We start from the raw sequence: 56,645 nt of genomic DNA on the forward strand, positions 1-56,645 counted from the left end.
CCCTCGAGCGAATATTGCAAGACTTTTTATTCAACCAATGAATTCCAAGTTTATGGCTCATCGTCTCGCAAATCTCAGCGGGTAAGTAATAATATACCCCGAATCGATCCCAAAAATCAACCCTAGGAAAGAACTTCCTCGATATGCAGTTGTCTCTCCACGATCAAATTGACGATTTGCCCTTGGACCGATACCATGGGGCGCGTAGGATGATTTCGATCGGAGAATACAATCTCCCCTTCGCTCCCATTGCTTAGACGGACCCGCGTCCCATGATGAAATTGGGTGACCTTATCAACGAAGGTTTGGACAACGCCGGGATCAAGTTTCCCGAATGCCTCAGACCGAATTTCCTCCAGAACCAAATAAGGAGATTTCGCTTTACGGTATCGACGATTCAGCGTCATGGCATGGAAGATATCCGCAACGCTTACGATTTTCGCGTAGATATGAATTTTGTCGCCCGTCAAACGGAACGGATAACCGCTACCGTCCATCTTCTCGTGGTGCTGCAGCGCAGTCAGCCGAACGCCCTCATTAATCGCTGCCGTTTTGCGCAACTGCTGATAACCGTAGGTCGTATGCATCCGCATTTCCTCAGCTTCGTCCGCCATTAACTGGGTCGGCTTATACAGGATTGCCGGATCGATTTTCGTATTCCCGATATCATGCAATAACCCGGCAAAAGCCACCTGCATCCAATCCTTCTGGGGCAACCCATGCCACTGGGCCAGCAGATAGGAAGTCAAGGAGGTGAGAATAGCATTGTGATACATATAGTCGTATTCGTTCATATTGCGCGGGATAAACGTCAGCACATGATAATGCTTCAACTGGCGCACGAGCGCCTCTAGTTGGTGACGGAGCTCGTAGATCGGCAGTTCTGCGGCCAATACGGATTGAAATGCGCTTTTCGTTAGATGCAGCATCCGGTCATACTCGCGGTGCAGCGAGATTAATGGGCTGATCCCCTCCGGTTTGGCGGCTCCCGCCGCCGCCGCTGTCGTGCCCGAAGCTGGCTTCGGCGATTCCGTAGCCTCTGCTCCCTTCCGCTCGGGAACCGCAAAATCATCGACTTCAACCTGTCGGACCATAAAGGCGCGTAGGATATCCAAATCTCTCGGAAGCAAAACCTTGCCCTTTTGCAGCAAAAGACCGCCCAATGGACTATAAACGTGACTCATCAACTTAACTCCCGGTTTGACATCCGCGATTGAGATACTAACCATCCTTTACTCTCTCCTTAGGGTAAGACTAGGGTTCCGAGTCTCTTCAATTTTACATTTTCTAGGAACAAAGAACTAGAGACCGCTATTTCTATTATAGTACGTTGGCAAAATGGCTAGCAATCTTTCTTTTTCGCGGGTAAAAAGAAGGCAAAAAAAGACCCCCGAAACGGGAGTCCGGGAGTCTTGATCTTGCTATGCTATCGAGTTATTCTTCGGCGCCATCCTGTCCGGATTCCGCGCCATTGTCTTCAATCGCTTGGTCTTGATCCTGCAAGAGCTCGCTGTCTCCCTCTGAATCCTCTTCCTCGCTCTTGTCCGAGCGGCAAACCGTCGCCACGGAATCATCCTCGCGGATGTTGATCAGCTTCACGCCTTGCGTATTCCGTCCCATGGTGGAGATGCCCTCCATGCTCGTCCGGATCAGCGTACCGCTTGCGGTAATGATCATCAGGTCCTCGTCATCCTTAACGACCTTCAGTCCGACAACCGTGCCGTTCTTTTCCGTCACGTTGATCGTTTTGATCCCTTTACCGCCGCGGCTTTGCGTACGGTATTCCGAGACTGGCGTCCGCTTGCCGTAACCTTTAGCGGTAACGATCAGCACGTCTTGGCCCGGAATGACCACGTCCATGCCGATGACCGCGTCGTCGTCATCCAACGTGATGCCTTTGACCCCGGTTGCCGCCCGGCCCATGGAACGTACGTCGCTTTCCGGGAACCGGATTGACATGCCTTGCGCTGTGCCCATGATAACTTCCTCATTACCGTCGGTCAGCTTCACGTCGATCAACGTATCGTCCTCACGCAGGTTAACGGCAATCAAACCGCCTCTGCGGATATTGATATAATCTTCGATCGGCGTCTTCTTCACGATGCCATTCTTCGTGGCAAAGAACAAGTACTTATCGTCGTCAAAGCGCTCGACCTCAATTACTGCGTTAACCGTCTCGCCCTGCTCGATCTGGATCAGATTGATGATCGGCGTCCCCCGCGCGGTACGGCCCAGCTCCGGAATCTCGTATGCCTTCAGCCGGTAGGCTTTGCCGCGATCGGTAAAGAACATCAGGTAATGGTGGGAGTTCGTCACGAACAGATGCTCCACGAAGTCATTATCCTTGGTGTCCATCCCGACAACGCCGCGTCCGCCCCGTTTCTGACTGCGGTACGTCGTGACCGGCAACCGTTTGATGTAGCCGGTATGCGTGATCGTAATGACCACTTCTTCTTGAGGAATCAAATCCTCGTCAAGGATGCTCTCTTCGCCGATCGTAATTTCCGTGCGGCGTTCATCGGCGAATCTCTCGCGAATTTCCTGCAGCTCTTCGCCGATAATCTTGAGCACAAGGTGTTCATTGGCAAGGATCTCGCGGTATTCGGCGATCTTCTGCAGCAATTCGTTATATTCGTCCTCAATCTTCTCGCGTTCCAAACCGGTCAACCGGCGGAGTCTCATATCGAGAATCGCTTGCGCCTGCTCGAAGCTGAGTCCGAAACGAGTCATCAAGCCTTCGCGAGCTTCTTCATCCGATTTGGATCCCCGGATTAAGGCGATGACCTCGTCGATATGATCCAAGGCAATCCGTAAGCCTTCCAGGATATGCGCCCGGGCTTCGGCTTTTTTCAAATCGAATTCCGTACGCCGGCGAACAACCTCAACCTGGTGCTTCAAATAATGGCTTAGGACGTCCTTCAGCGTCAGAATCTTCGGTTCGTTGTTGACGATGGCCAGCATGTTAATGCCAAACGAGCTTTGCAGCGCCGTATGCTTGAACAAGTTGTTCAACACGACGTTCGGATTGACATCCCGGCGAAGCTCGATGACCACGCGCATCCCGTTGCGATCTGATTCGTCGCGCAAATCGGTGATGCCGTCGATTTTCTTCTCGCGAACGAGCTCGGCGATTTTCTCGACCAAACGGGCCTTGTTGACCTGATAAGGAAGCTCCTCCACGACGATCCGGGCTTTGTTATTGTGCTCCTCGATCGTGGTTTTGGCCCGCATCGTAATCGAGCCGCGTCCTGTCGTATAAGCCTGGCGGATCCCCGAGCGACCCAAAATATAACCGGCCGTCGGAAAATCCGGGCCTTTAATATAATCCATCAATTCCAGCGAGCTTATGTCGGGGTTCTCGATCAAAGCATGGACCCCGTCGATGACTTCCCCTAAGTTGTGGGGCGGAATGTTCGTTGCCATCCCGACCGCGATCCCCGATACCCCATTCACCAGCAGGTTCGGGAAGCGGGAAGGAAGCACAACCGGTTCCTGTTCTTCGCCATCGTAGTTCGGCATGAAATCGATCGTTTCTTTGTTGATGTCACGCAGCATTTCCATTGCGATTTTGGATAACCGTGCTTCGGTATACCGCATCGCTGCGGCCATATCGCCGTCGACCGAACCGAAGTTGCCATGGCCTTCGACGAGCATATATCTCATCGAGAAATCCTGCGCCATACGCACCATCGTCTCGTAAACGGCGGAATCCCCGTGGGGATGATACTTACCGATAACTTCACCGACGATTCTGGCCGATTTCTTGAACGGTTTGTCCGGATGCATCCCCAAATCCGACATCGCATAGAGAATACGGCGATGCACCGGCTTCAGACCATCCCGCACATCCGGCAACGCACGGCTGACAATAATGCTCATGGCATAATCCATAAAGGACTCGCGCATTTCCACATTAATGTCCCGATCTATGATTTGAGAGAATTTTTCTTCCGCCATGCTGGACCTCCTTCATAATCTATCCACGTGCCTTCGTATGGGAAAAAGCCCGAAAAACCGCCACTTTCATTATATTACTTTCACAAATCAAGCTCAATTAAACGTGACCGGCTTTCCTACACGATCCATATAGACAGCAAAAAAATAGGGATGTGTCCACTCCCATCGAATCGTACGTTCATACACTACGGATATAGGCATTTTCTTTGAATCGCTGAAAAAGCTTATAAAATCCCCATATCTTATAATTATACCATTGTTTTTCTCTTCTGTCCTATGTTTTTCGCAGGGATGAGAACGGGCCGGCCACGGTCCGAAAGAAAGGAAGGTTAATCGTTTTGACGATCCAACGTATCGCAAGCAAGTGGGAGAAAACGAAAGTGATCCGCCAGAAGGAATCCCTTCGTCCATACATTCCGGATACGCGAAAATACTCCTTCGAGCATCTCCGGGATATGCTGGAGGCATACGGCTATGTCTTCGTCAAACCGGATCACGGCACCTACGGCATCGGCGTCATGAGCATCGAGCATTGGACGGACGATCTGAGCCCCGGAAGCCCGCTCCAGTATAAGCTCAGGCACGGGATCGAATACGAGCTGTACCCGACGGTGGAGGAGCTTCATGCCGCGCTGGTCGGTAAAATCGGACAAAAGCCTTACTTGATCCAAAAGGGCATCCAATTGCTCACCTACCGCCGCCGCAGGTTCGATATTCGGGCTCTCGTGCAACAGACGCCGCGCAAAACCTGGGAGACCACCGGGTTTATCGGACGAATCGCCGCCCAGCAGAAGGTCATCACCAACTATCACGGGGGCGGCAGCGTCATGCTGATCGAAGATTTGCTCAGTTCCCATTTAACCCCCAAAGAATTTGCCGAGAAATACAAGGAAATGAAATCGGTCGGCGTACAGGCAGCGCTTCAACTGGCCCGCAAGTTTCCTAAACTTAAGGAAATCGGCCTGGATATCGCCATCGATGAGCAGCATCAAATCTGGATTCTGGAGGTCAATACGAAGCCGGCTCTATTTCCCTTCAAAATGCTGCATCCGAAAGAGGTCTACCAAAAAATTCGGCGTTACGCCGTTGCTTACGGCCGGTTGAAGGACAAATCCGCCAAGGCGAAATAGGAAAAAGGCTGTTCCGAATCTGCCGAAGGAACCCCTCGGTCAGTTTAGAACAGCCTTTTCTATATCGCTTCTCATGTAAACTTAGATATCGAGATTCTTTACGTACTTCGCGTGCTCGTGAATGAAATCGCGCCGCGGCTCGACGTTATCGCCCATCAGCGTATCGAAAATCGCGTCCGCCTGGATGGCGTCGGAAATCGATACCTGCTGCATCGTGCGGCTCTCCGGATCCATCGTCGTCTCCCAAAGCTGTTCCGCGTTCATCTCGCCCAGACCTTTGTACCGCTGAACGTTAACTTTGACGCCTTCGCCAAATTCGGCGATGATTTCATCGCGTTCTTTCTCGGAGCCGGCATAACGAACCACTTTGTTCCGTTCGATTTTGAACAACGGCGGCTGTGCGATGTAAACATAACCCGCTTCGATGATCTTGCGCATGTAGCGGAAGAAGAAGGTCAACAGCAGGGTGCGGATATGCGCACCGTCGACGTCGGCATCGGTCATGATGATGATCTTGTGGTACCGCGCCTTCGATATATCAAACTCTTCGCCGATCCCGGTACCGAGCGCCGTGATGATCGCCCGGATCTCGGCATTGCCGAGAATGCGGTCCAACCGTGCTTTCTCGACGTTCAGAATCTTCCCGCGAAGCGGCAAAATCGCCTGAAAATGACGATCCCGTCCTTGCTTCGCCGATCCGCCCGCCGAGTCCCCTTCGACGATATACAGTTCGCTGATCGAAGCGTCCTTGGAGGAGCAGTCCGCCAGCTTGCCTGGCAAGGCGCTGACTTCGAGCGCGCTCTTGCGCCGCGTCAGTTCGCGCGCTTTCCGAGCCGCTTCCCGTGCCCGCGAGGCTTGGAGCGACTTCTCCAGGATCCGCCGGGATACGGAAGGATTCTCGTCCATGAACTCCTGCAGCTTCTCCGCGAACAGCGATTCCACGATACCGCGGACTTCGCTGTTGCCCAGTTTGGTTTTCGTTTGTCCTTCGAACTGCGGTTCCGGAATTTTGACGGAAATAATCGCCGTCAATCCCTCCCGGACGTCATCCCCGGTCAGGTTCGAATCGTTCTCTTTAATCATGCCGGTCTTGCGGGCATAATCGTTAATGATCCGGGTCAAGGCGCTCTTGAAGCCGGACTCGTGCGTCCCGCCTTCATGCGTATGAATGTTATTCGCGAAGGAATAAATATTTTCCGTATAGCTGTCGTTGTACTGCAGCGAGACTTCAACCTGAATCATGTCCCGCTGTCCTTCGACGTAAATGGGATCCTCATGAAGCACTTCACGGTTATGATTCAGGAAGCGGACATACTCCATAATGCCGCCTTCGTAATGGAACGACTCGCTATGACCCGTCCGTTCGTCCGTCAATGAAATGTTGATGCCTTTGTTCAAGAAGGCCAGCTCGCGAATCCGCGTTAACAGGGTATTGAAATCAAAAATCGTCGTCTCCGTGAAAATTTCAGGATCCGGATAAAATCTCGTTTTCGTTCCCGTTTCGGTCGTATCGCCGATAACCCGCACATCGTATTGAGGCGTGCCGCGATGGTACTCCTGCTGATACACATGCCCATCCCGCTTGACCTCAACGATGACCTTCGTCGACAAGGCATTCACGACGGACACGCCCACGCCATGCAAGCCCCCGGACACTTTATATCCGCCGCCGCCGAATTTGCCCCCGGCATGGAGCACGGTCATGACGACTTCCAGCGTTGACTTCTGCAGCTTTTCGTTCATGCCGACCGGAATCCCCCGGCCGTTATCCACTACCGTTACGCTGTTATCAGGATGAACGAAAACGTCGATTTTGTTCGCATAGCCGGCCAGCGCTTCGTCGATACTATTGTCTACGACTTCCCATACCAGGTGATGCAGGCCCCGTACGCTGGTCGAACCGATGTACATCCCCGGCCGTTTGCGTACCGCTTCCAAACCTTCAAGCACCTGAATATTACTCTCGTCATATGTTTGTTCGTTCATTGACAAAACCTTCACCTACTTCTCTAGAATCAAACTCAAGGCTAAACCGCTAAAATCACGTTCGCTTTCTTCTTCAGCGTAGCGGAGGAGATCGGCGAGTAATAGATCTCGTTTTGGGTCACGACGATCGACTTCGCTTCCTCTTCGCCGATGCGCACCACGTTCTTTGCCTCAAGCGCATGGCTGAGAAACTGCTTGGATATTTTTGAAGACTTCTCGATCGTGATATCGAAAATGGCAATCAGCTCCGAGGAGAGAATCACCTTTTCTCCGCCCAAATGGATATACATTCGTTTCCCTCCGTCCTTAACCTTGGACTTGTCCTTCCTGAACATGAAAAATGCTGGCGTCCTGAAGCCGGCTCGCATTGATGCTTTCAATCCCCGTAGCCGTAATGAACGTCTGCACTTTGCTCTGAAACGTTTCGATCAATTGGGTCTGGCGGTACGGGTCCAATTCCGACAATACGTCATCCAGAAGGAGGATCGGGTATTCGCCGATTTCTTCGTGAATGAGCTCGATTTCCGCCAATTTCAACGATAATGCCGTCGTCCGCTGCTGGCCCTGGGAGCCGTAAACCTGCGCTTCGTTGCCGTTGATAATAAACGACAGATCATCGCGGTGCGGTCCGCAAAGCGTCATGCCGCGGCGAATTTCCTGATCTTTCATTTGTGATAACTTTATCATAAATTGCCGCAATAGGACAGCTTCATCTTCTTCCTCGGCTTCGCCGAACGAAGGAAGATAAGCCAATTTCAAGGTTTCGCCGCCTCCGGTGATCCCCTCGTGAATGTGCTCCGCCCACTTTTGCAGTTTACTTATAAATTGTTTCCTTTTTTTGATAATTTTAACACCGTGTTCGACTAACTGTTCGTTCCAAATGTCCAGCATCGTCGTCATTTCGGGGCCGGCCCCCCAAGCCTGCTTCAGCAAATTATTGCGTTGGATCAGCACCTTCTGATACTGCTGCAAATGATAGAGATAGCTGGGCTGAACCTGTCCGATCTCCATGTCAAGGAACCGGCGCCGTACCCCGGGAGTTCCTTTGACGATTTCCAAATCCTCGGGAGCGAACATCACGACGTTCATCGCCCCGATAAAATCGCTCAGCTTCCGCTGTTCCAGCCCGTTTAGCTTCGCTTTCTTGCCCTGCGGCGTCAATCGCAGCTCCAGTTGTACCGCGCCGTACTTCTTCTCTACCTCCGCCGATACCACCGCATGGTCGCTGCCGAACGAAATCAGCTCCTTGTCTTTGCCGGTCCGGTGCGATTTCGTCAGCGCAAGCACGAACAACGCCTCGAGCAGGTTTGTTTTCCCTTGGGCGTTACGTCCGATGATGAGATTAACCGCGCCGAAAGCGTCCAGCGTAAGGGTGCCGTAATTCCGGTAGTTTTGCAGCGATAAACGATTTACAAACACGCTCTAAGCCCCCTCATCTTCCGCCGGTTTTTCGGCGGTTCGGCCCGGTCAGGGCCATTCAGGGAGCATCTTCTCCCGCCACCTGAAATGAGCCGCAACCTTCCACCTCAACGATATCGCCCGGATACAGCTTCCGGCCCCGCCGCTCCTCCGGCTCGCGATTGACCTTCACGGCGCCATCCTGCAGGATGGCCTTGGCCATGCCTCCGGTCGATACGCAATCCGCCAGCTTCAGGAAAGAATCTAGTTTAATATATTCGCTTGAGATGGAAATTATTTTCATTGGCGTTGGCTCCTTTTTCATCTTCTAAAGCGGTCTAGTTCGTCGTGCGGTATGGCAGGATCAGATAAAGGCTCTGGCTGTCGTCTACCGGCTTAATGATGATCGGGCTCATGGCGCCCGTAAACCCGATGTGCAACTGTTCGCTTTCCACGACCTTCAGCACGTCCAGCATATATTTCGAGTTGAAGGAAATGCGCAGCGGATCCCCCGTAAACTGGGCCACGTCCAGCTGTTCGGTTACTTTCCCCAGCTCGGAGGAGCTGGAGGAAATTTCGATCGTGCCGTCTTCGAGCGTCTGCAGGCGAACGATGTTCGTCTTCTCCTCGCGGGACAGCAAATAAGCGCGGTCGATCGAATCGCTTAGCTTCTTGGTGTCCAGGACGAGTTCTGTTTTATAAGTGGTCGGAATAATCTTGGAAGTATCCGGATAAGTGCCGTCGAGAATGCGAGTATAAAACAACACGCGATCGATTTTGAACAAAACCTGATTGTCGGCAACGACGATTTCGACCCGCGTATTTTGGTCGGGAATGATTTTGCTGAGCTCGTTCAGCGTTTTGCCGGCAATAACGATGTTGCTGAATCTTACGCCATCGGCGTCGTCCAAGCCTGCGATGCGGCTGGCCAAACGGTGGCGGTCCGTCGCGACGAATTTGAATTGGTTATCCGTCAGGTTCCACAATACGCCGGTCAGAATCGGCGAAGTTTCGTTGGTGGAAATGGAGAATACCGTTTGCCGAATCATATTTTTCAACAAATCGCCGGGAATCGAAATCACCTGGTTCTCCTCGATGCTAGGCAGCACCGGGAATTCCTCCGGGTCAAGACCCACCATTTGGATATCGGTCGATCCGGAACGGATGAAGGTTTGAAACCCGTCCTGCACTTCCATTTCGATCTCGGAGGATGGCAGTTTCTTGATGATCTCAACGAAGAACTTCGCCGGCAGGACGACGCTGCCCGGACGTTCTACCTGTACGATTTGCTTCTCTTGATCCTCGGCCGGAATAAAGGCCTGAATGGAAATGTCCGTATCGCTGGCCGTCAGGGTCATCCCTTGAAAGTTAACGTCCAGTTTGATCCCGGTCAAAATCGGAATCGTCGTCCGGCTCGAAATGGCCTTGGACACGTGTTGGATCGATTCATTGAGATCATGTTTCAAAATACGGATTTTCATAAATTCAACTCCTAAACGTTTTATGAAGCATGCGCTTCTATGATTAACATGGCGATCTAACTCACTTCATCGCTCCGGAAGCATGTAACCGTCATAATCTTCGCCTCCGAAGCATAACCTAAAGGTATGTACGGTTTGAGGCGCTTCAATCTTCTTCTTCGGTTGGACAAGTGCGGCAGTTCAGCGCTTCCCGAAGCGAAAGCTTGTCCGCCACTTATGAAGATGTATATATCTTTAATAGATTAGAAGAAGTAGTAGGGGCACTGAATATGTGGATAACAACCAAATCAATATGAAATGAAGCCTATCCACATGTGAATATCATGTGCATAGGCTTATCCCTTATTCAGGTGGCACTTTTTATTTTTTCGGTAATGTTGTTGACGATTTTAAATAGCTCTTGGTCCGTCTTCAACTGCTGGGTGATTTTCTCGTGCGCATGGATGACCGTCGTATGGTCCCGGCCGCCAAACGCGTCGCCGATCTTCGGCAGCGAGAAATCGGTCAGCTCCCGGGCTAGATACATGGCGATTTGCCGCGGAAACGCGATCGCCTTCGTTCGTTTGCGTGCCTTGAAGTCGTCCAGCTTCAAATTGTAGTAATCGCCGACCTTTTGCTGGATGTCCTGGATCGTGATCATCTTCGGACGGCTGGAAGGAATGATGTCCTTGAGCGCTTCGGCGGCCAAATGGGTCGTTATGTCCTGGTTGATCAAGGAAGAGTAGGCGACGACGCGGATCAACGCGCCCTCCAGCTCGCGGATGTTTGTATCGATCTGATTGGCGATGTACATCATCGCTTCGTTCGGGATATCGAGGTTTTCCGCTTTCGCTTTCTTGCGCAGAATCGCGATCCGGGTCTCCAGATCCGGCGGCTGGATGTCGGTGATCAAGCCCCATTCGAACCGGGAGCGGAGCCGCTCCTCGAGCGTCGGAATCTCCTTCGGCGGCCGGTCGCTGGAAATGATAATCTGCTTGCGCTCTTCATGCAGCGCGTTAAACGTATGGAAGAACTCCTCCTGGGTCGATTCCTTGCCGGCGAGAAACTGGATGTCGTCGATCAGCAAAATATCGATGTTGCGGTATTTGTTGCGGAAGCTTTCCGCGCGGTTGTCCCGGATGGAGTTGATGAATTCGTTCGTAAATTTCTCGGAGGAAATGTACACGACTTTACTGCTGGGGCTGTGTTCCAAAATGTAATGGCCGATGGCATGCATCAGATGCGTCTTGCCAAGTCCCACGCCGCCATAGAGGAACAGCGGATTGTACGCCCGCGCCGGTGCCTCGGCGACTGCCAGGGAGGCGGCATGGGCAAACCGATTGCCGGAACCGATGACGAAGGTATCGAACGTATACTTCGGATTAAGCATATGGGAAACGCTTTCCTCGCTTGGGACGGGAGCGGGGGGTTCCTTGTAAACCTGAGCTTGCTCGGGCGGGGCCGACTCCTCGATCACGAATGAGACGTCGACTTGCTTGCCGATCACCTCGAGAACGGTCGTTGCCACCAGTTTGGTGTAGCGGCTCTCCAACCATTCCACAGCGAACGTGGTCGGAGCGGAGATCACGATCGTTTGATCGGTCAAGGAGACCACCTTGGTCGCTTTAAACCAGGTGTCAAAGCTCGGTTTGCTCAGTTTCGTATTAATAATCGATAAAATATGTTGCCATATTTCCGAAGTATGGCTGTCCACAGACTGTCACTCCTTTTAAATCTTCCAATTGTGGCTTAAGCCATGCAGAAAGAAGTCGAAAAAACATAAATAAAGGGGAGTTTTATCCCCAATGTTAAGTAAAGTATAATCATTTTAAAACGATAAATTTTCGAATTGTTCACAATGTTATCCACAGCCTGTTAATAAATCAGCGGATAAATCTAGATATTCACAACGAAAACAATATAATCATAGCAAAAGAAGGCCTGTTTTTCAATGAGCTGTCTGCTTTTATCCACAAATTCAATAATTTGTGCATAAATATCATTCACACCACTACATATTGTTTATAAATTGTTTAAAATTCGACAGGGAGCTCCACAATCCCAAAAAAACTATTCACAAGTTATTACAAGAAAGCCCAAACTTCGAAATCGGATGTGCATAAATCAACCGGCCGGCTTAGTAAAGTTCGTTCTCGTCTTCGTCCCGGCAAAATAAAAATCCGACCGCCCTTTAAGGACGGTCGGATTTTTTAGATTGAGACTGAGCGTATTACAGTTCGGCCTGTTGCTGTTGGAACTTGGCGATTGCCTCGTAATCTTCCTCCAATTTGCGCGAAATACGGATGTAGATTGGCAACAGCTGCTTATAAATCGCCGCATGCTCCGGGATCGGCGTGTGCTCGTGGGTGCCGCCGACCATATCTTTGACGATATCGAAGGAATCGATTTCGCCCAAGGCATACAAACCAAGTACCACGGCTCCTAGGCAGGAGCTCTCAAAGCTTTCCGGGATGACGACCTGCTGGTCGAAGATATCGGCCATCATTTGACGCCATAGCGGAGAGCGGGCAAAGCCGCCCGTCGCTTGGATTTTCTGCGGGCGGCCGATCTGCTCTTCCATCGCCAGAAGCACTGTGTACAGGTTGTAAATCACGCCCTCCAGCACGGCCCGGATCATGTGCTCCTTCTGATGATGCAGCGTCAGCCCGAAGAAGGAGCCGCGCGCATGGGGATTCCACAGCGGAGCCCGTTCGCCGGCCAGATAGGGGTGAAAGAGCAGCCCGTCCGCGCCGGGACGGACGCGCTCGCCGATTTTGGTCAGCACGTCGTACGGGCTGATCCCCAGCCGTTTCGCCGTCTCCACCTCGGAAGCGGCGAATTCGTCCCGCACCCAGCGGAAAATCACCCCGCCGTTGTTGACCGGCCCTCCGATCACCCAGTGCTTATCCGTCAGCGCGTAGCAGAAGATCCGGCCTTTGGGATCGGTTCTCGGACGGTCGACGACGGTGCGGATCGCACCGCTGGTGCCGATCGTGACGGCGACGACGCCGGGGTCGATGGCATCGACCCCGAGATTGGACAGGACGCCGTCGCTGGCGCCAATGACGAAGCGAGTGGAGGGAGCGAGTCCCATGGCGTTGGCATAGTTGGCTGCCAAGCCTTGCATGACATGCGTCGTTGGCACGAGCTTCGACAGCTGCTCCGGCGTGATACCGGCGACCTGCAGGGCTTCTTCGTCCCAATCTAGGCGCTCCAGATTCATAAGGCCGGTGGCCGAGGCGATCGAATAATCCACGACATACTCTCCGAACAGCTTCAGGAAGACGTATTCCTTAATCGAAACGAACTTGCGGGCTTGCGCGAAAAGCTCCGGCCGCTCATGTCGAAGCCACAGCAGCTTGGTCAGGGGGGACATCGGGTGGATCGGCGTGCCGGTACGCAGATAAATCTCGTGGCCGCCGAGCTCGTTCTTCAGCTTCTCCGACCAATCCGCACTGCGGTTGTCCGCCCAGGTGAGACAGCGCATCAGCGGTTTGCCTGTGCCGTCCAGCGGGATGACGCTGTGCATCGCCGAACTGAACGAGACGAAGCCGACCTGTTCCGGAGCGATCCCGCTGCTATTCATGACTTGACCCACCGCCGCGACCACCGCGGCAAAAATCTCCTCGGGATCCTGCTCGGCCACGGAAGCGGAGGGAGTATACAGCGGATACTCCTCATTCGCCGTGGCGATCACCTGGCCGCTGCGTTCGTACAACACGGCCTTGGTGCTGGTCGTCCCGATATCCAGGCCGATCATATGCGTTACGGTACCCATAACCTACCTTCTCTCTACGTCAATTTTCATATTTCCATTGTAATGAGTTTTGCCTTAGAAAATAAAGCTCAGCCCGAGGATCAACGCCAGACCGACGACGGACAGGAGCGTTTCCATGACGGTCCACGACTTCAAGGTTTGCGGCACCGTCATATTAAAGAATTCCTTCACCATCCAGAATCCGGCATCGTTGACGTGGGAAAGCACGATCGAGCCGGCGCCGGTGGCGAGGACGGCCAGTTCGACATTGGCTCCCGGGGTCAAAGCCAGCACGGGCGCCACGATGCCGGCCGCCGTCGTCATCGCAACCGTTGCCGAACCGGTAGCCACACGGATTAAGGCCGCCACGAACCAGGCGAAGAGAATGACGTTGACGTGCGCGCCGGTTGCGATTTGCGCGATGGATTCGCCGACGCCGCTGTTGATCAGCACCTGCTTGAACGCGCCGCCGGCCCCGATGATCAGCACGATGCCTGCAATCGGTGCCAAGCATTCGCTCGTGAATTTGGAGAGATCCTGCTTACTGAAGCCGCGGCTATAACCGAGCGAGAAGAAGGAGAACACGACGGCGATGAGCAGCGCCATGATCTCGTGGCCGATAAATTCGCAGAACAGCGTGACCGGGCGAGTGGCCTCCGGGTCGAGGATATCGGCGATGGAGCCGATCAGCATAAGGATGACTGGCAGTAAAATCGTAAACAGCGTGATGCCGAACCCCGGCAGCTTGCGTTCGCCTTTAACGGCGAATTGCTCGGCCAGCTCGGCCGGCGGTTCCAACACGATCCGCTTGCCGATGAACTTACCGAACAGGGGGCCGGCCACAATGGCCACCGGTAAGCCGATCAGGATCGAATACAAAATGGTCCGGCCCAGATCCGCCCCGTAGGCATCGATGGCGATCATCGGCGCCGGATGCGGCGGAACGAGTCCGTGTACGGTGGACAAACCGGCCAAAATCGGAATGCCGATTTGCAACAGGGACATTTTCGTTTTTTTGGCGACCGTAAAGACGATCGGAATCAACAAAATGACGCCGACTTCAAAAAATACCGGGATCCCGACGATAAAGCCGACGAGCATCATCGCCCAGTGCACTCTTTTCTCGCCGAACCGGTCCACCAGCGTGGTCGCGATGCGCTCCGCACCGCCGGATTCGGCCATCATTTTGCCCAGCATGGTGCCAAGCCCGATGACGATCGCAATCGTGCCCAGCGTACCCCCGAGACCGCCGGTGATGGAACTGACCACGTCCAGAGGCTTCATGCCGGCCAGAAGACCAAGCAACAGCGCGGAAATAAGCAGCGTTACGAAGGGATTCCATTTATATTTGGAAATCAGTACGATCAAGAACACGATGGTGAGCAGCGTCCAGAACAATAACGTAGCGTTATGACTCATGCCAAAGAGAGTATCCAAAGCGATTCCTCCTCATATTTCGTTTAACTTGATGTAATTGCGCAAGAGTGCAGCGCTTTCATTTTGAATTGATGGGAATGGACCCTGTTATTATGATCAAAATCCACAGGAATTGATAATTGTATACTTGTCGACAACAAAATCAGCCAAAAGGGTCCGGGGTCCCGTCCTTTATCTGATTATTGGGGGATGCTCGTATGAAGCGTGCGGTGTGAGTCGGCGAAGTATTCCTCCACATTGCGTCCGATGATTCCGGCATCGCGGGATTTTAATCCCTCCAGCAGCTTGCGGTGCTTGCCGATCACATAATCGATCTTGTCCTCGTCCTGCGATAAAACCTCGCGTGTCGTAATCAGCATTACCGTCATCACGATTTGGCGGATACTGGTCCATAGATGCAAGATGCGCGTATGCTTGGCTCCCGCAATAATCGTCTCGTGAAAACAGAGATCCTGATAGGCGAATTCCACAATGTCCCGGTGTTTGCCGGCCAGTTCCATTTTGTCGATGATTTGCGCGAGCGGAGCGATCAACGCTTCGGGATCTTCCGCTACCTGCTGCGAGGCGAAGCTTTCGATCAGATAACGGACATCGTATAATTCGTCGACGTCCTGCAGGCTCAGGCCGTTGACGACGGCACCCATGCGCTGAAGGGTGATCAGTCCTTCGCCGGACAGCGTTTTCAGCGCCTCGCGAACCGGGGAGCGGCTCGTGCCGAAATCCGCGGCGATGCGGTTTTCCGACAGGACGGCGCCCGGTTTGATGGTGCCTGCGATGATTTGCAGCCGCAGTTCCGCGGCGATCGTCTCGCCGAGCGAACTGCCTTTTAACCAGGAAGAAGGGTATTGCATGCGATATTTCTCCTATTCCAAGGGATGTCATCCCGCTTGATGATCGTGGAAACCTAAATACTTCGATCATAGCATGAATTTCGTCGGATGGGGAAACTCGCTGCAAGGTTTTGTTGAATTTCCAGCGGATTATTTGGACGATTCTACCGCGTGACCGCCGAACTCGTTGCGCAGAGCTGCGACGACCTTGCCGTGGAAGGTATCCTCCTGGAGCGAACGGTATCGCATGAACAGCGACATGGCGATCACCGGTGCATTCGCTTGCAGATCCAGCGCGGTCTCCACCGTCCATTTGCCTTCGCCGGAGGAGTGCATGACGCCGCGGATGCCTTCCAGTTTCGGATCTTTGGCAAACGCGTTCTGCGTCAGCTCCATCAGCCAGCTGCGGATGACCGAACCGTTCGACCATACCCGGGCGACCTGCTCAAAATCGTAGTCATACGGGCTTTTGTCGAGCAGTTCGAAGCCTTCGGCGATCGCTTGCATCATGCCGTATTCGATCCCGTTATGGACCATTTTGAGAAAATGGCCGCTGCCGGACGGACCGGCATACAGATATCCGCCGGAAACGGCGATATCCCGGAAGATCGGCTCCATCAGCCGGAAAGCTTCTTCTTCGCCGCCGATCATGAAGCAGCCGCCTTGCTCCGCGCCTTCGACGCCGCCGGAGGTGCCGACATCGAGGAATCGGATTTTCCGGGCCGCCAGTTGCTCCGATAGCTCCAGCGAGTTTTTGTAATGCGAATTTCCGCCGTCGATAACGATATCTCCCGGTTCCAGCAAGGGAGTCAGCGTATCGACTACCGATCGCAGCGGGGCGCCGGCCGGGACCATCACCCAAATCCGTCGTGGCGTTTCCATTGAAGCGACGAGCTCCTTCAGGCTGGCGGCGGGAACCGCGCCTTTCTCGGCCGCGCCCTTTACGGATTGCGGATTCATGTCGTAGGCCACAACGTCATGTCCGTGCTCCAGCAGATTCAGAACGAGATGGAAGCCCATTTTTCCAAGCCCAATCATGCCTAATTTCATCGAAAGAAGCACCTCTTTTCACTTCTGTATACTTGTATACAACTTACGATTTGAATATACTCCGATTCGAATCGGCTGTAAACCTTTTTCGTGAAAGCGCTTCTTAGGCAGTCCCGGCAGTTAAAAATACTTTTCCACATGTGCATAACTTATATGCGAAGAGTTTCTCGGCGGGTTGTGGAAAACGGGAGCGTGTTTTTTTAGGGAGAAAGCTGTGGATTGTGTATAAGGTATACCCGGTGAAAACCGAAGTATGGAGGAAGGAAGTCCGGTTGACTTTTCCTAGGCGGTGTGGTTAAATGTATAAAGGCATTTTCTGTGGATATGAAAATGGTAAACATACAGATAATGATAATCCTGTAAGGGGGTGCGATAGATGAAACCAACTTTCAAACCGAATGTGAGCAAACGTAAAAAGGTTCACGGTTTCCGCAAAAGAATGAGCACGAAAAACGGCCGCAAGGTTCTCGCTGCTCGTCGTCTCAAAGGCAGAAAAGTACTGAGTGCGTAAAGCGTGCGTAAAGACCACCGCGGTGGTCTTTTTTTTATACTCGGTCCCTTCCCGATAGTACGGCGACGTTTGGTCTATAATAATATGGAAGTTCGAATCAAGGAGATAGCTCGTGCATAAACAACTTCGTTTGAGAAACCGCGCCGATTTTAACCGAATCTACCGGTTCGGCAAGTCCTTCGCGAATCGCCAGCTGGTGGTATACTGGTCCAATAAACCGGATATCGAACGCTTTCGGCTGGGGGTTTCGGCCAGCAAAAAAATCGGAAACGCCGTCGTCCGCAACCGGATGCGGCGCATGTTGAAGGAGATCGTCCGGCTGCATGAGGCGGAAATCCGCGACCATGTCGACCTGATCCTGATCGTGCGGAACGGGGCCGTCGGAATGGAATATAAGGACCTCGAAAAAAGCGTGCTCCATGTGCTTCGAAAAGCTTCGCTGCTGCGGGCTCCCGGGCGTTAGGCAGGCTTGTTTCTTTGTCCCTTCAAATATGTTATGATTTACGTTGAATGGATAGGTTAAGAGAGGGGTTTTGAAGTGTCGCGATTGATGACTAACCGAAGAAGATGGCTTCTTCTCCTTCTGGCGGTCGTGATGGTAGCGGTTCTTGCCGGCTGCGCACCGCAGAATGCTCGCCAGGCAACCACGACGGAAGATATGAGGGCAACTGGTTCGTGGTGGACCGCAAACGTGGTGTATTATTTCTCACTAGCGCTGGATGCGTTTGCAGATTGGTTTAACGGAGCCTATGGCGTAGCGATTTTAATTATGGTGCTGATCGTGCGGACGTTGATCCTGCCGTTGACCCTGAAGCAGGTGAAGAGCTCCAAGGCGATGCAGGCGATTCAGCCGCAGCTCCAGAAAATCCGCGAGCAGTTTAAGGATAATCCGGAGAAACAACAGCAGGAGACCATGAAGCTATTCCAGGAACACAAGGTCAATCCGATGGCGGGTTGCTTCCCGTTGATCATCCAGATGCCGGTGTTCATTGCGCTGTATAACTCGATTTATTACAACTCGGCGATCCGGGAGCATTCCTTCTTGTGGCTGCAGCTCGGGGAACCTGATAAATTGTTCATCCTGCCGGCGGTCGCGGCATTGACGACGTTCATCCAAACGAAGATGATGTCGAACATGAACCCGCAAGGTATGCAAGGCCCAATGGCGTTTATGATGTGGGTCTATCCGATTTTGATTTTTGTCATGGCGTACAATTTCGCCGCAGCGTTGCCGTTGTACTGGATCTTCAGTAACTTGTACACGATCGCGCAAAACTTCTTTATCTACCGCAAGAAAGATCCGGCTTTGGCTGCGGCTGCCGTTACGGCAGGCGGAGGCGGCGGTTCTTCTTCCGGTTCCGGGAAGAAGCGGGGCGGCTCCAATCTAAAAGCCGGTCATCCCGGTAAGGGTGCCAAGGAGGCCAAAAAATCGAAATGAATAAAATCGTGACGTCGGGAAAAACCATTGAAGATGCTGTAAGACAAGGATTGGCCAAGCTCGGCACCACCGAGGACAAAGTCGCCGTGAACGTGTTGGAGCAGCCGTCAAAAGGATTCCTGGGACTGATAGGGGTGAAGGGAGCGAAGGTAGAACTTACTTTGCTTGAACAACCGGCACCTGCATCCGTACCCACCCCGAATAAGACCGCTTCGGCGCCTCGTTCGTCTGCTTCCGTCATGGAAGAGAAGACCGTAGTCGGCGAGAAGGATCCTTATGCGGAGGCGGCGTCATTCATCCGGGAGGTCGGCGAGAACATGGGCTTGGACGTCAAGGTTGAAGTCGCCCATGGCAAAGACCATACCGTGCTTAACATTTCGGGCCATGATTTGGGATTAATGATCGGGCGGAGAGGGCAAACCCTCGACGCACTGCAATATTTGGCGAATATTATCGCTAACCGTTATTCCGACAGCTTCATCCGCATCGTGCTCGATGCCGAAAACTTCCGGGAACGCCGGAAAAAAACGCTGGAGGAGCTCGCCGTCAGATTGGCCGGACGGGTCGTTCGAACGCGTAAAGAGGTTACGCTCGAGCCGATGTCGCCGCAGGAGCGCAAAGTGATTCATTCCAAACTTCAGGATCACCCGGAGGTCAAAACTTACAGTAAAGGCGAAGAGCCCAACCGGCGGGTCGTTATTACTCTGAAGCACAGCAAATGAATGAGACGCAATGACGTTTGCTCGGCGTAAGCTGGGGGACGTTGTTGCGTTTTTTAATGGGCTCAACCCTCCCCATCCCTCCCTTACCGTAAGGGAGGGTGTCCGAGGGCTTGCTGCCCTCTGGGCTCCCGCAAATAGGAGGAACGTGGGAGGGAGAGAGGCGCTCCTGCTCGCTGTCCCCTTCGGGTCTCAACCCTCCCCATCCCTCCCTTACCGTAAGGGAGGGTGTCCGAGGGCCTGCTGCCCTCTGGGCTCCCGCAAATAGGAGGAACGTAGGAGGGAAAGAAGCGCTCCTGCTCGCTGTCCCCTTCGGGGATACGCTTTACGTTGGGTGCATGGAACGCTTTTCCCCCCTACGGGGTACGTCTTACTTGGGGAGCACCCGGGATACCTGGTAAACCGTGCTGCTCACAACTGCTGCTGTCGATGCGCCTGAGGGTCTAGGTTGATCGGAGCCGGCTTCTCGCCCCTACGGGGCCCGCCTCTACTTTGCAGCTCCTGCTGGTTGTGGGGGCGGATGCTCCGACGAGAGCGTGGATAGGCAGTAGGCGGTTGAGTCGTGACTACGAGCAAGGAGGCGCTGTCTCCTGCGGAGATGCGCTCACGTTGGAGTAAGGCGTGGGGGCGGATGCTCCGAGGAGAGAGTGGATAGGCAGTAGGTGGTCGAGGCGTGACTACGAGCAAGGAGGCGCTGTCTCCTGCGGAGATGCGCTTAGGCTTGGAGTAAGGCGTGGGGGCGGATGCTTCGAGGAGAGAGTGGATAGGCGATAGGCGGTTGAGGCGTGACTACGAGCAAGGAGGCGCTGCCTCCTGCGGAGATGCGCTCACGCTGGAGTAAGGCGTGGGGCGGATGCTCCGAGGAGAGCGTGGATAGGCAGTAGGTGGTCGAGGCATGACTACGAGCAAGGAGGCGCTGTCTCCTGCGGAGATGCGCTCACGTTGGAGTAAGGCGTGGGGGCGGGTGCTCCGAGGAGAGCGTGGATAGGCAGTAGGCGGTTGAGGCGTGACTACGAGCAAGGAGGCGCTGTCTCCTGCGGAGATGCGCTTACGTTGGAGTAAGGCGTGAGGGCGGGTACTCCGAGGAGAGCGTGGATAGGCAGTAGGCGGTTGAGGCGTGACTACGAGCAAGGAGGCGCTGTCTCCTGCGGAGATGCGCTCACGTTGGAGTAAGGCATGAGGGTTATGCTTCCAGGGTATGAGTGAATTGAGGGCGGAGAGGGGCGTATGAATCCGAAGAAGCGGAGCGTTCGCCTTTGTGAGCGGATTTCTACAACTTTTGAATTTAGTCCAATCCAAGAAATCCGCGAACAACAGCGATCGTAGGATCATACGACCAGCGGAGCTGAGAAATTCACGAACGGTTTTCAAAAACAACTAGCGAGGTGAAGCAAATGCTTAGCGATACAATTGCAGCAATATCGACGGCGGTGGGCGAAAGTGGCATCGCCGTGATCCGCGTCAGCGGGCCGGAGGCGATCGCCGAAGTGGGGCGGTTATTCCGCGCCAAGACGGCGCTGCCGGAGGCGGAAAGCCATACGGTACACTATGGCTTTATCGTGGACCCGGCGACGGGCGACAAGCTCGAGGAGGTGCTCGTCAGCGTCTTTCGCGCGCCGCGCTCCTTCACCACGGAAGACGTGGTGGAGATTAGCACGCACGGCGGGATCATCTCCGTCAAACGCGTGATGGATCTGCTGCTCCAGCAGCGCGGCATTCGCCTCGCCGAGCCGGGCGAGTTCACGAAACGCGCGTTCCTGAACGGGCGGATCGACTTGTCGCAGGCGGAGGCGGTCATCGACCTGATCCGCTCCAAGTCGGATCGGGCGTTCTCCGTGGCGCTCAAGCAGGTCGAAGGCCAGCTGTCGCGCCAAATCGGTAAGCTGCGCCACACGCTGATCGAAACGCTGGCGCATATCGAAGTGAACATCGATTATCCGGAGCATGACGTGGAATCGATGACGATGGCGTTTATCAAGGAGAAATGCGCGGAGGTGTCGGAAGGCATCGACGTGCTGCTGAAGACGGCGGATCAGGGCAAGATTTTGCGCGAGGGAATTACGACGGCGATCGTCGGTCGCCCGAATGTCGGCAAATCCTCGCTGATGAATGCCCTGGCCCGCGAGAATAAAGCGATCGTCACCGATATCCCCGGCACGACGCGGGACGTGATCGAAGAATATGTGACGATCAACAATATCCCGCTGAAGCTGCTCGACACGGCGGGGATCCGCGAGACGATGGACGTCGTCGAGCAGATCGGCGTGGAGCGCTCCAAAGCGGCGGTGAGCGAAGCGGACCTGATCCTGCTCGTGCTCAATAGCGCCGAGGCGCTGCATGAGGACGAAATCGCCTTAATGGAGCAACTGAAGGGACGGTCCACGATCGTTCTTTTGAATAAAATCGATTTACCGCAGCAGTTGGATCGGGAGGTGGTCCGGCGTTATTTTCCCGAGGAAGCGATCGTCGAATTGTCGGTCAAAACGGAGGAAGGGCTGGATCATCTGGAGGAGGCGATCGCCCGTTTGTTCTTCGGCGGGAAGCTGGAGTCGAATGACCTGACGTATGTCAGCAACGTGCGGCATATCGCCTTGCTGAAGAAGGCCAAGCAATCCCTGGCGGATGCTTACGAGGCGGCAGATAGCGGCATACCGATCGATATTTTGCAAATTGACGTGCGGTACGCATGGGAGCAACTGGGTGAAGTGATCGGAGATTCGGCGCCGGATGCGTTGATTGATCAGATTTTTTCGCAATTCTGCTTGGGGAAATAAACGGCCTCTGGTATCAGCGGCGCTTGTTCATGGTATGATGATACGGATAGAGTTTGAATGGTGTAGGGTAAAGGAGGTTGACGATCTATGGGTTACGCTGCCGGAAACTATGAGGTGATCGTGGTTGGCGCGGGGCACGCAGGCTGCGAGGCGGCATTGGCTGCAGCGCGAATGGGCTGCCGTACGCTGATGGTCACGATCAATTTGGATATGGTTGCTTTTATGCCGTGCAATCCTTCGATCGGAGGTCCGGCAAAAGGCCACGTCGTACGCGAGGTTGATGCCTTGGGCGGCGAAATGGGCCGCAACATCGACAAAACGTTCATCCAAATGCGGATGCTTAATACCGGGAAAGGCCCGGCCGTTCATGCGCTGCGCGCGCAGGCGGATAAGTTCTTGTATCAACATGCGATGAAGGAAACGATGGAGAAGGAGCCGAATCTGACGATGCTCCAGGGGATGGTCGAGGAGCTGATCGTCGAGGACGGCCAATGCGTAGGCGTGATCACGAAGACCGGCGCGGAGTATCGGGCGAATGCGGTCGTGCTGACGACCGGTACGTATTTGCGCGGGAAAATCATCATGGGTGAGCTGATGTACGAAAGTGGTCCAAACAACCAACAGCCGTCGGTACGCCTGTCGCAAAACTTGAAGGAGCTGGGTTTTGATCTGGTTCGCTTCAAGACGGGGACGCCGCCGCGGGTGCATAAGGACTCGATTGACTTCTCGCAAACGGAGATTCAACCGGGGGACGAGAAGCCGAAGTTTTTTTCCTATGAGACCAAGGAATCGGACAATGAACAGCTGCCTTGCTGGCTGACTTATACTTCCGAAGAGACGCATAAGATCATTACGGACAACCTGCATCGGGCTCCGATGTTCTCCGGCGTGATTGAAGGTACCGGTCCCCGGTATTGTCCGTCCATCGAGGACAAAATCGTGCGGTTTAGCGATAAACCGAAACATCAGATTTTCCTGGAGCCGGAAGGCAAAAATACGTCGGAGTATTATGTGCAAGGCTTCTCCACCAGCATGCCGGAAGAGGTTCAGTTGAAAATGCTGCGTTCCGTACCGGGCTTGCAAAACGTGCAAATGATGCGGACCGGTTATGCGATCGAATACGACGCGGTTGTGCCAACCCAGCTGTGGCCTTCTCTGGAGACGAAGCGATTGCCTGGCCTGTTTACGGCGGGGCAAATCAACGGGACTTCCGGTTACGAAGAAGCGGCGGGACAAGGTATTATGGCCGGGATCAACGCCGCACGCAAGGTCCAAGGCAAGGAGCCGGTTGTGCTTGACCGCTCGCAAGGCTATATCGGCGTATTGATCGACGACTTGGTAACCAAGGGTACCAACGAGCCGTACCGCTTGCTTACTTCCCGCGCCGAATACCGGCTGCTGCTCCGTCACGACAATGCGGATTTGCGCCTGACGCCGCTGGGCCATGAAATCGGGTTGATCTCGGATGAGCGGTATGCGCGGTTTTTGGATAAGAAACAGAAGGTCGAGCAAGAGATTGAACGATTGAAGTCGACGAAGGTACGTCCTACCGAAATCAATCCGCTGTTGGAGTCGATCGGTTCGGCGCCGATTCAGGACGGAAGCAATCTGCTCACCATTTTGCGGCGTCCGGAAGTGACGTATGCGCATATCGCTACGATTTCTCCGTCCGAGATTGAGCTCGACGAAGAGATGCAGGAGCAAGTTGAGATTCAAATCAAGTATGCCGGTTATATCGAAAAACAATTGATTCATGTTGAAAGATTACAAAAAATGGAAAAGAAGAAAATTCCCGAATCGATCAACTATGACGATATTCAAGGCCTGGCTATCGAAGCGCGGCAAAAGCTGTCCAAAATCCGGCCGATCTCGATCGGGCAAGCTTCTCGGATTTCGGGGGTCACGCCGGCGGATATCTCCATTTTGCTGGTGTATCTAGAGCATTATAACCGGGTCACGGCTGCAGGAGGGTAACCATTGGATTCGATACAAGCCCAGTTTTGCACGCTGCTCCAGAGTCATGCCATCGAGGTGTCGGAGGAGCAGTTGAACCAATTCGAACGATATTACGAAGTGTTGGTTGAATGGAACGAAAAGATGAACCTGACCGGGATCACTGAACGGGAGCAGGTCTATATTAAGCATTTTTACGATTCAGTCAGTTTGGCTTTCCATGTTCCGATGGGGGAGATCGGTTCTCTGGCGGATATCGGGTCCGGAGCGGGTTTTCCTGGCATTCCCTTAAAAATTTGTTATCCACATTTGCAGCTAACGATCGTGGACTCTTTGAACAAACGGATCCAGTTTTTGCAGCATGTGGTCAATGAATTGGGTTTATCGCAAGTGCGTTTGCTGCATGGGCGTGCCGAGGACTTGGGTCGGCAGGAAGAGCTCCGCGATGCTTTCGACTTGGTAACTGCCCGGGCAGTTGCCCGTATGGCGATACTTAACGAGTTTTGTCTGCCATTCGCTAAACCTAAGGGTTTGTTCGTGGCCATGAAGGGCAGTAATCCGGAGGATGAAGTGAAGGAAGCCGCCCGCAGTTTATCCGAACTTAAAGGCAAGTGGATCAGCACACCGGAGTTTTCACTTCCACTGGACCATTCGGAACGTCATTTGGTGATCATCCAAAAAACGGCTCCTACGCCTAAGAAATATCCTAGAAAAGCGGGAACGCCGGCCAAGACGCCTTTGGTATAAGGATAGCTTTGCACCCCCTTAGCAAATTGTTCCACGTGAAACATAGCTAAGGGGGATTTTTTGTCTTTCTAGAAGCAAATCCACCTTCTTTTCTACAACTTCTCTCAATTAGAGAATAGGATTATAGAGGAAAAAGTGGTAGAATAGATATATCGGGTTTTTAAACAATGCATTTCGTTTAGAGCAATGTCATCCCGCGGGGATGATCCGTAAGGCTTGGCCTTATGTCACTATGAAACTAGGTGGTAATTGACGGAATGAAAGAACAATTTTCTAAATTGTTTGGGCTAACCGAACGAAGCAGCGGAGATGAAGTAAGACAAATTCCGGTGGAGGAAATTGTCGGCAGTCCCTATCAGCCGCGGACGATCTTTGACGACGAGAAAATCGATGAGCTCTGCCAAACGATTCGTACTCATGGCGTGATTCAACCGATCGTTGTTCGTTACCGGAATGAGAAGTATGAGATTATTGCCGGGGAGCGTCGCTGGCGAGCCGTCAAAAAGCTGGGTTTGGAGACCATTCCTGCAATCCTGCGCGACTTCAACGATTCGCAAGCCGCATCCATCGCCTTGATCGAGAATCTTCAAAGAGAAGGGCTCACCTCGATTGAAGAGGCCCTAGCTTACCAGAACTTAATCGACTTGCATCAGCTAACCCAAGAGAGTTTGGCTCAACGTCTTGGGAAGAGTCAATCGACGATCGCCAACAAGATTAGGCTCCTGCAGCTTCCGGAGGACGTAAAGACGGCGCTGATGGAACGGAAAATTACAGAGCGTCATGCGCGTGCTTTATTGTCGTTGGATTCGGAAGAACTGCAGATCAAGGTTTTGGGCGAAATCATCAGCAAAGAATTGAATGTAAAACAAACGGAAGCCCGCATTGTCTTCTACAAGGAAGTAGCCAAAAACAAGAAATCCCCATCGAAACGAATCTCCTTTACGAAAGATGTCCGATTGGCCTTAAATACGATTCGCCAGTCGATCGACATGGTTACCGGTTCGGGATTGCAAATTAAAACGGAAGAAAAGGATCATGAAGATCATTATGAAATTGTGATTCAAATTCCGAAACGTTCATAAAATCACTCGCTGACCCTAACCGCGAGGTTGCAGGTCAGCTTCTTTTTCGGTCTTGGATGAGTAGCTTGGGCAGGAGAAAATCGCGTTATCCACATGTGGATTATGCATGGCATGATTCGCATATGAGGCGTATTTTTCGGTTCATGCACAACCATGATCGATATCGACCAGCAGGTGTATTCACCACGCATTGCTTTAGGTCTTTTTGTGGCGGCAGCTTAGATTGCGTACATGAGGACTACAAAGAGATTCTTCTATTATATTGAGGTGAACTGGATTGTCTAAAATCATAGCCATAGCTAACCAAAAAGGAGGCGTCGGAAAAACGACGACTTCCGTCAATTTGGGAGCAGGACTAGCGGCCATCGGAAAAAAAGTGCTGCTGATCGATATTGACCCCCAGGGGAACACGACTAGTGGTGTTGGCATTAATAAAGCGGATGTTGCGAATTGCATTTATGATGTGTTGATCAATGAGGTTCATCCTAAAGAAGCGATCGCACAGACGGAAATTGAAAACTTGCATATCATCCCGGCTACGATTCAATTGGCCGGTGCGGAAATCGAATTGGTACCAACGATTTCGCGTGAAGTAAGACTTAAGAAATCGTTGCAGCCGATTCGTCATTTATACGATTATATCTTGATTGATTGCCCGCCTTCGCTTGGCATATTAACGATCAATTCGTTGACTGCCGCAGATTCCGTGCTTATTCCCATTCAGTGCGAATATTACGCTTTGGAAGGACTCAGCCAATTGCTCAACACGGTACGCTTGGTTCAAAAACATTTAAACACGTCCCTGCAAATCGAAGGGGTGCTGTTGACGATGTTTGATGCAAGAACGAACTTAGGTATCCAAGTGATTGAAGAGGTTAAGAAGTACTTCCAACAGAAGGTGTATAAGACCGTTATCCCGCGTAATGTGCGGTTAAGCGAAGCACCGTCCCATGGTCAATCGATTATTACGTATGACCCTCGTTCGAAGGGCGCGGAAGTTTATCTTGAGCTGGCAAAGGAAGTGGTATCTTATGAATAAACGATTGGGGAAAGGACTAGATGCCTTGATCCCGGCGCTATCCATCCAGGATGATGACAAGGTTATTGAGATCCCGCTCAATCAGCTTCGTGCCAATCCGTATCAACCACGTAAAACCTTTGACGAGGAGGCAATACGGGAATTGGCCGAATCGATTCGGCAGCATGGGGTTATTCAACCGATTATTGTACGCAGCGTCCTTAAGGGTTATGAAATTATCGCCGGGGAACGGCGGTACCGCGCTTCGCAATTTTGCGGAAATGCGACGATTCCGGCAGTGGTTCGAAGTTTTTCAGACCAGCAGGTTATGGAAATTGCGCTTATCGAGAACTTGCAACGGGAGAATCTGAATGCGATGGAAGTGGCCGTGGCCTATCAAGGGTTGATGGATCAATTCCAATTAACGCAAGAAGAACTTTCGATGAAGGTAGGGAAGTCCCGTTCTCATATCGCTAACTTTTTGCGGTTGCTCTCCTTGCCAGAGGAAGTTAAAGAATATGTTTCACGTGGAACATTATCCATGGGACATGCTCGGGCGTTGGTCGGCTTAAAAGATCCAGCTACGATTAAACAATTGGCCAAACAATGCATTGACCATGAGTGGAGCGTTCGGGATCTGGAGGACGCGGTTCAACAACTGGATCGCAAGAAGCAGGAGAAAACAAAAGCTGCGGGCAAGAAACGGGATCCTTATATCGAGGAAGTCGAAGAGAACTTGCGCGAACGATATAAAACGACTGTCAAAATCAAGGCGAATAAAGACAAAGGCAAAATCGAAATTAACTATTACAGCCAGCAGGATCTGCAACGATTGCTTGATATGCTGAGCTAGCAATAAATGAAATGACATATCCATCTTTTGGATAGCCTTCAGCAAGGGGCTTGAGAAAGAAGGGTATGTCATTTCTTGGTTGTCATCTGATACCCAAGGAGGAATCGTCGTTGCGCGAGTCGAAACCGGTCATCTACCTGGATCATGCAGCCACATCTTGGCCAAAACCTCCTAGGGTAGGAGAGGTTATGTTGGAAATACTAAACGGACCAGCTGCCAATGCAGGACGCGGAAATCACGGGATGGCGCTGCAAGCGGGAAGGGTATTGTACGACACCCGAGTCAAGCTAGCAAGATTGTTTGGGGTTCCGAATCCTAACGATATCGCGTTAACCTCTAACGCAACCTCGGCTTTGAACTTGGCCATTAAGGGTTTGCTAAAACCGGGAGATCATGTTGTAGCTACGACGGTCGAGCACAATTCGGTAAGACGTCCGTTAGAATTTCTAAAACGAACTCGGGGCGTCCAAGTCGATTATGCCGAAGTGGATCGCCAGGGCCAACTGGATTTACGCCAGGTGGAGAAACTTTTTAATCCCCGTACACGTTTACTTGTATGTTCTCATAGTTCGAATTTGCTCGGATGCATTTTGCCGATTCAAGATTTAAGCCGGATTGCTCATGCCCATGGAGCCGTTATTTTGGTAGATGCTGCGCAAACCGCGGGGTGCTACCCGGTGAACGTACAAGAGATGGGGATAGATCTGCTTGCTTTTCCGGGACATAAAGGCTTGCTTGGGCCTCAAGGAACTGGGGGTCTTTACATTCATCCGGAGATTGACTTGGAGCCGCTGCTGCATGGAGGGACAGGCAGTCAATCGGAGGAAAGCGAGCAGCCGTCCGTTCGGCCTGACCGTTACGAAGCAGGTACCGCAAATACGCCGGGAATTGCCGGATTAGGTGCCGGCGTAGGGACGGTTCTGGAGCGGGGAGTGGAGCAAATCCATCGCCGGGAATGGGAGCTCACCCAGTATTTAATGAAGGAGCTGAAGACCGTTCCTGGAGTATGTCTGATCGGCCCGGGAATCGGACAGCCGAGAACCGGCATCGTATCGTTTACGATCGATGGGCGAGATGCTTCTGAGGTCGCGTTTAAGCTGGACAGGGAATATGGCATTGCCGTTCGTGCCGGCTATCACTGCACGCCATTAGGCCACCAAACGGCCGGAACTCTGCAAGGCGGAGCCGTCCGAGCCAGTGTGGGATATGAGACGACAGAGGAAGAGCTTCAAGTTCTAATCGATGCAATCTTAAAAATGTTCAATTGATCTCAAGCAAAGAGGAGTAGACAGTCGCATGCGGGAATGGAATGATCTCATCTTTGAGCAATTAAGCTGGATCGTCGGAGGTTTAGTTCTCCTGATTTTATGGCTTTTGGTCTGGAATCTGATCCAAGGAAGCAAGTTGCGCAAGATGAAGAAGCGATACGAATTGATGATGAAGGGTGCAGGCGTAGAAGATCTGGAAAGCCTGCTGATCGATTTAAAAATGCAACAAGGTAAAATCGAAGACCTTCAAGAAGAGCAAGGGCAGCAGCTTGTACAAATCCGAAAATGGATTCCGATGCAAAAGTCGAAAATCGGCATCAAACGATATAATGCTTTTGGCGAAAAAGGGAACGATCTGAGCTTCTCGATCGCGTTCGTCAACGATCAGCAGGATGGCGTTGTTCTCACTGGTCTTTATAATCGCGATGGTTCCTTCGTGTATGCCAAAGGCCTGGAGAAAGGGGAGTCGCCGCATGCGCTTTCTCCGGAAGAGCGTGAAGCTATAGCTCTCGCCGGGCAAGGGAAAACGCCCCCCGGGTCCACTCCTTAATCGCGGTATATAAGCAATTCGAAATGATTTCTGAAAGTCGCATGACCAGACTTAGACGCGTATTTTGCAATACGAAGTATTCCATGAAGCCGCCGACATTGACGATGCCCGTAAGATGGATATCGCCGACCGGCGGTAATTCTTTATTCACGCCTGCGCCGGGACGCAGGGGGCCTTGGACGACCTGAATGGAACCTACGCTGGAGGTTTGGCCGAGGCAGGCATCGATGCTGATAATGTACGGATCGACAAATCGGGAGTGGATTTCGTCCAGAGTTTCTTTCAAATTCATGGCATGTACCGGCTCCTCCAGGGTGCCGTAAAGGTAAAAGTTCGGGCTGTGATACTTGGCCAAAGCGCTGCCGACCAAGGGGCCCAGGCAATCGCCGGTGGAACGGTCCGTCCCGATGCAAACGATCACGATGTCTTGACCTGGGGTAACCTGTCCAAAATGCAGAAGCAACCGGTGGATGATCGCCGAATGAATGCCGGGTTCGGTATGGGGGATTTTCAAATAAGGAATTTCTTGTCCTGGAATCGTCGGTTGAATCTGTGACATGGAATCTTCCTTTCCGCAGAGGATCAAGTGCGACGGTCCGCACTTCAAAGATTTAGTAGATAGTATATGGAAGAAACGCTTATTATATACTCGTACGAAAGTCTCATTGGGGAAAAAGGAGGGGATCGAAGTGGAAGAGGAATGGTTGGTGATGGCCTTTGACTCAACGCAGCAAGCCCTGCGAGCCGAAATGCTGTTGGAATATGCGGAGGTAGAAATCGATTTATGCCCCACCCCCAAAGAAATCACCGCAGGGTGCGCGTTATCGATTCGATTCCCGCATACGTCTTTAGACATGGTTAAAGAGATCGTCGCTTCGGAATCGGTAGAGATCCGGGGGATTTACTCCCGCCAGGGGATGGGCTATGATAGCATCAAGCTATAATGTTCCGTAGGAACATGCCTTGGAAGTAGCCGCTTAGCCCGGCTGAATTCAAACGTCGAGTCCACTTCACGTGCCCTGCTTCGTCATGGAAAGATGACGTCTTGAACAACCTCTTAAAAAGGATTGATAGATATGCTGCTAGCGAAAGAATCCGGAGTCATCCAGGATGCTGCTGAAACGGTAACCACCTGGAGAGATAATATATGGAATTGGTTTACAGATATGGATAAGTGGATGAATGTGTTATATGCGGGGATTAAAATCATCATCATTTTTGCATTAACCCGATTGTTTGTTCACGTCGTATTCGGCCTGATCGATCGGTCATTGCAGAAACGGGAAAAAAGCCGGCTGCAGATGAATCCCCGCCGGTTAGTTACGGTTGGCGAGCTGCTAAAAAACGTCACTTCCATCACCAGCAACTTCATTATGGTCATGTTGGTGCTGGGCGAAATGGGCTTTGAACTGGCTCCGCTGCTGGCGGGTGCAGGAGTTCTTGGTCTGGCGATTGGTTTTGGCGCCCAGAGTTTGGTGAAGGATGTCATTACCGGGTTTTTCATTATCCTGGAGGATCAGTTTGCCGTAGGCGATGTCATTCAGACGGGCACCCTCAAGGGAACCGTGGAAATTATCGGGCTGCGTTCTACACGGTTGGTGAGCTGGACGGGGGAGGTTCATATCATTCCTAACGGGATGATTACGAACGTGACGAATTTCTCGGTCGGGACAGCGTTGGCCGTGGTTGACCTGCCGTTCAGCAACACCAAGAAACTGGAGGGGTGCGTAGAGCTTCTCCAAGGGGCCATGCAGCGCTTGAAGGAGGAGCAGGGGCAAATCCCTCAGGTCCCCAGCGTCTTGGGCATCCAGTCGTTAACGGCAAGCGAATACGTCCTTCGGATCGCGGTCGAGTGCCCGCCGTCCATCCGAGCCGAAGTCGAGCGGCAGATCCAGACCTACGCCAAAGAAGCGTTGGAGCAGGACGAAATGAACGCAGGAATGTAGGATGAAGGTTGAATAGATAAGGAACAGATTGGGGGAATGAGCCATGGAGCGTAAAGCTTTTCAGTTGGGCGACATCGTGCAAATGAAAAAAAACCATCCCTGCGGCAGCAATGAAATGGAAATTATCCGGATGGGCATGGATATCCGCATTAAATGCGTTGGCTGCAAGCATAGTGTGCTGGTGCCCCGCGCCAAGTTCGAGAAAAACCTGCGTAAAGTGCTCCGTTCGGCTGCTCCCGCACAGGAAGAAACGGGATCGGACGGATCGTTAACGTCCGGGGAATAAGCAATTTATGGAATAAAGGATACCCTCTATTGCATTCGGAATGAATTCATGGTACAATCATTCTTGCTGTGGAGAGGTACCCAAGAGGCCCAAGGGGGTTGACTCGAAATCAACTAGGCGTCGCAAGGCGTGCGTGGGTTCGAATCCCACCCTCTCCGCCATTCATTGTAAATCAGACGAACTCTTACGTTTAGCGTAAGAGTTTTTTGTTTTACGTTCAATTCGTCCCAAAAGGAAAGAAGGACCCTTGCGGGTCCTTCCACTGGTTGACGGCGAACTGATTTTTGGATTTCTTTCCTCAGCGACAAACAGAAACCCTTCGATGTTTGCCTTAGCAAGCACGAATCAGGGAAGAGGGGTCTTCACTAAATTCGTGATCTGACGCTTCTACAAGTCGTGAACAAGATCTCCTTGCGGTTTGTTTCTCGCGGAACCCTTTAAACGGACCAACGGAACCACACCTCTCTTGCTCGCCGTCGATTGTATTATGTGCAGGTATCGTTATTTTATACACATCCATTTTGACAAAGGAAAATGATTAATGCACCCGGGCTTTTTCTTCCTTCTTCCACTTACGGTCTTTGTTTGATGTCTCAGGGAATTTCTCGCCCTTCTTCATCGTGATTCGCTTTGGATTTTGAATTTGTGTATGAAAACTTCGCGCCTCGCCGACCTCAACATATACCCCCGGGTTTGGAGCGCGCATGCCTTCCTCAAATTCCGTTTGTTCGCCCATACGTCGTGCCTCCTTTCAGCCTCAACATTGGAATCCACGCTTAGTGTTTGCCGGAGGGGCTTCATCTCATGTACTGTAAGGCACCGATAATTATTTACAAGCATAAAAGCGAAGTGAGGAGAGGTTTGGGGCATGGGAAAGCGCAGCAGAGGAATCGCGATCATGATTATCCCATTAGCTGAAAGCGGCAGGTTTTGGGTTCTTGCACAGCCGCGTCCGATTTGATATACTACTATGGTGCGAGTTTACGCTCGCTCCTTGCTCCCAAACGGAATACGTATTGGGGGCCATAGTCCAAGAGGAGGTGAATCAGATGCGCAAATACGAAGTGATGTACATTATTCGTCCTGACGTTGAACAAGAAGCTGTTCAAGCTACAGTCGAAAAATTCCAAGGCATCATCCAAAACGGCGGTGAAATTACCAAACACGACGTGTTGGGCAAACGCCGGCTTGCGTATGAGATTAACAAGGTTCGTGATGGAGTTTACGTTCTCGTGAATTTCACAGCTACTCCAGAAGTAGTTGCCGAGCTGGAACGGATCTTGAAGATTTCCGACGAGGTTATCCGTTATCTCATTACGAAAGACGTAGCCTAATTCAAGTTTGAGTAACCATTGCCCGAAGGAGGGGATTTGATTGTTGAACCGTGTCATTCTCATCGGACGTCTTACCCGGGACCCAGAACTGCGATATACACCTGCTGGTGTAGCGGTAACTCAGTTTACGCTTGCAGTGGACAGACCGTTTACCTCGCAAGGGGGCGAACGTGAAGCGGATTTTATCCCGGTCGTAACCTGGAGACAGCTTGCCGAGACTTGCGCGAACTATTTGCGTAAAGGCCGGTTAACGGCTGTGGAAGGACGTATTCAAGTACGGAACTACGAGAATAACGAAGGCAAACGCGTATACGTAACCGAAGTTATTGCCGATAATGTCCGTTTCTTGGAATCGAACCGCGAGGGCGGTGCAGGTGGTGGCGGCGGTACGCGGGAAGAGTCTCCGTTTGGAGGCGGCAGCGGCAGCGGCAACAGCCGTGGCGGCGGATTCACGCGCAGCAATCAGGATGATCCTTTCTCCGATGACGGGAAACCGATCGATATTTCGGATGACGATTTGCCATTTTAACAACGGAAAGGACTGAAAAGCATGAGCTTCAAGCAAAGAGAAGGCGGAGACGACAAAAGACCGGCACGCCGTGGCGGCCGCAACAAACGTCGTAAAGTGTGCTACTTCACTGTGAATAAAATTACTCACATTGACTATAAAGATACGGAGCTGTTGAAGAAATTCATCAGCGAACGCGGCAAAATCTTGCCTCGTCGTGTTACCGGCACCAGCGCGAAATACCAACGCCTTTTGACGATTGCCATCAAACGCTCCCGTCAAATCGCATTGCTTCCTTACACAACGGAATAAGCAGTGATCTGCTAAAGAGACAGCCAAACCTTAGGGTTCGGCTGTTTTTTATTTATCAGGAAAGGGACTATAGTGACGTTGGATCGAGAATCTACGACAAAGTCCTAGTAAATCGATGGGAGATCGCGTCGACTAATGACGAAATAAAGAGAAGAAGATCGAAAATTGTTAACATGATCAGTAAAGTACGAGTAAGAAAAATTAACGTTCAACTTTTTGTAAACGCTTCATATTAATAAACTCTATAAAATATTAGTAAATCAGGGGTAAAAAGGAGCCAACAAACGATTAAAAAAGATATTGACGTGAGATATTTTCACATGTATTATGAACAATAATTCAACTGGTGCAATTTCCCTGCTAAAGGATCGGTTTAAGACCTTATTAACCGATGGTTTATATTGGACTTTCGTCGCACCTTATTACTACCCGCATTCGTACCCATCCACACTCGTTCCGACACTCGCGACGGTATCCATGGTCATTCAAAATGGTAGTTTGATGTAAACCACTGTTTAAGGATCTTTGAGTAAGACCCAAAACTGAAGCGGAAGAGGGGAGTAGAAAGAAGCCTGTTCGAAGGAACGAGGAACGATTAAAGGGGGAGATCGGAAAGCAAGTCCCAACTGGTAGCCAACTGGTGTACACGGAATGTTCTTAACGATCTATTTTAAGAGGAGGAGTCATTTAAATGGTGGCTAACAAGAAGAGTTTATGGTCCATTTTACTTATTTTGTCGCTGGTAGGGATTTTGTTTACGGGTTGCAGTACCAATAATACAGCTTCCAATACGCCGACTCCGACAGAGAACAATACGACCCCCGAGAATACGACCGAACCGGAAACGGAGCCGTCGGCTGACGAGCCGGTGGATGGCGGTGCGATTGTTCTTGGAACATTTTCCGACATTGTCACTGTGAACCCTATCTTTGTCAATGATACGTCCTCAGGGGATGTAGTTCAGTTTCTATTCGCCAAGTTGTACGACCTGGACCGCGAAGGAAACGTAGCCGTCGAACCATGGTCTTTGGCGGCGGAGCTTCCGCAGATTTCCGAGGACGGCCTTACATATACCGTAAAGCTGAAGGACACGGCCAAATGGAGTGACGGACAGCCGGTAACGGCGGATGATCTTATCTATACATTTGATACGGTGCGAAATCCGGATACGGGGTCGCCAGGGATTAGCCAATTTGATAAAGTGGATAAAATTGCGAAGGTTGACGATCTGACCGTCAATATCACCCTCAAACAAGTCTATGCACCGTTCCAATATACGCTGGTTACCGAACTTGTGCCTTCCCATATTCTCAAAGATATCCCGGTGAAGGAACTGCAGAAGGATCCATACGGTACGGACCCGGCGAAAACCGTCACCAACGGTCCTTGGAAATGGACCCAATGGAAGCAGGGCGAAAGCCATACGATGGACCTGGATCCGAACTATTGGGGAGCGAAGAAACCGCATATCCAACAGGTCGTGTATAAGATCTATGCGGATCAAAATACGGAAGTGCAAGCTTTGCTGAAAGGCGATGTCGACCATGTCAGCGCCATTCCGGTGACTCAGGTCGAGGCCGTGAAGGCCAACGACAAAATCGGAATCATTCAAAAGCCAGGCCAATCGTATGAATATGTCGGGTTTAACTTCGATCCGAAGAACTTCCCGGACAACTATGGCCTGTTTGATGGCCAAAAGACAAGACAGGCGATTGCCTATGCGATCAACCGTCAAGGGATGGTCGACAATATTCTGAAAGGCATCGGCGTGTTGATGAATGCTCCGTTCCTTCCGGATACGTGGGCTGACCCGAAAGATGCGGCCGTCAACTATGCATACGATCCGGAGAAAGCGAAACAACTGTTGGCTGAAGACGGTTGGGTGGCAGGCAAAGACGGCATCCTCGAGAAAGACGGTCACCGTTTCTCCTTCGAGCTCCAATATAACGCCGGCAATAGCCGCCGCGAACAAGTAGCCGCGGTCATTCAGCAAAACCTGAAGGATGTGGGCATTGAAGTCAAACCGAAAGGGATTGACTTTGCGGCCTGGATCGATCAAAACGTCAACCCGGGTAAATTCCAGGCGATCTTGCTGGCTTGGTCCTTGAACACGCCGGATCCGGATGCGGAGAGCATTTACTCCTCCAAGTACTTCCCGCCGGCAGGGCAAAACGTGGGCTGGTACAAAAACGAGAAGCTCGACCAACTGTGGGTCGACGGTTATTCCACGGTAGATCAAGCCAAACGTCAAGAGATCTATAAAGAAGTTGCTAAAGAAATTTCCACAGACCTGCCGTATGTGTTCCTTTATCAATACGGTAATGCCATCGGCTCCGGGCCAAGGGTTCACTGGAAGGAAGAAGATCGTCCGGAACCATCGCTGGGTTACGGGTATTTCTTCCACCTGATTAACTGGTGGGTAACCGAATAAGAAGAAGGGCGGATACAGGAAATAGAACCGCGGGAGGGGGAAAGGGAGCATTCTCTTTCTCCTTCTCCCTTTCAAGGCGAGAAAACTTGTCCCGCGGTTTTATACCTATCTCAATGAGGAGGATAAAAAATGACAGAATATCTGATCCGTCGCTTGCTGCAATCGGTACTGGTCATTTTTCTGATTACGGTCGTTACGTTTCTGCTGATCCATGCCGCTCCGGGGGGGCCGACCCAAGTCATGTTGGCTCCGGGACTTTCTCCGGAAGCATTTGAACAACAGAAACGGAATTTGGGCTTGGACCAGCCTGTGCCCATCCAATATATCCGGTGGGTTGGCGATTTGCTGCAAGGCGATTTCGGTTATACGTTCAAAAATCATCTTCCGGTAGCGGACCTGCTCTGGCCTCGTGTCGGCAATACGATGATTCTGATGGGCGCGGCTTGGCTGCTGACGCTGATCATCGCTCTCCCGTGGGGCATTTACAATAGTACCAAACAATATGGATTATCCGATCAAACGTCTTCTTTCCTATCTTATATCGGTTTCGCCATGCCCACCTTTTGGTTTGGCATTTTGCTGCAGCAGTGGTTTTCCCTTGGTCTAGATTGGTTGCCTTTGTCGGACATGCATACAAGAGGAAAAGAGAATAGCATTGCCGATTTATTAATGCATTTAGTGCTGCCAATAACCGTACTCTCTTTAGGATCCCTTGCCGCTTATATAAAATACGCCCGAGCGAGCATGCTGGAAGTGTTGGAGATGGACTACATCCGTACGGCACGCGCTAAAGGGGTTAAAGAAAGAAAAGTGGTATTTAGGCATGCCTTGCGCAATGCCCTGATCCCGATTATTACCATACTTGGCCTCGATTTGCCGTCCCTGGTAGCTGGCGCGGTACTTACCGAAAGCGTGTTTAACTGGCCCGGGATGGGCAGGTTTTTCGTCGATATGGCGATTGCCAGAGAGTATTCCGTATTAATGGCTATTACCATCGTAACTTCGGTTGTCGTTGTAGCCGGCAATTTACTGGCGGATATATTATACGCGATCGTGGATCCTCGGGTTAAATTAGGCGGAAAGGGGAGTACAGCGGCATGAGTGAGATGAAGATCAAGATGTCGTCCGGTACATCCCCGGAATCCAGGCCCCCGGGAGTCACCGATTCGCGATCGGTCAAACCAATGAAACCCGCTTTGCCCTCGAAGAAACCGCCTGGACCTTGGAGTACCCTGTGGAAAAAATTCTCGCGCAACCCCTACGCGATGACCGGGCTTGTGGTGTTATTGATATTTATCGGGCTGGCTGTCTTTGCTCCCTTCATCGCGAAACATGATCCGACCCGGATTGATATGATGTTCCCGAATCTGCCCGCCGGATCGGAAGGCCATCTGCTGGGGACGGATGAATTGGGGAGGGATGTCTTCGCAAGACTGCTGTTTAGTGCACGAATTTCCTTGTTAATCGGGTTTTCGGTGGCTTTTGCGTCGGTGTTTATCGGCTCCGTTATTGGGGCGATTTCCGGTTATTTTGGGGGCTGGATCGATACGGTATGCATGCGGATCGTCGACGTGATGAACTCCGTGCCGACCTTGTTTCTCAACATTCTGGTGTTGGCGATTTTCGGCTCCGAAATCAAATATATGATCATGATCCTCGCTTTTACGAGCTGGATGAGTATCGCCCGCTTGGTGCGCGGAAATTTCCTGCAGTTGCGGGAGATGCAATACGTGGAAGCTGCGCGGGCCATCGGGGTGTCAAATGCGGGGATCATATTCCGGCATTTGCTACGGAACTCCATGTTCCCGATTATCGTCAACGCCACGTTGATGGTCGGGGCGGCGATTTTGAGTGAATCCGCCTTGTCTTTCTTGGGCTTAGGCGTTCAAACGCCTGACACGAGCTGGGGGCTGATGCTGAGCAATGCGCAAGAATTCATGCTCATCGATAAAATGCAGGCCGTGTACCCCGGATTATGCATCTTGATTGTCGTCTTGGCGATTAACTTTATCGGTGACGGGATCCGTGACGCGCTGGATCCAAGACAGAGTATGAACAAATCCCGGAGGAGGCTGGCAAAATGGCGGAGAAACTTCTCGAAATCCGGAAACTGACAGCGGGCTTTTTCACGGAAAACGGGGTCGTCAAAGCTACGGACCAAATTTCGCTATCCATAGGTAAAGGCCAGACGGTTTGCCTGGTGGGCGAATCGGGCAGCGGGAAAAGCGTCACGTCATTAGCCGTAATGCGGTTAATCGATTATGCCGGCGGCTCGATTCTGGAAGGCAGCATTCAATTCCAAGGACAGGAGCTAACGGCAAAAACTCAAGAAGAGATGAGGAAGATTCGCGGCGACCGGATCGCGATGATCTTTCAGGATCCGATGTCGGCCTTGAACCCGGTGTTTACCGTAGGGGAACAAATTGCCGAAAGCCTGCGTCTGCACCAAAACAAAAACGGGGAAGAGGCTTGGAAGATGGCGGTCGACCTGCTCAAGCTGGTAGGCATTCCGGCGCCGGAAATCCGCGCGAAACAATACCCGCATCAGTTATCTGGCGGGATGTGCCAACGGGTCGTCATCGCCATTGCGCTTGCCTGCGATCCGGAGCTGCTGATCGCCGACGAGCCTACGACTGCATTGGACGTAACGGTACAGGCGCAAATCCTCGATCTGTTGCGGAAGCTGCAGGCCGAACTCGGCATGTCTATCCTGCTGATCACCCATGATATGGGCGTGGCGGCGGAAATGGCGGACCGGGTCGCGGTGATGTATGCGGGGGCGATCGTCGAGGAAGGGCCGGTGGAGCAAATTTTCAACCAACCGAGCCATCCGTATACAGTGGGACTTCTCCAATCGATCCCGGGGTTCGAAGGGGAACGGGGAGGAGAGCTATATACGATTCAGGGGACGATTCCCCCGATCGGGCAGTTGCCTACCGGATGCCGATTCCACCCCCGCTGTCCGCATGCGACGGAGGTGTGCCGGCAGAAGGAACCGCCTGAGTTTATGATTGGAGCCGACCATCGTACTTCCTGCTGGCTCTATGAAGATAAGCCGGTACGCTTGGGCGATGGCCACAGCAGCAGAGATGAGGTGAAACCTGCATGACGACGGAAACGGCAAATGTAGAGGTAAAGCGGTCGATCGCTTCGAATTCCGGGGAAATCCTGGTCGATATCCGCGGGATCAAGAAATATTTCCCGATTCATAAAGGCCTGCTCAGCCGGGTCGTCGGCCAAGTGAAAGCCGTGGACGACGTATCCTTGGCGATTCGCCAAGGGGAAACCTTCGGACTAGTCGGGGAATCCGGCTGCGGCAAATCGACGCTGGGACGCGTCATCCTTCGCCTGCAAGGAGCCACGGAGGGTGAAGTGGTATACCAGGGTCGGGACATCCATTCTTTGCGGGGGCAAGAGCTGCGGAAGCTGCGCGAAGAGATGCAGATTATTTTCCAAGATCCGTTTGGTTCGCTGAACCCACGTTTTTTGGTTAAAGATATCATCGGAGAACCGTTGCGCGTGCACCGCAGCATGTCACCTAAGCAGGTCGATGCACGGGTCGTAGAATTGATGGAGCTGGTCGGGCTGGACGCCAGCCGGCGCAATCGTTATCCGCATGAATTTTCCGGCGGGCAGCGGCAGCGGATCGGCATTGCCCGGGCAATAGCGCTGAATCCGAAGTTCATCGTGGCGGATGAAGCGGTGTCGGCGCTTGACGTATCCGTTCAATCGCAGGTCATTAACCTGCTCATGAAGCTGCAGCGAGAGCTTGGGCTGACGTTCCTGTTTATCGCCCATGGACTGAACGTCGTCCGGCATATTTCGGACCGGGTCGGCGTGATGTACCTGGGCAAGCTGGTGGAGGTCGGCGAGACGGAGACGTTATTCGCGGAGCCCCTTCACCCGTATACCGCCGCGCTGTTGTCGGCGATTCCGAAGCCGGTACCGGGCCGGAAGCAGGAGCGGATCGTGCTGCAAGGGGATGTTCCCTCACCGGCGAACCCGCCTTCCGGGTGCCGCTTCCATACCCGCTGTCCGTTCGCCCAAGCGCGTTGCTCCGAGGTAGAGCCGCAGTTGGTAGAGGCAGCCCCGGGTCGTCAGGTGGCTTGCCATTTCCCGCTGCAGCCGGGAACGGTGTTGGCCTAATCAACCGATAGCTCTATAGCATGCAAGTTCTGCAATTAATCACGTCAGGGGCCCGATCTCCGGGAAGGAGCGGGCCTCTCTCTATTTTTACGCCACAACCCCATTTGCAGCCAGTCTGGTTGGCCGTCCAGCATCTGCATGTGCCGTATTGTTGTACCCGAATTCCCCGATGTGTTATAGTACGAAGCGGTAGAGTTGTTTTCAAGGGTAAGAGGCCAAGAAGAGTAGAACAAGTAGATTAGCGGCGAAAACATAGATGGATCATGGCGAGATTAAACAGATCGGCGATGGAGGCGTAAATCAATGATTGAACGACAGAGTAGGCAGAAGATGAAACCGAGGAAAAACCGAAAAAAAATAGCAATCCTCACGCTAGTAGTTCTATTAGTACTTGGAGCGGGGGGATATTTGTTCCGCAAACCCCTTGCCGTGATGGCATTTGATTTGTTCCTGTCGGGCAAAGTCGAGGAAACGCTGGAACGCTCGTATTCTCCGCTCGAAGGGGAAGAAGCGAAACCGGTGCAACCGCAGGAAGAGAAGATGGAACCGTTCAGCGCGCTGCTGCTCGGCGTGGATCAGCGAAATAATGAGCCGGCCCGATCGGATACGATGATCTATGCGGTGGTGCGGCCGGAGGATGCCAAGGTCCTGTTGGTCTCCATCCCTCGCGATACCTACACGGAGATCGTTGGCAAAGATAAGGAAGACAAGATCAACCACGCGTATGCCTTCGGCGGCGAGAAAATGGCCAAGGACACGGTGGAGAATTTCATCGGGTATCCGGTCGATTATTACGCGGCCATCAATTTCCAAGGCGTGCGGGATATCGTAGACGCGCTTGGGGGCGTGGAGCTGCCGATCACCAAGGATATCGTAAATAAACAAGCCGATCACGAGAAGTTTACGATTAAGGCAGGCAAACCGCTGTACGACGGCACGGAGGCTTTGAATTTCGTACGTTATCGCGAGGACAGCGATTTTAACCGGACGAAGCGGCACCAAGTGTTCTTGAACGCCATGGTCGACCGGATGTTAAAGCTGAACCAAGTGACAAAAATTCCTGAATTGATGAACCTGATGGGCGATAATTTTAAGACGGACCTGCCGCCGAACCAAATTATCGATTTGTCGAAGCAAGTGCTGCTGGGCGATGCGACTCCGCAAATCAGCGGATTTACGATCATGGGCGAAGGGATGCGGCTGAACGGCGTTTATTATGACAAAGCCAACGAAGAAGATGTGGACTTTGCCAAAGAGATGATCGACAACTGGCTCAACCCGGAGACGGAGGCCTCCGCCTTGATTACGCCGGAATCCCGTGATGCCGAGAAGGCCGGGACGAGCCAAAACGGCGCGCAGGGAACGGCGACAAACAGCAATAGCAAGAATGAGTAATCTTGGGGCATCATACTTTAGATTAAACCGCTTTATAGGCTTATTTCAGACCTCGGCAGTCCGGTGTTCCGGCTGCCGATTTCACGCGGGTCGGCCCGGAACATATTCCGTTTCGAAACGTATCAATTAGGGGAGTCTGAATGAAGGATGAGGAGGATTTTGTTCTCATGAATATAGCGTTCTTTTTACTTCCGAAAAATGACGTGGTGACCGTGACGCTGGATTCCACTTTGCGGCAAACGTTGGAACGCATGGAGTTTCACAGGTATACAGCGGTGCCGATCATCGATCAAGACGGGGCGTATGTCGGCACGGTAACGGAAGGCGATTTGTTGTGGCACATGAAAAACTCGAACGGCAAAATCAATTTTGAGACCGCTTCAAAATTTCTGCTGAAGGACGTTCCGCTTAAGATGGACATCAAGCCCGTGCGGATCGATGCCGATATGGAGGACCTGATCAATCTGGCAAAGGTGCAGAACTTCGTGCCGGTGGTGGATGACCGGGGCCGGTTCATCGGGATCGTCCGGCGCAGCCAGATCATCGAATATTGCGAAAAGTTCGTGACCAAGGACGTTTCATCGTCGAGTTTTTGAACTACCTTTTCAATGAAGGTTCAAAAAGTTAGGTTCCCTTATAATAGCAAGGGTTTGCGTCTTTTGTCGCGATTGCATTATGCTATAATGAAGAATAAAGCTTTTTTCGGGGAGGGTGGAAGCTGTCCGCCATGCATAAGGAAATGGATGTGGCCAAACGTGCCAAGGTGATTGAATGGCTCAAGACGGAAGTAGTCGATCACGTATCCCGTTTGTTTAAGGCATTATGGGAAGGCAGCACGACGCGGGTAACGGACAGTCTTGCCAGCCTGATTGTCAGCAGTTATATTTTGGGGCGGAGACTAGGTGTTTCCTATCGGGATATGGATGACAGCATCTTGGAAAAACTAAGAAAACATAAGCAGGAGGGTCACCAGCTCGAGGATTGGTATCAAGATATTTCTACCCTGGAAGAACATATGCGTAAGAGGTGAACCCATTTGAAGTTACGCTGGACATCGGTGGCTTGGAGCGCCGCATATTTGCTGCTTCTGTTGTCGCTTGCAACTCCGCTAACCGTGATTACGATGTTTTTTCTGATCGTGCCGGGCATCTTGCTGTATACGACCTTGTCGACAAGAGCGTTTCTCGTGCACGTGGCGGTGGTCTGGCTGGCGGCTTCGCTGATCTTCGGACCGGTTATTCTGCTGCAGGCCCTGTATTTTATCATCCCTTCGATCGTCATGGGCTATTTATATAAGAAAAGAGGCCCGGCTTTCCGCACGGTGATGGCGGGTGCGGGCACGATTCTGCTGGAATTTTTGCTGATCCTTCTGATCAGCACGGTATTCTTTGACTTCAATCTGGCCAACGCGATCGAAGACCTGCTCAATTCGGCCATGGCCCCGTTTACGAACGTCGCCGACAGCTCGCTGACGGGCGGATTCGTATGGTCTCCGGAGATGAGCCAGCAGTTCTCCAGCCTGACGGTGCGGATGATTCCGTTTACGATGATCGTCTTCTCGCTCCTGATCGCTGCGGTGGCGCACGCCATCTCCCGGCCGACGTTGTCCAGCTTGGGGCATGCGGTGCCGAAGCTGCCGCCGGTTCGCGATTGGCGGCTGCCGCGTTCGCTGATCTGGTACTATTTGATCGGCGTGCTGCTGCAGTGGTTCGGCGGGGAAGCCGTACAGCAGGGGTTCATGGGTACGATTTTGCTGAACTTGATGCCGCTGCTGCAATTTCTCTTCATGGTGCAAACGGCAAGCTTCTTCTTCTTTGCGGCCTATCACCGCAAGTGGAATCCGGTCATTCCGATCCTGCTTATCGTGGCGATGTTGATTATTCCGCCGCTGCGGATCGTGGGGATTCTGGACATTGCGTTTCCGCTACGGGATATGATTACGAGATCAAGACGATAGGGTGAGAAGGCATGCCTAATATTTTGCAAAAACGTTGGTACGGTTACCAAACCGTATGGATGTTCATGCTTCAGTTGCTGCTCGTCATCTTCGTCTCCTACTTTAACTGGATTTTGGGGCTGGTTTGCTTATGCCTCGTCGGCGTGTTGACGTACAGCATGCTGCGGGCGGAGCGGCAGTTCCGCAAAGAGCTGATCCGCTACGTGACCGATTTGAACTACCGGATCAAACGGGTAGAAGGCGAGGCCGTCGGCAAGCTGCCGTTCGGCCTGATGCTCTACAGCGAAGAGCGGACGGTGGAATGGCATAATCATTTCGTGACCGGGATGTACGGCAAAGATTCCGTCGTAGGTCTGCCGCTGTCCGAGCTGCTGCCGCAGCTTCCCGTGCCAAGCCGGGACAAGAAGGACGGGAGCGGCGCCCGGACAACCGTGGAAACGATGGTTGGGGAGCGTTACTACGAGCTGACCGTCGATGCCAACGAGCGGCTCATTTACATCCACGACATGACGGAGCTGGCGGTACTGCGCAGCCGGTACGAAGATGAACGGGCCGCACTTGGCATCGTGCTGCTGGATAATCTGGACGAAGCCACCCAGGGCATGGACGACCAGCAGCGGACCGCCTTGATCGCCCGCGTGGCGACGGCGATCACGGAATGGGCCAAACAGTACCGCGTTTACCTGCGGCGGCTGTCCTCCGAGCGATATCTGATGATTCTGAATCAGAAATCGCTGGACGAACTGGAGCAAAGCCGGTTCGTCATCCTGGACGAGGTCCGCGAAATGACCGCGGACCTGAAGGTGCCGATTACGCTCAGCATCGGCCTCGCTTTTGGCGCCGAGCGTTTCAGCGAGCTGGGCGAACTCGCCCAGTCCAGCTTGGATATGGCGCTCGGCCGCGGGGGCGACCAGGCCGCGGTGAAGGCCGGTCAGCGGTTGTCCTTCTATGGCGGCAAATCCGGCGCCATAGAGAAGCGGACGCGCGTCCGCGCCCGCGTCATCGCGCATGCCTTGCGCGATTTGATGCAGGAGAGCGACCGCGTCATCATCATGGGCCATCGCGTTCCGGACCTCGACGTGATCGGCGCCTCCATCGGCGTGCTGAAAGCCGCCGATATGTACAAGGTCGAGGCCCACATCGTACTGGATGGCCCGAACCCGGCGATCGAGCGCCTGATGGAGCGCATCGGCAAAGAGGAGGCCCTGCTCCGGCGGTTTATCTCGCCGGAGCAGGCCCTGAATATGATGACCGAGCATACGCTGCTCGTGCTCGTCGATACGCATAAGGCCTCCATCACGATGGAGCCCCGGCTGGTCGAAGAAGCAAGCCGCGTCGTCATCGTGGATCACCACCGCCGCGGCGAGGAATTCGTGGCCGATGCGGTACTCGTCTACCTGGAGCCTTACGCCTCCTCGGCCTGCGAGCTCGTCACCGAGCTGCTGCAGTACATTCACGAGAAGGTGGAGCTCAGCCCGCTGGAGGCGACGACGCTGCTCGCGGGCATCACCGTCGATACGAAGCATTTCGCGCTCCATACCGGCTCGCGGACGTTTGAGGCCGCGGCGTTCCTCCGCCGGAACGGGGCGGACACGGTGATGGTGCAGCGAATGCTGAAGGAAGACCTGCAGGAATACATCGCCAAGGCCGACATCATCAAGCATGCCCGCATGATCCATGGGCATATCGCCTTGGCGGTGACGGAGCCGAACCGCAAAATCCCGCAGCTGTTGATCGCCCAAGTGGCGGATACGCTGCTGAACATGACGGGCGTACTCGCTTCGTTCGTGATCAGCGAGCGGCCGGACGGCCTGATCGGGATCAGCGCCCGTTCACTCGGGAGCATGAACGTGCAGGTGGTCATGGAGCGGCTCGGCGGCGGAGGACATTTGACGAATGCAGCCGTTCAGTTGGAAGGAACCCAGGCGGAAGCGGAGAAAAGGCTGCTCGCCGTGCTGGATGAAATAGAGAAGGAAGAGGGGTTATTCGAATGAAAGTGATCTTTTTGAAGGATGTCAAAGGCCAAGGGAAAAAAGGGGAAATCAAAGAAGTATCGGAAGGCTACGCACAAAACTTCCTGATGCCGCGCGGGCTGGTTCGTCCGGCGACGGAGGGCAACGTGAAGACGCTGGAGCAGCAAACGGCATCCGAGCTGAAGCGCAAAGCCCAGGAGAAGGAAGAAGCGATCCAGCTGGGCAAGAAGCTGGAGGAAATGACCGTCCAGTTGAAAGCGAAAGCCGGCGAAGGCGGCCGACTGTTCGGCGCGATTACCAGCAAGCAAGTCGCGGAGGCGCTGGAGAAAGCCGGCGTGAAGCTGGATAAGCGCAAAATCGAAATGCACGATCCGATCCGGACGCTGGGCGTAACGCAAGTGCCGGTTAAGCTACACCCGGAAGTGAAATCGACGCTTAAGGTTCAAGTCACGGAGGAATGAGATGAGCGGCGATCTGTTTTTTGACCGGATCCCCCCGCAAAACCTAGAAGCCGAGCAGGCGGTTCTCGGGGCCGTGCTGCTGCAGTCGGAAGCGCTCATTTCCGCGATGGAGCGGGTGCGGACCGAGGATTTTTACGATAAGCCCCATCAATTGATCTTTGAAGCGATGGTTCAGCTGGGCGAGGAAGGCAAGCCGATCGACCTCGTCACGTTGACGGCCAAGTTGAAGGACCGCGGCGAGCTCGAAGAGATCGGCGGCGTCAGTTATTTGGCCAAGCTGGCCCATGCCGTGCCGACGGCGGCCAACGTGGATTATTACGCGCGAATCATCGAAGAGAAATCGATGCTGCGGCGGTTGATCCGTACGGCGACGCAAATCGTCAGCGACGGTTATACCGGCGGCGAAGACGTGGCCGATATGCTCAGCGATGCCGAACGGCGCATTTTGGAGATCTCCAACCGCCGCTCGGGCAGCGGGTTTATCGCCATTCGCGACGTGCTGATGGAAGTGTTCGAACGCGTGGAGACGCTGCATCAGAACCGGGGTACAACAACCGGGATTCCATCCGGGTTCGTTGATTTGGATAGAATGACAGCCGGATTCCAGCGGAGTGACTTGATCATCGTAGCGGCGCGGCCTTCCGTAGGTAAAACCGCGTTTGCCTTGAATATCGCGCAGAACGTGGCGGTTCGCGCCAAAGAGACCGTGGCGATCTTCAGTCTGGAGATGTCCGCGGCCCAGCTGGTGCAGCGGATGATCTGCGCCGAAGCGAACCTCGATGCCAGCGTCATGCGGACCGGGGACTTCAAAAGCGATGACGATTGGTCGAAGCTGACGATGGGCATTGCCGCCTTGTCGGAAGCGGAGATTTATATCGACGATACCCCGGGGATCACGGTTGCCGATATCCGGGCGAAATGCCGCCGGCTCAAGAAGGAACGCGGCTTGGGCATGATCGTAATCGACTACCTGCAGCTGATTCAGGGCCGGGGCAAACCCGGAGAGAACCGGCAGCAGGAGGTCTCGGAAATTTCCCGGACGCTCAAGCAAATCGGCCGGGAGCTGGAAGTGCCGGTCATCGCTTTGTCCCAGTTAAGCCGGGGCGTCGAGCAGCGGCAGGACAAGCGTCCGATGATGTCCGACCTTCGGGAATCCGGTTCCATCGAGCAGGACGCCGATATCGTAGCGTTTCTGTACCGGGACGATTACTACAATCAAGAGACGGAGAAGAAGAACATCATCGAAATCATCATTGCCAAACAGCGGAACGGCCCCGTCGGGACGGTGGAGCTGGTGTTCTTGAAGAACTTCAACAAGTTCGCCAATTATGAGCGGGCCCATGCGGACGCTTTTGCAGGATAGGACTTATATCTTACATTAGTACCTCTGGACATATTGGATTCTAAGGGCTGACCTAACGCGTCGCCCTTTTTTGTTGGGTTCATGAATTAATTCCGAACATTTGTAAAATGTTATCGAAAGATCGTTCGCTTTTTAATTTGACTTTAAAAATAGAGACTGTTAAACTGGTATTGCTGCGTTAAAGCGATAGACCAGTCGCGGTTTGATGTCAGCGGCGCGTTGCTAGCGCGTACAACAAGATGAATTGTCGCATCGGCCTACGGGTTGCGGGAAGCGATCAGCAATCGGAAGGCTGTCTTTTGCAATGTTCAAATACAGGTGCTTGACGCACCGGGCGGGGGAATGTACATGTCAACGGTAGTCGTTGTGGGAACGCAATGGGGAGACGAAGGTAAAGGTAAAATCACGGATTTCTTGGCGGAAAGCGCCGATGTGGTGGCCCGTTATCAAGGCGGCAACAACGCCGGTCACACCATTCTTATCGACGGCAAGAAGTACAAACTCACCTTGATTCCGTCAGGCATCTTCAATCAAAATAAACGTTGCGTCATCGGCAATGGGGTCGTCATTAACCCGGCTGCATTGATCGAAGAGATCAACTATGTGGAAGAGAACGGGTTCAGCGCGAAAAATCTGGTGATCAGCGACCGGGCTCATGTCATTTTGCCGTATCACTTGGTTTTGGACGCTTTGGAGGAAGAACGCAAAGGTGAGAACAAGATCGGGACGACCAAGAAGGGGATCGGGCCGGCCTATATGGATAAAGCCTCCCGCAGCGGGATTCGGATTGCCGATTTGATGGATCCGGAGGAGTTTGAAACCAAACTGCGCCACATCATGAAGGAGAAAAACCATCTGATCGAAACCGTCTATGGCGGGCAGCCGCTGGACGTGGAGGAAGTGCTGCAGCAATATCTGGAGTACGCGGAAATCATCCGTCCGTACGTTGCCGATACGTCGGTGATTTTGAACGATGCGATCGATGCCGGCGAGAAGGTGTTGTTCGAAGGAGCGCAAGGCGTCATGCTCGACATCGACCAAGGCACCTATCCGTTCGTCACGTCGTCCAATCCGTCGGCCGGCGGGGTCTGCAACGGCAGCGGCGTAGGACCCACGAAAATCCACCAGATTATCGGCGTCGCGAAAGCGTACACGACCCGTGTCGGCGATGGTCCGTTCCCGACCGAGCTGTTCGACGAAATTGGCGACATGATCCGCGAAACCGGCCATGAATACGGGACGGTCACCGGGCGCCCGCGCCGGGTGGGCTGGTTCGACAGCGTGGTTGTCCGCCATACGCGCCGCGTGAGCGGGTTGACCGGGCTGTCGCTCAACTCCCTGGACGTGTTGACCGGTCTCAAAACCGTAAAAATCTGCACCGGTTATAAATACCGCGGCGAGATCATCACCCACTACCCGGCCAGCTTGAAAATGCTCGCGGAGTGCGAAGCCGTGTACGAAGAGATGCCGGGCTGGTCGGAGGATATTTCCGGCGCGAAAACGCTGGAGGATCTCCCGGAGACCACCCGTAATTACGTTCGTCGCGTGTCCGAGTTGACCGGCGTGCCGATCGCGATTTTCTCGGTAGGCCGCAACCGCAGCCAGACCAATCAGGTGCTGCCGATCTACGAATAATCCAAAAGCATAGACTATGAGGCTATCACCAAGCCGCCGATAGGGGATGGAAACATCGCTCTGCCGGCGGCTTTCTTTTCTAGTTTTGGTCCGGGGTAAGATTGAAATCGGGTTTCGTCGTCCATACTGGAGGTTGAGAGACTAGATTCTTAGGCAGTAGGAGGACAAAACGATGAAATGGCTCGGATGGATCTTGAAATTATGCATAACGATCGTAGCGGTCAGCCTATTGACCGTTGCCACGACGGGATACATCGTCAATTCGTACATCCAAACGTTATTGAGCAGCTACAATCTGCCCTTAACCGGGCAGGCTCCCGGCTTCGGCGGGATTGTGAAGGGCATGTTGGGGTTTGGCGGAACCGCAGGCCGTGCGGATGAGGCGGAAGGAGATGCCGATCCAGGAGACGGCGACGGCGGTACAGCCAAGATCGGCAACGCTGAGAACAGCGCCGATGGGAATCGCACAGGCGACGCCGGCTCGGGCAAGACAGAAGACGAAGTGGCGGATACGTCCGGTAGCGGCGGGAAGAATAGCGGCACTCCGAAGGGAACGACGGAAACGAACGGGAACCCGGCCGGCGGTACCGGTACGGACGCCAATGGAACGGAGGCCGACGCGCCGGAGGATGCATTGCCGGTGATGGGCGGGATGAACGGGGGAGAAGCGTTGGGCGAGGACCAGCAGGTGGTGGTGACGCCGGACGATCTCGTCGCCAAGAAAGAGGAGCTGCCCGATAAGCAGAAGGAGGAGATTTTTGCAATTCTCATGAAGAAGCTGCCGCAGGAGGACATGCAAATCTTAACCGTCGCCTTAGAGGGCGGATTGACCGAAACGGAAATGATTAACATCGAGCAGATCTTGTCGAAACATTTGGACAAAACGGAATACGCCAAGGTCATGGAATTGTTAAAAAAGTAAACGCCAAAACGCCCGTCTATAGGGAATGTCAGCGTTAACATTCACAGGATTGTAAATTTAAACAGTCGGCCGAGATGCCGGTAAAATCGCGAGAACCCGCTTCGTTAAGCGGGTTGTTTGCATTTGGGCCCAAGGTTGAAATCCCTTGCTGGGCTGTGTTAAAGTAAACAATAGCGGCAAAAGGTTAAAATTTTGACACCATTTTAAGTCGAATCGAGTCGATGAATAAAGGAGATCGGTATGAAAGGTTTTACGGGAAAACGTTGGCAGCTGTGGCGCGGAGACAACTCTCGAACGCAGGAGCAACACAGCCGCCCGGAAAACGATTCAGAGAGATCCGAACCGGAGAGCGGGCGAAGATGGCCTGATCTTCTGAAATCCCGCAAGGTCGCCCTGACCGGGGCCGCCGTGGTATTGATCGCAGGTACGGTCTATTTGGCAGGGCAGCAATACGTCAAGGCCAATACGGTAGCTTATTACCGGGTTTACGTCGGCGGGAAGGAAATTGGCACGATCGCGAGCGAATCGCAATTAAAGGCTCTGATTGAACGCAAGGAGCAGGAATATAAACAGAAATACCCGGGCGTGGAGATGGCGGTAAATACCGAGGACATCACCACCAAACCGGAGCAGGCCTACAAAGCTGAAGTCGACGCCGAATCGACGCTGAACGAGCTGTACGGGATGTTAACCGGTTATGCCAAAGGCGTAGAACTGAAGGTGGACGGCAAAGTGATTGCCGTTGTGAAGGACCAGGCGGCAGCCCGTGAGGTACTGGACCGAGTCAAATCGCAATACGCCCCGAATGTGGAGGCCAGCACCCTGGCAGCTAAAGTAAAACGGACCGGCGGCAGCGCATCGGCGGGGGCCAAAACGAAAGCCTCCAATGCGACCCTGGAAACGGTGGAAATTGCCGAGGAGGTGGCGCAAGGAGAGGTCAAATCGGACCCCAACAAGGTGTTGAGCCCCGAGGAAGCCGTGCGAAAGATCCTTCAAGGGGACGAGGAAGCCATTCAGTATGAGGTACAGGAAGGGGACACGATCTCGTCGATCGCGGCCCGTTTCGATGTGTCGCAGAAGGAGCTGTTCGCAAACAATCCCGGGATTGAAGAGTTAACGTTGCAAATCGGAACGGTGCTCAACGTAAAAGCGGTCCAGCCGGCGCTTACGGTTCGTACGGTGGAGCACGTAACGGAACAAATCGTCACCGAACCGCAGGTGATCGTGAAGACGAACGCCGGCATGCGATCGGGACAGACCAAAGTCGTCTCGCCCGGTACGAGCGGCCTGAAAACGATGGAGTACCGGATCACGAAGGAAAACGGCATGGTCGTGGACGAAGAATGGTTAGGCCAGGAAGTCACGAAGAAATCGTCGCCGAAAATCGTCGTGCGCGGGACGAAGGTCGTACTGGGCGAAGGGACCGGGCAGTTCGCCTGGCCGGTGTCCAGCGCCAAGATGACGAGCAGCTACGGCGAGCGCTGGGGGCGGACGCATAAAGGCGTCGACCTCGTGTCCTCGAACCGCAGCATCCTCGCCGCGGATGACGGGGTTGTCACGTTCGTCGGGACGAAGACGGGGTACGGCAACTGCATCGTCATCGACCACAAGAATGGCTATGAAACGCTGTACGGCCACCTAAGCAAGATCAGCGTGAAGAAAGGGCAAGTCGTCGAGAAGGGCGACAAGATCGGCGTGATGGGCAACACCGGGCGCTCGACCGGTACGCATCTGCATTTCGAGATTCACAAGAACGGCAGCATTCAGAACCCGATGAAGTACCTATAATGCGAGTAAAACAAGACCCGCAGCCCGTGAGGGAGGCGGGCTTTTTTTTGCTTCATAGATGAATTACCCAGATATGCGAGCTGTCAATCGTTACCGGATCCGCGGATAGCTGATGCGGCGTCAGATATGGTAAGATAGAGGGAGCAAAAGCCCATGGCTGAAAGTTGGGGTGAACGAAGTCATGCAAGGAAAAATTCTGGTCGTGGATGACGAGAAACCCATTGCGGATATTTTGAAATTCAATTTGGAAAAAGAGGGCTACGAGGTCGTGCTGGCCTTCGACGGGATTGAGGCAACCCGGCTGGCGTTCTCCGAACAACCGGACCTGATTCTGCTCGATTTGATGCTGCCCGGCAAGGACGGGATGGACGTGTGCCGGGAGGTGCGGGCGAAGCTTGAAACGCCGATCATCATGCTGACGGCCAAGGACGGGGAGATCGACAAGGTGCTGGGGCTGGAACTGGGAGCCGACGACTACGTGACCAAGCCGTTCAGCACGCGCGAGCTGCTGGCCCGGGTCAAGGCGCAGATGCGACGCCAGCAGAAGTCGGCGGCGGTTGAAGGCGCGGAGGACACGAAGCAGGGAATCAGCCTGTTTGAACTGTTCATCGATACGGACATGTACACGGTGCATAAGAACGGCGAGCCGCTGGACCTCACGCACCGGGAGTTTGAGCTCGTGCATTATCTGGTCAAGAACGCCGGCAAGGTGATGACCCGGGAACACCTGCTGCAAGCGGTGTGGGGCTTCGAGTATTTCGGCGATGTCCGTACGGTGGACGTGACGATTCGCCGGCTGCGCGAGAAGATCGAGAAGGATCCGAGCAAGCCGGAGTACATTTTGACGCGGCGGGGATTGGGGTATATGATGCGAAGCTCCAAGGCGGGTGGACTCTAGAATGAATCTGCCCTCTTTTTTTCGTACGATCCAGGCCAAACTGATCATCATTTACGTGCTGCTCATCCTGATCGCTATGCAACTGATCGGGGTGTATTTCGTGAGCGCGATGAAGACCTCGCTGACCAGCAACTTCACCAAGGAGCTGCAGGAGCGGGCAGAGTTGCTCTCCGTATTGGCGGCGCAAAACCTGGGCGTGACCGGAGAGTCGGCGGAGGAATCGCTGGAGAATCTGCGCGTGCTGGTCAATAACCTGTTCAATATCGGCGGGGCGGAGATTCAGGTGCTCGATGCGAGCGGCAAGGTGCTGACGACGTCCAAGCCGTCCCACGCCGACTACGTAGGCACGAAGAACACGCAGACGGTCGTAAGCCGGGCCTTGCAGGGGATCCGCGACAACGAGGAATACATCATCGATGAGGATAACGTCAGGAAGAAGGTCGTTGCCAAGCCGGTGGTCAGCGGCGGGAAAATCGTCGGCGCCATCTACATCGCGGCGTCGATGAGCGAGTTATACAGTACGATGGAGCGGATTAATAATATTTTCATATCCGGGATTTTGCTGGCGCTGGGGCTGACGGCGGTGCTTGGCGTGATTTTGGCCCATACGATCACCTCGCCGATCAAGGAGCTGACCCGTCGCGCCACGGCGGTGGCCGAAGGGGAGTTCCACCAGAAGATGCCCGTGCTCGGCAACGACGAAATCGGACAGCTTAGCAAAGCGTTCAACTACATGACCAGCCGGCTGCGCGATGCGCTGGCGCAAAACGAGGAAGAGAAGGAGAAGCTCGCTTCGATTCTGACGAACATGAGCGACGGGGTGATCGCGACGGATGAGACCGGCCGGGTCATCCTGATGAACCGGCGCGCGAGCGAAATGCTGGGGACGCCGGATGCGGCGACCGATCGGGCCGATATCATGTCGCTGCTGAACCTGCCGGATGAGGAGAAGAATGTACTGGAGCAAGGCACGATGCACTCGACGATCCTCGAGAATACCGGGCCGGACGGCGATGTCTTCCTGATCCGGGTGACGTTTACGCCGATCCATCGGCGGGAGATCGGGATCATCGGCACGATCGCCGTGCTCCAGGACGTCACCGAGCAGGAGAAGCTGGAAGCGTCGCGTCGGGAGTTCGTAGCCAACGTGTCGCACGAGCTGCGGACGCCGCTGACGACGATCAAGAGCTACACGGAGGCGCTGGAGGACGGCGCGATGGAGGATCCGGAGCTCGGGCCGCGGTTCGTGTCCGTCATCCAGAACCAAACCGAGCGGATGATCCGCCTCGTCACCGACCTGCTGCACCTGTCGCGCTTCGATTCTCAGGAAGCTCAGTTGCGCAAGCAGCCGACGAACGTGATGGAGATGTTGGAGGAAGTGGCCGACCGGTTTTCTTTTCAGATGCAGGAGAAGGGGATCAAGCCTACGCTGTTTATCGCCAGCGACGTGGACACGGCCTGGATCGACCGCGACCAGATCGACCAGGTGTTGGACAACCTGATCTCCAACGCGATGAAGTATACGCCGGAAGGCGGTACCATTACGCTGGAAGCGCGCCTGACCGAAGACCGCCAGCTGGCGATATCGGTGCAGGATAACGGGATCGGGATTCCGAAGAAGGACCTGGATCGGATTTTTGAACGATTCTATCGCGTCGATAAGGCGCGTTCACGGAATATGGGCGGGACGGGCTTAGGCTTATCCATTGCCCGGGAAATTGTGCGGGCGCATGGCGGGACCATTTCCCTGCAGTCGGAGTTTGGCAAAGGCACGAAAGTGACCTTTACGCTGCCGGCGGAGAAGCAAGGAGGCGAAGCGCGGTGAAGGAAAGGGTCAAATCGCTGGCGCTGGCCTTGCTGGTCGCGTGCAGCCTGGTACAGAGTTATTTCCTGATCTATCAATTGCCGGGCAGCAATCCGGTGGTCAAATCGGAGAGCGACTACATCCGCACGGAGAACATGGGGACGACCCTGGAGGCGGATTCGATGCTCTTTCCGGCGCAAATCGCCGTGCATATGGGCGAGGAGCGGCACACCGTGTTTTACCCGGATTCGACGTTTTACAATTTGATCTACAACCGGCTGAAGGGCCGCCAGTTCGAAGGTTTCCAGCGGTATGACATCGACAATATCAACTGGTCGGACATCCGCAGCAAGGATATCGGCGTAGAACTGGAATTCGGCGGTGGCGTCCCGGTGGAGCTGCTGCAGAAGGTGATGCAGATTGCGCCGGACCCGCTGTTCGACGCGGAGAACGTCAATCGGCTGCTGATCTACAACACGGGAACCGATGATCAGGTGCGCGTCTTCTTCTTCAGCTCGCAGGGCGACGTCGTGTACGAAGCAACCAAAGCGGATTTAACGGTGCAGGACGTGCAGCAGCAGGTCGATTTCGGCAAGGATTGGGTGCCGTATACGTTGACGGAGGGTTATTACGTTCCCGAAGAGCCGGTCGATCTGGTCGAAACCGGTTTGAACACCGGGTTGTATACGACGGAGCAGATGCAGCGGAGCTTGTTCTTTGATCCGAGCATCACCCGCTATATCCGGGAAAAAGACGGCTCCGAAATCTACACGGACAGCAAACGCAGCCTTCAAGTCAAGCAAAACCGAAACTGGATCAACTACACCGATCCGGCCGCGCCCTCGACAGGGGAGAACAGCCCAAGTAAAAACGTGCTGTCGGCGATTGATTTCGTCAACGATCACGGCGGATGGAGCGGGAAATACCGGTTAGAGCAAACGAGCGAGGGGATCGAGGAAGACCAGCATCGGGTCGTGTTCCAGCAATATTACGGAACCGGGCAGTTTGGCGCGTTCCCGATCCTCGACCTGTCGACGTTCCATTACGGGGCAATCACACTCGAAATGCGCCAAGGCACGATCACTGGCTATGAGCGGTCGTTGATCTACAGCTCCGGCGGAAGTTGGGAGAAGAAAGTCGTCTCTCTGCCGGGCGGCAAGGCGTTGCGGGAGAACATCGCAGCGCTCAAGGCGGAGGCGAGCATTGCCGGGTTGTACCCGGCGTACCTGCCGTCGCTCACCGAGAAAGGTCTGCTGCTGAAGCCGACGTGGGTCGTCGAGCTGAGCAACGGCGCGACCCGGGTGCTGAACCTGGGGGCGGTGGAGAAGGCCGGAGCGGAGGCGGACGAGGGGGCTGGCGCAGGCCGTGATGCTGGTGCCAATGCTGGCACAGGTGCTGAGGTTGGCGTTGATGGGGGTGCTGGTAATAACACTGGTACAGATGCAGGTGCAAATCCGGATACAAATGGAAACGAGTGACCTAGTGGTCTAGTGGCCTCTTCCGAGTCTAACGTTTCTTTTAACGGACTCAGGTGCCGCTATTGGGCCAAAGTTTGGTGGATCTTCACG

51 protein-coding genes and 1 tRNA gene are annotated in these 56,645 nt (G+C 53.3%); 38 read left to right on the forward strand and 14 right to left on the reverse strand.

Features of this window, described 5'->3' with window-relative positions; translation table 11 throughout:
- Positions 1-122: 122 nt before the first annotated feature.
- Both MJ257_RS15465 and gyrA read right to left on the reverse strand, forming a co-directional pair.
- Entirely contained in the window at positions 123-1,229 is a 1,107-nt protein-coding gene (locus MJ257_RS15465) for an HD-GYP domain-containing protein (RefSeq protein WP_240270088.1), read from the reverse strand.
- Positions 1,230-1,434: 205 nt separating this feature from the next.
- Complete coding sequence (gene gyrA / locus MJ257_RS15470) at positions 1,435-3,957, reverse strand: DNA gyrase subunit A (protein WP_240270089.1); 2,523 nt, start codon at positions 3,955-3,957, stop codon at positions 1,435-1,437.
- Between the two features lie 338 nt (positions 3,958-4,295).
- Here gyrA and MJ257_RS15475 point away from each other — a divergent pair, with 338 nt between their 5' ends.
- Positions 4,296-5,087, forward strand: a complete 792-nt coding sequence (locus tag MJ257_RS15475) for a YheC/YheD family protein (RefSeq protein ID WP_240270090.1) — start codon at positions 4,296-4,298, stop codon at positions 5,085-5,087.
- 81 nt (positions 5,088-5,168) lie between these two features.
- Here the strand turns inward: MJ257_RS15475 and gyrB are convergent, their stop codons facing one another.
- From gyrB to gnd, 10 genes are all read right to left on the reverse strand, one after another.
- Positions 5,169-7,073, reverse strand: coding sequence for a DNA topoisomerase (ATP-hydrolyzing) subunit B (gene gyrB, locus MJ257_RS15480; protein WP_240270091.1), 1,905 nt, complete (start codon positions 7,071-7,073; stop codon positions 5,169-5,171).
- A 41-nt stretch (positions 7,074-7,114) separates the two neighbouring features.
- On the reverse strand, positions 7,115-7,363 hold the full coding sequence (gene remB / locus MJ257_RS15485; protein WP_068784306.1) for an extracellular matrix regulator RemB: 249 nt from the start codon (positions 7,361-7,363) through the stop codon (positions 7,115-7,117).
- Positions 7,364-7,379: 16 nt separating this feature from the next.
- Positions 7,380-8,492 (reverse strand): DNA replication/repair protein RecF, encoded by a 1,113-nt coding sequence (gene recF / locus MJ257_RS15490; protein WP_240270092.1) that lies wholly within the window; start codon positions 8,490-8,492, stop codon positions 7,380-7,382.
- 58 nt (positions 8,493-8,550) lie between these two features.
- Complete coding sequence (gene yaaA / locus MJ257_RS15495; RefSeq protein WP_240270093.1) at positions 8,551-8,775, reverse strand: S4 domain-containing protein YaaA; 225 nt, start codon at positions 8,773-8,775, stop codon at positions 8,551-8,553.
- Between the two features lie 34 nt (positions 8,776-8,809).
- Positions 8,810-9,952, reverse strand: coding sequence for a DNA polymerase III subunit beta (gene dnaN, locus MJ257_RS15500; protein ID WP_240270094.1), 1,143 nt, complete (start codon positions 9,950-9,952; stop codon positions 8,810-8,812).
- A 346-nt stretch (positions 9,953-10,298) separates the two neighbouring features.
- Positions 10,299-11,645: a chromosomal replication initiator protein DnaA gene (dnaA, locus tag MJ257_RS15505; RefSeq protein ID WP_178020857.1), complete on the reverse strand. Its 1,347-nt coding sequence runs from the start codon at positions 11,643-11,645 to the stop codon at positions 10,299-10,301.
- Positions 11,646-12,161: 516 nt separating this feature from the next.
- A complete protein-coding gene (gntK, locus tag MJ257_RS15510) occupies positions 12,162-13,709 on the reverse strand; it encodes a gluconokinase (protein ID WP_240270095.1) in 1,548 nt (515 codons plus the stop codon).
- Positions 13,710-13,763: 54 nt separating this feature from the next.
- Positions 13,764-15,125 carry a GntP family permease gene (locus MJ257_RS15515; RefSeq protein WP_240270096.1) on the reverse strand — a complete coding sequence of 454 codons (1,362 nt, stop codon included), beginning with the start codon at positions 15,123-15,125 and terminating at the stop codon, positions 13,764-13,766.
- A gap of 179 nt (positions 15,126-15,304) precedes the next feature.
- The gene (locus MJ257_RS15520) at positions 15,305-15,976 is read right to left on the reverse strand and encodes a GntR family transcriptional regulator (RefSeq protein ID WP_240270097.1); all 672 of its coding nucleotides are present in this window, start codon (positions 15,974-15,976) and stop codon (positions 15,305-15,307) included.
- A gap of 129 nt (positions 15,977-16,105) precedes the next feature.
- Positions 16,106-17,005, reverse strand: coding sequence for a phosphogluconate dehydrogenase (NAD(+)-dependent, decarboxylating) (gnd, locus tag MJ257_RS15525; RefSeq protein ID WP_240270098.1), 900 nt, complete (start codon positions 17,003-17,005; stop codon positions 16,106-16,108).
- Between the two features lie 376 nt (positions 17,006-17,381).
- Between gnd and rpmH the strand changes: the two genes are divergently transcribed.
- The 12 genes from rpmH to MJ257_RS15585 all read left to right on the forward strand — a co-directional run bounded on the left by rpmH (position 17,382) and on the right by MJ257_RS15585 (position 29,918).
- A complete protein-coding gene (gene rpmH / locus MJ257_RS15530) occupies positions 17,382-17,516 on the forward strand; it encodes a 50S ribosomal protein L34 (protein WP_009223341.1) in 135 nt (44 codons plus the stop codon).
- Positions 17,517-17,628: 112 nt separating this feature from the next.
- Positions 17,629-17,979: a ribonuclease P protein component gene (gene rnpA, locus MJ257_RS15535; protein WP_240270099.1), complete on the forward strand. Its 351-nt coding sequence runs from the start codon at positions 17,629-17,631 to the stop codon at positions 17,977-17,979.
- 75 nt (positions 17,980-18,054) lie between these two features.
- On the forward strand, positions 18,055-18,954 hold the full coding sequence (locus tag MJ257_RS15540) for a YidC/Oxa1 family membrane protein insertase (protein WP_240270100.1): 900 nt from the start codon (positions 18,055-18,057) through the stop codon (positions 18,952-18,954).
- Complete coding sequence (jag, locus tag MJ257_RS15545; RefSeq protein WP_240270101.1) at positions 18,951-19,676, forward strand: RNA-binding cell elongation regulator Jag/EloR; 726 nt, start codon at positions 18,951-18,953, stop codon at positions 19,674-19,676. Before MJ257_RS15540 ends, jag begins: the two co-directional genes overlap by 4 nt.
- Before the next feature lie 1,391 nt (positions 19,677-21,067).
- Positions 21,068-22,447: a tRNA uridine-5-carboxymethylaminomethyl(34) synthesis GTPase MnmE gene (mnmE, locus tag MJ257_RS15550; protein WP_240270102.1), complete on the forward strand. Its 1,380-nt coding sequence runs from the start codon at positions 21,068-21,070 to the stop codon at positions 22,445-22,447.
- 87 nt (positions 22,448-22,534) lie between these two features.
- Entirely contained in the window at positions 22,535-24,421 is a 1,887-nt protein-coding gene (gene mnmG / locus MJ257_RS15555; RefSeq protein WP_240270103.1) for a tRNA uridine-5-carboxymethylaminomethyl(34) synthesis enzyme MnmG, read from the forward strand.
- Positions 24,422-24,424: 3 nt separating this feature from the next.
- Positions 24,425-25,147: a 16S rRNA (guanine(527)-N(7))-methyltransferase RsmG gene (gene rsmG / locus MJ257_RS15560; RefSeq protein WP_240270104.1), complete on the forward strand. Its 723-nt coding sequence runs from the start codon at positions 24,425-24,427 to the stop codon at positions 25,145-25,147.
- A 257-nt stretch (positions 25,148-25,404) separates the two neighbouring features.
- On the forward strand, positions 25,405-26,229 hold the full coding sequence (gene noc / locus MJ257_RS15565) for a nucleoid occlusion protein (RefSeq protein WP_240270105.1): 825 nt from the start codon (positions 25,405-25,407) through the stop codon (positions 26,227-26,229).
- A gap of 277 nt (positions 26,230-26,506) precedes the next feature.
- Entirely contained in the window at positions 26,507-27,268 is a 762-nt protein-coding gene (locus tag MJ257_RS15570; RefSeq protein ID WP_240270107.1) for a ParA family protein, read from the forward strand.
- The gene (locus MJ257_RS15575) at positions 27,261-28,100 is read left to right on the forward strand and encodes a ParB/RepB/Spo0J family partition protein (protein ID WP_240270141.1); all 840 of its coding nucleotides are present in this window, start codon (positions 27,261-27,263) and stop codon (positions 28,098-28,100) included. Before MJ257_RS15570 ends, MJ257_RS15575 begins: the two co-directional genes overlap by 8 nt.
- A gap of 65 nt (positions 28,101-28,165) precedes the next feature.
- Positions 28,166-29,368, forward strand: coding sequence for an aminotransferase class V-fold PLP-dependent enzyme (locus MJ257_RS15580; protein ID WP_270406395.1), 1,203 nt, complete (start codon positions 28,166-28,168; stop codon positions 29,366-29,368).
- A 28-nt stretch (positions 29,369-29,396) separates the two neighbouring features.
- A complete protein-coding gene (locus MJ257_RS15585; RefSeq protein WP_240270109.1) occupies positions 29,397-29,918 on the forward strand; it encodes a DUF4446 family protein in 522 nt (173 codons plus the stop codon).
- On the opposite strand, the gene yyaC is transcribed toward MJ257_RS15585, so the two are convergent.
- Positions 29,869-30,477, reverse strand: a complete 609-nt coding sequence (yyaC, locus tag MJ257_RS15590; protein WP_240270110.1) for a spore protease YyaC — start codon at positions 30,475-30,477, stop codon at positions 29,869-29,871. The two genes, MJ257_RS15585 and yyaC, sit on opposite strands and share 50 nt — an antisense overlap.
- A 151-nt stretch (positions 30,478-30,628) precedes the next feature.
- Here yyaC and MJ257_RS15595 point away from each other — a divergent pair, with 151 nt between their 5' ends.
- The 4 genes from MJ257_RS15595 (at position 30,629) to MJ257_RS15610 (ending at position 32,311) form a co-directional block, all read left to right on the forward strand.
- Positions 30,629-30,862, forward strand: coding sequence for a putative Se/S carrier protein (locus MJ257_RS15595; RefSeq protein WP_240270143.1), 234 nt, complete (start codon positions 30,629-30,631; stop codon positions 30,860-30,862).
- Between the two features lie 132 nt (positions 30,863-30,994).
- Positions 30,995-31,864, forward strand: a complete 870-nt coding sequence (locus MJ257_RS15600; protein WP_240270111.1) for a mechanosensitive ion channel family protein — start codon at positions 30,995-30,997, stop codon at positions 31,862-31,864.
- 43 nt (positions 31,865-31,907) lie between these two features.
- Positions 31,908-32,150: a DUF951 domain-containing protein gene (locus MJ257_RS15605; RefSeq protein WP_240270113.1), complete on the forward strand. Its 243-nt coding sequence runs from the start codon at positions 31,908-31,910 to the stop codon at positions 32,148-32,150.
- 70 nt (positions 32,151-32,220) lie between these two features.
- Positions 32,221-32,311: transfer RNA gene (locus MJ257_RS15610), tRNA-Ser, on the forward strand.
- Between the two features lie 377 nt (positions 32,312-32,688).
- On the opposite strand, the gene MJ257_RS15615 is transcribed toward MJ257_RS15610, so the two are convergent.
- Positions 32,689-32,886 carry a YjzC family protein gene (locus MJ257_RS15615; RefSeq protein WP_178020891.1) on the reverse strand — a complete coding sequence of 66 codons (198 nt, stop codon included), beginning with the start codon at positions 32,884-32,886 and terminating at the stop codon, positions 32,689-32,691.
- 313 nt (positions 32,887-33,199) lie between these two features.
- Between MJ257_RS15615 and rpsF the strand changes: the two genes are divergently transcribed.
- The 21 genes from rpsF (at position 33,200) to MJ257_RS15720 (ending at position 56,555) form a co-directional block, all read left to right on the forward strand.
- Positions 33,200-33,484 carry a 30S ribosomal protein S6 gene (rpsF, locus tag MJ257_RS15620; RefSeq protein WP_059041236.1) on the forward strand — a complete coding sequence of 95 codons (285 nt, stop codon included), beginning with the start codon at positions 33,200-33,202 and terminating at the stop codon, positions 33,482-33,484.
- Between the two features lie 40 nt (positions 33,485-33,524).
- Positions 33,525-34,013, forward strand: a complete 489-nt coding sequence (gene ssb / locus MJ257_RS15625) for a single-stranded DNA-binding protein (protein WP_240270114.1) — start codon at positions 33,525-33,527, stop codon at positions 34,011-34,013.
- Between the two features lie 21 nt (positions 34,014-34,034).
- On the forward strand, positions 34,035-34,304 hold the full coding sequence (rpsR, locus tag MJ257_RS15630) for a 30S ribosomal protein S18 (protein WP_009223360.1): 270 nt from the start codon (positions 34,035-34,037) through the stop codon (positions 34,302-34,304).
- Between the two features lie 691 nt (positions 34,305-34,995).
- Positions 34,996-36,735, forward strand: a complete 1,740-nt coding sequence (locus tag MJ257_RS15635) for a peptide-binding protein (RefSeq protein ID WP_240270115.1) — start codon at positions 34,996-34,998, stop codon at positions 36,733-36,735.
- A gap of 129 nt (positions 36,736-36,864) precedes the next feature.
- On the forward strand, positions 36,865-37,836 hold the full coding sequence (locus tag MJ257_RS15640; RefSeq protein ID WP_240270117.1) for an ABC transporter permease: 972 nt from the start codon (positions 36,865-36,867) through the stop codon (positions 37,834-37,836).
- Positions 37,833-38,849: an ABC transporter permease gene (locus tag MJ257_RS15645; RefSeq protein ID WP_372489822.1), complete on the forward strand. Its 1,017-nt coding sequence runs from the start codon at positions 37,833-37,835 to the stop codon at positions 38,847-38,849. The genes MJ257_RS15640 and MJ257_RS15645 overlap by 4 nt, the downstream gene beginning before the upstream one ends.
- A complete protein-coding gene (locus MJ257_RS15650) occupies positions 38,816-39,844 on the forward strand; it encodes an ABC transporter ATP-binding protein (protein WP_240270119.1) in 1,029 nt (342 codons plus the stop codon). Before MJ257_RS15645 ends, MJ257_RS15650 begins: the two co-directional genes overlap by 34 nt.
- Positions 39,841-40,881: an ABC transporter ATP-binding protein gene (locus MJ257_RS15655; protein ID WP_240270120.1), complete on the forward strand. Its 1,041-nt coding sequence runs from the start codon at positions 39,841-39,843 to the stop codon at positions 40,879-40,881. The genes MJ257_RS15650 and MJ257_RS15655 overlap by 4 nt, the downstream gene beginning before the upstream one ends.
- 303 nt (positions 40,882-41,184) lie before the next feature.
- Positions 41,185-42,276: an LCP family protein gene (locus MJ257_RS15660; protein ID WP_240270122.1), complete on the forward strand. Its 1,092-nt coding sequence runs from the start codon at positions 41,185-41,187 to the stop codon at positions 42,274-42,276.
- A gap of 167 nt (positions 42,277-42,443) precedes the next feature.
- Positions 42,444-42,872, forward strand: a complete 429-nt coding sequence (locus MJ257_RS15665) for a CBS domain-containing protein (protein WP_240270124.1) — start codon at positions 42,444-42,446, stop codon at positions 42,870-42,872.
- Between the two features lie 131 nt (positions 42,873-43,003).
- A complete protein-coding gene (locus tag MJ257_RS15670; RefSeq protein ID WP_068784277.1) occupies positions 43,004-43,306 on the forward strand; it encodes a MazG-like family protein in 303 nt (100 codons plus the stop codon).
- A 6-nt stretch (positions 43,307-43,312) separates the two neighbouring features.
- Positions 43,313-44,233, forward strand: coding sequence for a DUF2232 domain-containing protein (locus tag MJ257_RS15675; RefSeq protein ID WP_240270126.1), 921 nt, complete (start codon positions 43,313-43,315; stop codon positions 44,231-44,233).
- A gap of 11 nt (positions 44,234-44,244) precedes the next feature.
- Entirely contained in the window at positions 44,245-46,227 is a 1,983-nt protein-coding gene (locus tag MJ257_RS15680) for a DHH family phosphoesterase (RefSeq protein WP_240270128.1), read from the forward strand.
- A complete protein-coding gene (gene rplI, locus MJ257_RS15685) occupies positions 46,224-46,667 on the forward strand; it encodes a 50S ribosomal protein L9 (RefSeq protein WP_240270130.1) in 444 nt (147 codons plus the stop codon). The genes MJ257_RS15680 and rplI overlap by 4 nt, the downstream gene beginning before the upstream one ends.
- A 1-nt stretch (position 46,668) precedes the next feature.
- Positions 46,669-48,030: a replicative DNA helicase gene (gene dnaB, locus MJ257_RS15690; RefSeq protein ID WP_178020913.1), complete on the forward strand. Its 1,362-nt coding sequence runs from the start codon at positions 46,669-46,671 to the stop codon at positions 48,028-48,030.
- A 348-nt stretch (positions 48,031-48,378) separates the two neighbouring features.
- Positions 48,379-49,665 (forward strand): adenylosuccinate synthase, encoded by a 1,287-nt coding sequence (locus tag MJ257_RS15695; RefSeq protein WP_240270132.1) that lies wholly within the window; start codon positions 48,379-48,381, stop codon positions 49,663-49,665.
- 172 nt (positions 49,666-49,837) lie between these two features.
- Positions 49,838-50,587: a hypothetical protein gene (locus MJ257_RS15700; protein ID WP_240270134.1), complete on the forward strand. Its 750-nt coding sequence runs from the start codon at positions 49,838-49,840 to the stop codon at positions 50,585-50,587.
- Between the two features lie 240 nt (positions 50,588-50,827).
- Complete coding sequence (locus tag MJ257_RS15705) at positions 50,828-52,375, forward strand: M23 family metallopeptidase (protein WP_240270136.1); 1,548 nt, start codon at positions 50,828-50,830, stop codon at positions 52,373-52,375.
- Between the two features lie 181 nt (positions 52,376-52,556).
- Positions 52,557-53,273 carry a response regulator YycF gene (gene yycF / locus MJ257_RS15710; RefSeq protein ID WP_240270147.1) on the forward strand — a complete coding sequence of 239 codons (717 nt, stop codon included), beginning with the start codon at positions 52,557-52,559 and terminating at the stop codon, positions 53,271-53,273.
- Between the two features lies 1 nt (position 53,274).
- The gene (gene walK, locus MJ257_RS15715) at positions 53,275-55,098 is read left to right on the forward strand and encodes a cell wall metabolism sensor histidine kinase WalK (protein ID WP_240270138.1); all 1,824 of its coding nucleotides are present in this window, start codon (positions 53,275-53,277) and stop codon (positions 55,096-55,098) included.
- Complete coding sequence (locus MJ257_RS15720) at positions 55,095-56,555, forward strand: YycH family regulatory protein (RefSeq protein ID WP_240270139.1); 1,461 nt, start codon at positions 55,095-55,097, stop codon at positions 56,553-56,555. The genes walK and MJ257_RS15720 overlap by 4 nt, the downstream gene beginning before the upstream one ends.
- The last annotated feature ends 90 nt before the right edge of the window (positions 56,556-56,645 follow it).

It is taken from the genome of Paenibacillus timonensis, from assembly GCF_022427145.1.
GTDB classification, from domain to species: Bacteria; Bacillota; Bacilli; order Paenibacillales; family Paenibacillaceae; genus Fontibacillus; species Fontibacillus timonensis.

Coding starts and splice junctions, on each gene's coding strand:
- MJ257_RS15465 (WP_240270088.1), bottom strand. CDS start 1,229: ATGGTTAGTATCTCAATCGCGGATGTCAAACCGGGAGTTAAGTTGATG.
- gyrA (WP_240270089.1), bottom strand. CDS start 3,957: ATGGCGGAAGAAAAATTCTCTCAAATCATAGATCGGGACATTAATGTG.
- gyrB (WP_240270091.1), bottom strand. CDS start 7,073: ATGAACGAACAAACATATGACGAGAGTAATATTCAGGTGCTTGAAGGT.
- remB (WP_068784306.1), bottom strand. CDS start 7,363: ATGTATATCCATTTGGGCGGAGAAAAGGTGATTCTCTCCTCGGAGCTG.
- yaaA (WP_240270093.1), bottom strand. CDS start 8,775: ATGAAAATAATTTCCATCTCAAGCGAATATATTAAACTAGATTCTTTC.
- dnaN (WP_240270094.1), bottom strand. CDS start 9,952: ATGAAAATCCGTATTTTGAAACATGATCTCAATGAATCGATCCAACAC.
- gntK (WP_240270095.1), bottom strand. CDS start 13,709: ATGGGTACCGTAACGCATATGATCGGCCTGGATATCGGGACGACCAGC.
- MJ257_RS15520 (WP_240270097.1), bottom strand. CDS start 15,976: ATGCAATACCCTTCTTCCTGGTTAAAAGGCAGTTCGCTCGGCGAGACG.
- gnd (WP_240270098.1), bottom strand. CDS start 17,005: ATGAAATTAGGCATGATTGGGCTTGGAAAAATGGGCTTCCATCTCGTT.
- rpmH (WP_009223341.1), top strand. CDS start 17,382: ATGAAACCAACTTTCAAACCGAATGTGAGCAAACGTAAAAAGGTTCAC.
- jag (WP_240270101.1), top strand. CDS start 18,951: ATGAATAAAATCGTGACGTCGGGAAAAACCATTGAAGATGCTGTAAGA.
- mnmE (WP_240270102.1), top strand. CDS start 21,068: ATGCTTAGCGATACAATTGCAGCAATATCGACGGCGGTGGGCGAAAGT.
- mnmG (WP_240270103.1), top strand. CDS start 22,535: ATGGGTTACGCTGCCGGAAACTATGAGGTGATCGTGGTTGGCGCGGGG.
- noc (WP_240270105.1), top strand. CDS start 25,405: ATGAAAGAACAATTTTCTAAATTGTTTGGGCTAACCGAACGAAGCAGC.
- MJ257_RS15575 (WP_240270141.1), top strand. CDS start 27,261: ATGAATAAACGATTGGGGAAAGGACTAGATGCCTTGATCCCGGCGCTA.
- MJ257_RS15580 (WP_270406395.1), top strand. CDS start 28,166: ATGTCATTTCTTGGTTGTCATCTGATACCCAAGGAGGAATCGTCGTTG.
- MJ257_RS15585 (WP_240270109.1), top strand. CDS start 29,397: ATGCGGGAATGGAATGATCTCATCTTTGAGCAATTAAGCTGGATCGTC.
- yyaC (WP_240270110.1), bottom strand. CDS start 30,477: ATGTCACAGATTCAACCGACGATTCCAGGACAAGAAATTCCTTATTTG.
- MJ257_RS15595 (WP_240270143.1), top strand. CDS start 30,629: ATGGCCTTTGACTCAACGCAGCAAGCCCTGCGAGCCGAAATGCTGTTG.
- MJ257_RS15600 (WP_240270111.1), top strand. CDS start 30,995: ATGCTGCTAGCGAAAGAATCCGGAGTCATCCAGGATGCTGCTGAAACG.
- MJ257_RS15605 (WP_240270113.1), top strand. CDS start 31,908: ATGGAGCGTAAAGCTTTTCAGTTGGGCGACATCGTGCAAATGAAAAAA.
- MJ257_RS15615 (WP_178020891.1), bottom strand. CDS start 32,886: ATGGGCGAACAAACGGAATTTGAGGAAGGCATGCGCGCTCCAAACCCG.
- rpsF (WP_059041236.1), top strand. CDS start 33,200: ATGCGCAAATACGAAGTGATGTACATTATTCGTCCTGACGTTGAACAA.
- rpsR (WP_009223360.1), top strand. CDS start 34,035: ATGAGCTTCAAGCAAAGAGAAGGCGGAGACGACAAAAGACCGGCACGC.
- MJ257_RS15635 (WP_240270115.1), top strand. CDS start 34,996: ATGGTGGCTAACAAGAAGAGTTTATGGTCCATTTTACTTATTTTGTCG.
- MJ257_RS15640 (WP_240270117.1), top strand. CDS start 36,865: ATGACAGAATATCTGATCCGTCGCTTGCTGCAATCGGTACTGGTCATT.
- MJ257_RS15645 (WP_372489822.1), top strand. CDS start 37,833: ATGAGTGAGATGAAGATCAAGATGTCGTCCGGTACATCCCCGGAATCC.
- MJ257_RS15650 (WP_240270119.1), top strand. CDS start 38,816: ATGGCGGAGAAACTTCTCGAAATCCGGAAACTGACAGCGGGCTTTTTC.
- MJ257_RS15655 (WP_240270120.1), top strand. CDS start 39,841: ATGACGACGGAAACGGCAAATGTAGAGGTAAAGCGGTCGATCGCTTCG.
- MJ257_RS15660 (WP_240270122.1), top strand. CDS start 41,185: ATGATTGAACGACAGAGTAGGCAGAAGATGAAACCGAGGAAAAACCGA.
- MJ257_RS15665 (WP_240270124.1), top strand. CDS start 42,444: ATGAATATAGCGTTCTTTTTACTTCCGAAAAATGACGTGGTGACCGTG.
- MJ257_RS15670 (WP_068784277.1), top strand. CDS start 43,004: ATGCATAAGGAAATGGATGTGGCCAAACGTGCCAAGGTGATTGAATGG.
- MJ257_RS15680 (WP_240270128.1), top strand. CDS start 44,245: ATGCCTAATATTTTGCAAAAACGTTGGTACGGTTACCAAACCGTATGG.
- rplI (WP_240270130.1), top strand. CDS start 46,224: ATGAAAGTGATCTTTTTGAAGGATGTCAAAGGCCAAGGGAAAAAAGGG.
- dnaB (WP_178020913.1), top strand. CDS start 46,669: ATGAGCGGCGATCTGTTTTTTGACCGGATCCCCCCGCAAAACCTAGAA.
- MJ257_RS15695 (WP_240270132.1), top strand. CDS start 48,379: ATGTCAACGGTAGTCGTTGTGGGAACGCAATGGGGAGACGAAGGTAAA.
- MJ257_RS15700 (WP_240270134.1), top strand. CDS start 49,838: ATGAAATGGCTCGGATGGATCTTGAAATTATGCATAACGATCGTAGCG.
- MJ257_RS15705 (WP_240270136.1), top strand. CDS start 50,828: ATGAAAGGTTTTACGGGAAAACGTTGGCAGCTGTGGCGCGGAGACAAC.
- yycF (WP_240270147.1), top strand. CDS start 52,557: ATGCAAGGAAAAATTCTGGTCGTGGATGACGAGAAACCCATTGCGGAT.
- walK (WP_240270138.1), top strand. CDS start 53,275: ATGAATCTGCCCTCTTTTTTTCGTACGATCCAGGCCAAACTGATCATC.